Origin of the sequence: Planktophila warneckei (SeqCode), assembly GCF_965234675.1 — a bacterium.
In the GTDB taxonomy this organism is placed as follows: domain Bacteria; phylum Actinomycetota; class Actinomycetes; order Nanopelagicales; family Nanopelagicaceae; genus Planktophila; species Planktophila warneckei.
Window position 1 is genome coordinate 1,200,638 of sequence record NZ_OZ248350.1, and the last position, 57,671, is coordinate 1,258,308.

Below are 57,671 nucleotides of genomic sequence, written 5' to 3' on the forward strand. Positions count from 1 at the left end.
CTCAACGCTGAAATGGCACTGTCTTTATTGGGGCAATCCTACCCTGCCTTATGCAGGGCCAATCTGTTGGGCGATGCGCATGGCTTCCTTGCGAAGGGCAGCTTCTGCATCAATTCCATTGGAATTGGCCCAGGCGATTACAGCCAAAAGCGCTTGTCCCACTGCACCTTCATCTGCGGTGCCTTCAATTGAAACTGAATCTGGTGTTTCAACTTCAACATTGTATTTTTCTGCGCGGTACAAAAGTTTTTCAACTAATGGAAGAGCGGGCTGAGCCATCGCAACTCCATCTAGAGGTGAGGTACGACCCTTTTCCTTCTTTTTAATCTCTTCCCAATTTTCCAAGACCTCTTGTGAATCACGAACTTCGACACCCTCAAAAACATGTGGGTGTCTGCGAATTAATTTGTCCGCAATTCCTTGTGCCACATCTTCAATTGAAAAGGGATCTGTCGGATGTTCTTCTGCCATGCGCGCATGGAAGTACACCTGCAATAAAACATCACCAAGCTCTTCGCGCATATCAACACGATTGCCTGATTGAACCGCGTCAACAAATTCATAGGACTCTTCCAGTAAATACTTCAGCAGAGATTCATGGGTCTGCTCTGCATCCCATGGGCATCCGCCCGGAGAACGCAACGTATTCATGACTTCAACTAAACGTTGAAGTTGTGAACCCTGCATTTGGCAGATTACTTAGTAGCAGGAGTTACAGCAGGTGATGCTGAATCAGTTGCAACTACATCAGCAACAGTTGCATCCCACTTGCCGTAACGAGGGTTGACTGTAACGCCAAGCTCTTTTGCCTTTGCCACTACAAGCTTCTGCAACTCTGTTCCAACCTGATCTTCAGTTACACCAGCAGCAACAAGCTTCTGGCCGATCTTGTCTGAGTATGAGATAGCTTCGATGTAAATATCTAAATCCGCTGGTGCGATTCCTGCATTAACAAGAGCGGTTGGAAGTGATGCTGCACCACCAACCTGATCAAGAATGCTTGCACGACGTGTATCAATTTCAGCCTTAGAAACTGTCAGCTTTAGCTCTGCGCCAACTTCGCGTAGTAATGTGCTGAGCAAGTGGAAACGAAGTTGTCCACGGTTAAGTGATTCACCTGTTTCAAGCTGCATCTGAGTTGTATCAACCTTTGCGCGCTCTGCAAGGATTGAATCGATGCTTCCCTGAACAGTTGCTTGAGTGATCTTTGTATCGCCAACTGTTGCTGCCGCACCAACTTGAGAACATCCAGTTAATACAAATGTTGCTACTACTGCGACAAGGGCAAGAATCTTCTTCACTATGAGCTCGCTTTCGGTACTTCGCTAAGTTGATGTACGGCCTCAACGACCCAGGCCAGAAGAGAAGTATCCACTATCTCAGGGGCATTCTGGGACGGATTCCAACTAGCCGCCTTCGGAAGTGCGACCAGAACTGTGCTTGTTGCCCCCTTATAGAGCGAGCCCGGATACACACGTGAGAGACGCAACTGGCGCGATTCAGGAAGTACTAATGGTGCAAGGCGAAGGAACTTTCCTTGTACAACAACTTCAGTCAGCTTTACCGCCTTTGCTTGTGCACGCAAAGCTGCAACTCCAAGCAATGCACGAGCTTCCTCAGGTAATTCTCCAAAACGATCTAGTAACTCAGCTTCGATCGCTGAAACATCATCAGGTGACTTCACATCTGCAAGACGACGGTAAAGATCAAGGCGCAATCTTTCGCCAGGAACATATTCGGCGGATAGGTGAGCATTAATTGGCAGTTCAACTTTGCAATCTGAAATCTTTTCTTCCGTTTCGATAATTCCAGATTTGTACTCCTGTACGGCTTCTCCAACCATGCGCATATACAAATCAAAACCAACATCTGCAATATGACCAGATTGTTCGCCACCCAATAAATTACCGGCGCCACGAATTTCAAGATCCTTGAGTGCAACCCGCATACCTGAACCAAGTTCTGTATTAGATGCGATGGTTGTTAAACGCTCGTGGGCTAACTCTGAAAGTGGCTCATCATTTGGATATAAGAAGTATGCGTAAGCACGTTCGCGACCACGGCCAACACGTCCACGTAATTGGTGCAGTTGTGAAAGCCCAAAACGATCTGCACGTTCCACAATCAATGTGTTTGCGTTTTGAATATCTAAACCACTTTCAACAATTGTTGTACACACTAAAACATCAAAATCTTTATTCCAGAAAGCCAGAATTACATCCTCTAACTCGCCTTCAGACATTTGACCGTGGGCGACGCGGATCCGCGCTTCTGGAACAAGTTCCTTCAGACGCACGGCGGTCCGATCAATACTTTCTACTCGATTATGTAAGTAGAAGATTTGGCCGTCACGCAGTAATTCGCGGTGAATAGCAGCGGTTATTTGAGCCTCTTCAGCCGGGCCGACATAGGTAAGAATCGGATGTCGTTCTTCAGGTGGAGTTGTAATCGTGGACATCTCGCGGATGCCAGTCACCGCCATTTCAAGTGTTCGTGGAATCGGTGTAGCAGACATTGCTAATACATCAACCGTGGTGCGCAGCTTTTTCAGTGACTCCTTTTGTTCAACTCCAAAGCGTTGTTCCTCATCGACAATCACTAGGCCCAGGTCCTTGAACTGAACATCATTCGAAAGGATTCGATGCGTACCAACAACTACATCAACGGTGCCAGCCGCAAGATTTGCAAGAATCTCTTTGCTCTCTTTCGCAGTGTTAAATCTAGAAAGACCAGCAACCTTTAATGGAAAACCTGCGTAGCGTTCTTCAAAGGTCTTTGAATGCTGCTGAACAAGCAATGTGGTTGGAACTAAAACGGCAACTTGTTTTCCATCTTGTACCGCTTTAAATGCTGCACGAATTGCGATCTCTGTCTTTCCATAACCAACATCGCCGCAAATAATGCGATCCATCGGGTAGGGACGTTCCATGTCTTGTTTAACATCATTAATCGTCGACAATTGATCAGGTGTTTCGATGTAAGAAAATGAATCTTCTAGCTCGCGCTGCCATGGTGTATCTGGCGAGAATGGAAAACCAGGTGAACTAGTGCGCGCTGCATATAAACGAATGAGCTCGCCTGCAATCTGACGAACAGCCTTGCGTGCCCGGCCCTTTGCCTTTTGCCATTCACCGCTTCCGATTCGGTGCACAGTAGGTGTTTCGCCGCCTACATACTTTGAAACCTGCTCTAGAGCATCGGTGGGAACAAAGATTCGGTCCCCGGGTTGGCCACGCTTTGCTGGTGCATACTCAATAATTAAATATTCGCGGGTAACGCCAGCAACTGTGCGCTGTAAAAGTTCAACATAGCGGCCAATTCCATGTTGTTCATGAACTACATAATCACCGCTTTTTAGCTCAAGTGGATCGATTGCTTGCTTTCGCTTTGAGGGTAGACGTTCGCCATCTTTAACGCTGCCCTTGCTACCTGTTAAATCTCGTTCAGTCATGAAGAAGATTTGATCGTCCGGACTTTCAAAGCCGTGCGCAATTACAGAAGTAGTTAAATGAATGCTTCCCTTAGTTGGAGTCGCAAGTAATTTCTCGACAATCTGAACTGGAAGATCTGCGCCTCTAAAGATTCCTGCATACCGTTCCAACATTCCATGACCATGTGTTGCAAACACAACTGTGCGATGTTCTTCTAGAGCTTGTCTAAGTGTGTTTACGGTTCGATCTATGTCGCCGCGCATCGGATCGATTGCTGCATAATCTAAAAATGTAGTTTCGGGATCTAAATCTGTACCAAAGGGGCTTAATTCACGATGCGAAATAGAGGTTCGCGTCAGCTCTGCATCAAACTCATCCCATGACATGTAGGTGCCTGCACCATCGTGCAACGGTGCAACTCCCCCGTGCGCTGCGTTAGACCACGAGGCATTGAGAAACTCTTCATTAGTAGCAAGCAGGTCTGCTGCACGCGACTTAATGCGTTGCTCATCTATGTACACAAGTTGGGTATTAGTTGGCATGCGGGTTAAAAGACTTTCAGTCTTATCAATCAGAATTGGAATCAGCGACTCCATGCCTTCAAAGGTCATTCCTTCGCTGATTTTTTCAAGCATCTCGGCGGCTGCGGGGTAGTCTTCTTTAATCTCAATCGCCCGATGCTTAATCTCTGTAGTCAGCAATAGCTCTCGGCAAGGGTAAATATCAACGCTGCCAACAACTGGTTTAAAGGTTCGTTGATCCGCAACTTCGAAATAACTCAAATCTTCAATCTCGTCCCCAAAGAAATCAATACGAATTGGATGATTGCTCAGCGGTAAGAACAAATCAACAATTCCACCTCGCACCGCGAACTCACCACGACGTTCAACTAAATCTGTACGTGTATATGCAAGGGCAGAAAGGTGACGAACTAATTCATCAAGTGATTGTTCTTTCCCGATCTCTAACTTCATTAATGGAATCGAACCGAGCTCGCTAATAATTCGGTGAATTGCACCGCGAACTGGTGTAACAACAATTGGATTTATGTGTTGCTTTACTTGCAGCGCATGCAAAGTTTGAATTCGCTTTGCAATGGTGTCGCTTCGTGGACTTAAGCGTTCATGAGGCAATGTTTCCCATGCTGGAAACTCCAAAACATTGTCATAGAGCTCGCGAAGTTCATTTACAAGATCTTCACTGCTTCGACTAGAGCTGGTGACAACAATGAGCGGATGTGATTGTGCTCGTGCCGCTAGTAAGAAGGGATACATGGCGGTTGGTGCCACGATATGAGATGCATCGGAATTAAGTGGCAAGGCTGGAATTAACCCGCGCATAATTACTCTCCAATGCCGTAAGGCCCCAACTCCTAAGGGAGGGGGGCTTGATACCGCCAAGTGTAATTTGTTTTGCGCATCACCTGATACCTGAGAGGATTGCCCAATGAGCCAGAGCCCAATCGCAGCTGATGATGCAGGACTTCGCAGCGATGTGCGCCGCCTTGGTGATCTATTGGGTCAGACACTTGTTCGCCAAGAAGGTCCAGAGCTTCTAGCCTTGGTTGAAGAGGTACGCAAAGCTGTTCGTGAAGGATCAGGGGCGGAAATTCTCGCCAACCTTTCCATTGAAGATTCAGTGCAACTTGTACGCGCATTTAGTACCTATTTCCACTTAGCAAATGTTGCAGAACAGGTTCACCGCGCACGTGTTTTGGCAGAAGCTCGCGCAACTGGCGGATCATGGTTGGCACGCGCAGTTGATCGAATTGAAGAAGCGCTCAAGGCACAGACTCCAGGTCATGAATTAACAAAAGAAGAGATTGAACAATGGGTCAGCACAATGTCTGTGCGTCCAGTTTTCACCGCGCACCCAACAGAGGCAGCGCGACGTTCTGTTTTAAATAAATTAGGAAGCATTGCGGATTTACTTGATGATCCACGCAATCCATCGCAGCAGGATCGATTAGCTGAAACTATTGATTTGTTATGGCAAACAGATGAACTGCGTCTTGGTCGACCAGAGCCACTTGATGAAGCGCTTAACGCTTTGTATTACTTGGATGACCTATTTACTCAGACAGTTCCAGAAGTATTAAATGATTTTGCAAAAGAGATGAAGCGTATCGATGTCGAAGTTCCGATCACCGCCCGCCCACTGTCATTTGGAAACTGGATCGGCGGAGACCGCGATGGAAACCCAAACATCACCGCAGAGGTCACAACTGATGCCATGGTTTTACAGGTTGGCCACGCAATACGTGTAACTATCGCCGCAATGAACGCTTTGCGTCAGATGTTGTCTGTTTCCACCAAGATTGTTGGAGCAACTCCTGAACTTTCAGCATCAGTTGAAAAGGATTTAGCCAATATCCCTGAGTTTGAACCACGTTTCTTGCGTCTAAACGCTGAAGAGCCTTACCGTTTAAAGGCAACAGCGATCGTGCACCGTTTGGCATTTACTCGCGATCGCCATGCACAGGGTGCTGCGCATGTGCCAAACCGCGATTATGCAAACACAGCTGAACTGCTTGCAGACCTAGTTTTGATGCGTGATTCGCTACTTGCACATCGTGGAGAATTGATTGCTACAGGCTTACTTGAGCGCACTATTCGTACCGTGGCCGCATTTGGCATCAACCACGCAACGATGGATGTTCGTGAACATTCAGATGCTCATCACAATGTACTTAATCAAATTACTGGTGTTGATGGCTATCTTTCAAAATCCCATGATGAGAAGTTTGAAATTCTGACCAAGGTTTTGGCTGACTCAACTACCTTTAATACCTCGGGTTTAGATGCTTTAGGCAAGAAAACTTTAGATACCTTTGTAGCAATTAATGATTTGATTGATCGCTTTGGACCAGAAGCAATTGAGACCTACATCGTTTCGATGACTAAGGGCGCTGATGATTTAGTTGCAGCCGTTGTGATCGCCCAACATGCAGGTCTTGTTTCGCTAAAGGAGAAGAAGGCGCGTATTGGTTTCGCGCCACTTCTAGAGACAGTTGCAGAACTTCGTGCTGCTGGTGAAATTTTAGAAAAGCTTTTAAGTAATCCTGCATACCGTGAAGTTGTTTCACTTCGCGGAAATACGCAAGAGATCATGCTTGGTTATTCAGACTCTAATAAGGATGCAGGAATCGCAACCAGTCAGTGGGAGATCCACCGTGCACAGCGATCATTGCGCGATGTTGCAATGAAGTATGGCGTAAAGCTTTGTTTGTTCCATGGTCGTGGTGGTTCAGTTGGTCGCGGTGGCGGACCGACATATGAAGCATTAATCGCATTGCCGTGGGGTTCTGTTGATGGTCAGATCAAGATGACAGAACAAGGCGAAGTAATCAGCGATAAGTACGCACTTGCCTCACTTGCTCGCGAAAATGTTGAATTAACCCTTGCTGCATCATTGGAAGCAACTGTGCTTAACCGTGGACCACGCCAAACACCTGCAGAGCTTGCTGCGTGGGGCGATTGCATGCAGTTGCTCAGTGATGCTTCCTTCAAGCAGTATCGATCATTGATCGAGCAACCAGATCTTCCTGCCTACTTCTATGCCTCAACACCTGTTGAGCAACTTGGAAACCTCTTCTTGGGATCACGTCCATCACGTCGCCCAGATGCATCCAGTGGCCTTGATTCACTGCGTGCGATTCCTTGGGTATTTGGTTGGACGCAATCACGTCAGATCGTGCCTGGTTGGTTTGGTGTGGGTTCAGGCCTTAAGGCTGCACGCGAGGCTGGCCATTCAGATTTGCTACAGCAGATGCTCAAAGATTGGCACTTCTTCACAACATTTATCAGCAACGTTGAAATGACATTAGCAAAGACAGATCTTGCAATGGCAAAGCGTTACGTTGACACACTTGTTCCTGCAGAACTTCATCACTTCTTAGATGAGATTCAAGCAGAGTTTGATTTAACAGTTGCAGAGATTTTGAAGTTAACTAACAAGCAGAGCTTGCTGGGAGATCAAGAGATTTTGGCTCGTACCTTGCAGGTTCGCGATGCTTATCTATCACCGATTCAGTTATTGCAGATTAACCTTTTGAAGCGTGTACGTGAAGCTGGCGATTCAGCTGATCCTGTTTTGCAACGTGCTTTGCTATTAACAATCAATGGTGTTGCAGCAGGTCTTCGTAATACTGGCTGATTTAGCTATTCTGGTTTGTTTAGCTGTTATGGGCCGATTGTGTTGCTTCTAAACCCTTTGTAATCAGTGATTCAACAACATCTGCACCGCGATCAATAAAATCACCGAGTGATTTTTGCTCTTCTTTTGAAAACGCTTTTAATACAAAATCTGCAGGATCCTGTTGTCCCATAGGACGACCAATTCCTAAGCGAACACGGTAATAATCAGGGCCACCAAAAGCAGAAGTCATTGATTTCAAACCATTATGGCCATTGTCTCCGCCAGCGATCTTTGTGCGAATCGCTGCAAATGGAATATCTAACTCATCATGTAAGGCAATGATCTTTGCCGGTTCGACTGAATAAAAATTAGCTAAAGCTTTAATCGGGCCGCCAGTTTCATTCATGTAGCTCTTTGATTTAGCAATAATTACTGAATGTTCACCCGCCTGTAATTTAAAGGCGGCGATATCTGTACGGGATTTATGTGTTGAAAGTTTTACTGAATGGCGACGAGCTAACTCATCGATCACCATCTGGCCGATGTTATGACGGGTGGCAGCGTATTTATCTCCTGGATTACCCAGGCCCACTACCAACCACGTCATAACAACAAAGCCTACGGGTTAAGCGTCCTTCTTCTCTGCATCTGCAGCAGGTGCTGCTTCTGCTGCTGGAGCAGCTGCTTCTTCTGCTGCTGCAGTTGCCTTCTCAGACAAGTGAACAACGATTGTCTTTGGATCTGATTCAAGTTCAACACCTGCTGGCAACTTCACATCTGATGCGTATCGTGAAGTACCTGATGCAAGACCTTGGATGTCTACCTCTAGGAAGCTTGGGATAGCAGATGCGTCAACGCGTACATCGATTGTGTTGTGTACGTGCTCAAGAATTCCATCACGATCATGCTCGCCAACTGTGTGAACCGGAACTGAAACAACAACCTTCTCGCCACGACGAACCAAAACTAGGTCAACGTGCTCAAGGATCTGCTTTAGGAAGTCGCGAACAATCACCTTTGGAAGTGTTAGCTCATTCTTGCCATCAATTGTGATGTCCAAAAGAACGTTTGACTGCTTTAGCGCAACGCCAAGTTCCTTTGCAGGAAGAGTGATGTGAAGAGGCTTCTCTCCGTGACCATAGATAACTGCAGGAACTAAACCATCGCGACGTGCACGACGTGATGCGCCCTTACCAAATTCAGTACGAGTGGTTCCGACGATCTTTACTTCTGCCATGAAAAAACTCCTGTCATCTCAGTAATACATGAGTCTGACAGGAGTTGGATACCTTGCCGTCGATAACGGTTCCGATTGAAACCCTCGCCAGAATGGTTGAAGTGTATGAGATTAGGGAGAAAGCGCCAAATCCCCGCTTAGGAGTGACCATCAAACAGGCTGGTAACCGATCCATCTTCAAATACTTCGCGGATTGCGCGACCAAGAAGTGGAGCGATTGAAAGAACTGTCAGATTGTCGAACTTCTGATCTTCAGAAATTGGAAGCGTATTTGTAATAACAACTTCTGATGCACGGCTGGCTTTTAGTCGATCAACCGCTGGACCACTAAATACAGCATGTGTTGCAGCAATGATTACATCAGCAGCACCTGCATCAAAGAGTGCGTCCACTGCCTTTGTAATTGTTCCGGCTGTATCGATCATGTCATCGATAACTACACATGTCTGACCAACAACATCTCCGACTACACGACCTGTTGTTGATTCATTAGGAATGCGTGGGTCACGGGTCTTGTGAATAAATGCGATTGGGCATCCACCGAGAAGATCTGACCAACGCTCCGCAACGCGAACACGACCTGAGTCAGGAGAAACAATTGTTAAGCGTGTGCGATCAACCTTGCTGCCAACATAGTTTGCAAGCATTGGAAGAGCGAATAAGTGATCTACTGGACCATCAAAGAAACCTTGGATTTGCGAGGTGTGAAGATCTACTGACATTAAACGATCTGCGCCAGCTGTCTTGAAAAGATCTGCCATCAAGCGAGCTGTAATTGGTTCACGACCACGGCTCTTCTTATCTTGACGTGCGTAACCATAAAAAGGTGTAACCACTGTGATGCGCTTTGCAGATGCGCGCTTCAGAGCATCAACCATGATGAGTTGTTCCATGATCTGCTTGTTAACAGGGTTTGTGTGGCTTTGAATTACAAATGCATCGCAACCGCGAACTGATTCTTCGAAGCGCACAAAGATCTCACCATTTGCAAAGTCATATGCTGACATTGGTGTTAGCGGGATGCCGAGTTCGGTAGCGACCTCTTCAGCTAGTTCGGGAAATCCGCGGCCTGCAAATAGGCGCAATCTCTTTTCAGAAGATAAACGGATCTCGCTCATGTATCTAGCCCTTCTTATTGCTTGCTTCGGCGGCTTGTGCGGACTTCGTATGTGCGCGCTTGCGCAGAACCCAATCTAATACATTTCTCTGCTTTGCTCGGCCAACGCCAATCGCGCCTGCCGGAACATCTTCAGTAATGACAGAACCAGCGGCTGTATATGCGCCATCTCCAATATTTACTGGGGCTACAAGCATTGAATCACTGCCGATTCGGACATGATCTCCGACAGTTGTGTGGTGCTTTTCAACGCCATCGTAATTAACAAAGATTGTTGCAGCGCCGATATTGCTGCCTTCTCCGATAGTTGCATCTCCGACATATGAAAGATGTGGAACCTTTGAACCTGTTCCGACAACTGCGTTCTTCATTTCAACAAATGCGCCAGCCTTTGTTGAATCGCCGAGCTGTGTGCCAGCACGTAAATATGTGAATGGACCAACTGATGCGCCTTCACCGATGATGGTTTCGGTCGCAATTGATTCCAGAACTGAGGCGCCTTCTTTAACGAGGCAATCAGTCAAGGTTGAGCGAGGTCCAATAACAGCGCTTGTGGCTACCTTTGTTGAACCAAGTAATGCAGTTCCTGGATGGAGTGTTACATCATTTGAAAGTTCGACCGTTGAATCAATCCAGGTAGTTGTCGGATCGATGATAGTTACGCCGGCACGCATCCACTGATCGTTAATGCGATCGCGAAGCATTGCGGCGCTTTCAGCTAACTGGACGCGATCGTTAACGCCTAGGGTTTCAGTGAAATCATCGATCATGATCGCTGCAATTGATTCGCCAGCAGATTTTAGAATTCCAATAACATCAGTTAGATAAAGCTCGCCTTGGGCATTTGCATTGGTTAACTGTCCAATTGAAGCCGCTAGCTTTTCGCCATCAAATGCGTACACACCACTGTTAATTTCAAAGATGAACTTTTCATCATCTGTTGCATCTTTTTCTTCAACGATGCGAAGTAGTTCGTCGCTGTCATCTCGGATGATGCGACCGTAACCAGTTGGATCTGGATGCTCAGCTGTTAATACGGAGGCTGCAAACTTTCCTGCTGCATGTGCTGCAACAAACTGCGCCAATGAATCACCAGATAACAGTGGAGTATCTCCGGCAAGAACTAGAACGGTGCCTTTAGGTGCGTTGCCTGCGAGCGCTAACTGCGCAGCATGTCCTGTACCACCGCGGTGTTCCTGAAAAACAGTTGTTGCCTTAGGAGCGATCTGTGCGATGTGCGCTTCAACCGCTTCGCGACCTGAGCCGACAACGATGCGCACTTCATTAGGTGAAAGATGGTGAACTGCGTGCAGTACATGTCCAAGTAGCGAACGACCTGCAACGCTGTGAAGTACCTTGGGAGTTGCCGACTTCATACGTGTGCCTTCACCTGCGGCGAGGACGATCACGGTTTGTACGGTCACGAGTGAAGTCTATCGGTGGCTCCGCCACCAGGTATCGATCCTGGACCCTGGGCTTCAAAGGCCCATGTGCTAGCCACTACACAATGGCGGAACGCATATTCTCCCTCATAAATGGTGGTGCTGACGACCATCGCCCCTGAATTAACGAGGGATTACGAGATTACTTTCGCCCCTGCCACAGGGCCATACGCCCGTACAACGCTGCCTACTACCCCACTAGAGGTCAGAGCGACCGTTAAATCAAGGCCTGCTTCTTCATCTGCAACTAAAAATGCAACTGTTGGACCTGAGCCAGAAACGATTGCACCAAGGGCTCCGTACTCCTGACCTACATCCAGAACTAAACGAAGTGCTGGACGCAATGAACATGCAGCGGGTTGAAGATCATTTACAAGTGCTGCACCAACGGCAGCAGAATCGGCGGCAAGAAGTGCCTGCATTAATCCTTCATGAGTTTGTGGTTCAACAATTTCAAGTTCTGCACGCAAGCGATCGCATTCGGCGTACACAGCAGGTGTTGATAATCCGTGAGTGCTTAATGCAAGTACCCAGTGATAGGTGCCTCTAGAAAGTGCGGCCGTTAATTGATCTCCGTGACCACGACCGATTGCTGTTCCACCACTGAGCATGAATGGAACATCGCTTCCAATTTGTGAAGCGATTTCGGTCATCTCATCACGGGTCATTCCCAGTGAATACAAGTAATCGATGCCAACGATTGTTGCTGCCGCATCTGCGCTACCGCCTGCCATTCCCCCAGCAACCGGAATAGATTTCTTAATTTCAATATGCGCATCAACAACTAGGTCATACTCTTTTGAAATGAGCGCAACCGCTTTTGCCGCCAAATTATTCGCATCTGCCGGCACGCCATGTGTTTGATCACCAGAGATCGCAATAGTTAAACCCGCACCAGGTTCAGCTAATTTGATTGTTAAATCATCAAAGATTGAAATAGCTTGAAAAACTGAAACTAGGTTGTGGTACCCATCTGCTTCTTTAGGACCGACAGATAATTGAAGGTTGACCTTTGCAGGTACGCGCACGGTCACACTCTTTACTGGCATGTCGCGACCCTATAACTGCAATTAGAAAATGTCAGGTGCAACGGCTGCAATCTTGCAAAAAGATTCAACTTGCAGAGCTTCGCCGCGAAGTGTTGGGTCAATACCTGCTTTTACCAATATCTCTTCAGCTGCAGATGATGAGCCATACAGGCTAGAAAGTGCTGATCGCAGCATCTTTCGGCGCTGGGCAAAGGCTGCATCGATGATTGTGAAAACCTTCTCGCGCATATCTTCGCTGCCCGCAGTTTCGCGTCGGGTAAATCCAACTAACTTTGAATCAACATTAGGAGCGGGCCAAAAAATTGAACGTGAAACAGTTCCCACATTCTTAACATCTGCCCACCAAGCAGCTTTAACGCTCGGAATTCCGTACTCCTTGCCGCCCGGTTTTGCCGCTAAGCGATCTGCAACTTCTGCTTGAACCATGACAACACCGGTACGGATTGAAGGAAACCTTTCAAGCAGGTGAAGAAGTACTGGAACTGAAACGTTGTACGGCAAATTTGCAACAAGTACCGTTGGCTGCATTGGCAGATCATTAACCGCTAATGCATCTTTGTTGATTACCGTTAAGTTTTCTGGATGATCAAAGTGATCGGCAACTGTCAGTGGAAGTTGTTGTGCCAAGCGTGGATCAATTTCTACCGCCACAACTGATTTAGCAATTTCCAACATCGCAAGGGTTAGCGATCCAAGCCCTGGTCCAATTTCAAGTGCGATGTCATCTGCTGTAACACCTGCGGTGCGTACGATCTTGGTACATACATTTGAATCAATCACAAAGTTTTGGCCTAAGGACTTTGAGGGCTTTAAATCTAACTTCGCTGCAAGTTCGCGGATCTGTGCCGCACCTAGCAATGTCATGGTGCAAATGACCCAAATACTCGTTCAGCGTTATTGCTAAGCGCTGTTGCAAGTTCTGCTAAATCTTGATTGCGCTCCGTTGCCATGGCTCGCACGATATTTGCGATCTGCGCTGGTGTATTGCCAGCGCCGCGATGAGGAGCAGGTGCCAAGAATGGTGAATCTGTTTCAACCAACAGTTGATCGATTGGAACAAGTTTTACCGCATCACGTAAAGCTGGAGCATTCTTAAAGGTCAAAGTGCCGGCAAAGGACAGGATGTAGCCACGTTCAATACAAATCTTCGCCATATCAACATCGCCGGAAAAGCAGTGAAAGACGGTCTTTTCGGGGGCACCAACTTCAAGTAGCACTGATAAAACATCATCATGTGAATCACGATCATGGATCACAAGTGCTTTATTGGTCTTCTTCGCTAATTCAATGTGCCACTTAAAGGAATCCTGCTGGCGCTTGCGCAGTTCTGGCAGGGTGCGGAAGTAATCCAAACCGGTTTCACCAATTGCACGAACACGTGGATGTTGTGCCAGCTCCTCAATAATTCTTAAATCTGCATCAAGATCAGGCACAACTGGTGCTTCATTAGGGTGCAATGCAACTGCAGCTAGTACTGATGTGTTCCATTTTTCTGCCGCCGCAACACACCACTTGGATTGTTCTGCTGAATAACCAACTTGGACGATGCGATCTACATTTACAGATTTGGCTTCGGCAATTACATCAGCAACCTCTTGTGAATCAAAGGCTGCATCGGTAACGATCTCCATATGAGCATGTGCATCAACTGTTGGAACCGGAAGTGGCTCTGGCAGTGGTGCGCGAGGTCGATCGATATCGCGGTTGTGGCGATCAGCCATGTGTTACGAAGCAGGAGTTTCTAGACGAGGAAACAAAACTGGAGTCTTGGTAACAGTTGCACCTTGAGGTAACTGTCCCCAGGTTGCAACATCTGAAATCTTTTGCGCCGATAAATCACCAAGTGCTGCTTGTGCACCAAGGCTCTGCCACAAGATTTCACAGGTGTGTGGCATGACTGGATGCAGCAAAACAGCAAGTGCGCGAAGTGATTCAGCGGTGTTGTACAAAACCTCTTCAAGTACAGCTTGGTTTGCAGGATCTTTTGCAAGAATCCAAGGCTCTTTTATAGTTACATAACCATTTACCTGCTTGCAGAAATCCATAATCGCCATAATGCCGCCTTGGAAATCAAGTGCGCACATTGCAGCATCTGCCTTTGCAACAGTTTCTTTCAGTGCATCTTCTAGGCCAGCATCATGGCTAACCGCTGGAAGTGAGCCTGCGCAGTACTTTTCAACCATTGCAGCACTTCGTGAAGCTAGGTTTCCAAAGTCATTTGCTAACTCTGATGTATATCGAGCGCTCATGTCTTCCCATGAAAAAGAACCGTCTGTTCCAAATGGAATCGCACGTAGGAAGTAGTAACGGAATGCATCGATTCCAAAGTGATCGGTGATGTCCTTAGGAGCAATACCTGTCAACTTGCTCTTACTCATCTTTTCGCCGCCGACTAACAACCAACCATGTGCAAAAACCTTCTTCGGAACTTCTAGGCCTGCAGCCATTAACATCGCTGGCCAAATAACAGCGTGGAAACGCAAAATATCTTTTCCTACTAAGTGGACATCTGCTGGCCATGTTTGCGCAAACTTCTTGCCACCTTCTGAATCAGGTGCATCAGTTAATCCAACAGCGGTTGCATAGTTGAGAAGTGCATCAAACCAAACATATACAACCTGATCTGTATCCCACGGAACTGGAATACCCCAATCAAATGTTGAACGAGAAATCGAAAGATCTGAAACTCCACCTTCAAGAAATGACACAACCTCATTGCGCGCACTTTCAGGCTGACATGCATCTGGATTATTTTTGTAATGTGCAAGTAATGGTTCCACAAAAGCAGAAAGCTTGAAGAACCAGTTGTTCTCATTTACTAACTCAATTGGCTTGCTGTGAATCGGACAGCACTTAGCTCCATCGATATCAATCAAATCTCCAGGAAGCTTGAACTCTTCACAACCAACGCAGTAAGGACCTTCGTACTTACCTGCATAAATATGGCCAGAATCTTTAAGTGATTGTAAAAACTTTTGAACCCGCTCTGTGTGACGCTTTTCTGTGGTGCGGATGAAATCATCATTAGCGATATTGAGATGTTCCCAATTTGGCTTCCACGCTTCTTGAACTAACTTGTCGACCCACGCTTGAGGTGCAACATTGTTTTGCTCCGCGGTACGCATAACTTTCTGACCGTGCTCATCTGTTCCCGTTAAGAACCAGACTGATTCACCTTTTTGACGGTGCCAACGGGTGAGAACATCGCCGGCAACGGTTGTGTAGGCATGCCCAATATGAGGGGCATCGTTGACGTAATAGATCGGCGTCGTTAGGTAGAAAGACTTAGTCACTGACTCATCTTATTCGCATCAACGACTGCGGCATAAACGAGGCGCTTTGAGATGCCAAATTCATCGGCAACAGTTGCAATCGCTGACTTTCGATCCATTCCAGCGGCCTCAAATTCACGAACTCTGCCCACCATATCTGCAGCGGTCAGCGAGGCTGAATCCGTAACAGCACCTGCAATGACAAGAGTGATCTCACCAAGAATTTCATTGGAATCAGCCCACGCAGAAAGTTCGCTTAATGATCCACGAATTGTTTCTTCATATCGCTTTGTCATTTCGCGGCAGATGGCACCACGACGATCTGTACCGAAAACATTCACCGCATCTTTAAGCGAATCACTTAGACGATGTGGAGCTTCAAAGAAAACCATCGTGCGCTCTTCAAAGCGAAGCTTTTCAAATGTTGCAAGACGCGCTCCTGCAGTGCGAGGAGGAAAACCTTCAAAGGAAAAACGATCTGTCGGTAACCCAGATAGCGCAACTGACATAGTGACCGCACTTGGTCCTGGAATCACTGAGACTTCGATTCCTTCAGCGATTGCATCGCGCATCAAACGAAAACCGGGATCACTAATTGTTGGCATTCCGGCATCTGACACAACCAGAACAGTTGCACCGCTCTTTAGTTCAGCAATTAATTCGCGGGTTCGGTCCTCTTCATTGCCTTCGAAGAAGGAAAGTACTTTGGCTGTGAAAGTCACTTCGATATCTGCGCACAAACGATGAAAACGGCGTGAATCTTCAGCCGCGATAATTGATGCTGATTCAATTGCGCTCTTTAATCGAGTGCTGGCATCACCGGGATTTCCCAATGGAGTAGCTGCCAAGATGAGCGTCATGGGCTAATCCTCTCAGTAATTTGTGTCATTCGCGCATACTCTTGTCCCATGGCAGCCATCGCACCCTTAGTGATCGCAGTGATCTCCTTTGTGTTGCGCATATTTAATCTGGGCACACCAAAGGGATTTGTATTTGATGAGGTCTATTACGTTGATGGGGCCCGAGATCTTCTGAAATATGGTGTTGAAGTTGATGGTGCTAAACCAGAATTCATCGTGCATCCCCCGGTCGGCAAATGGCTTATAGCAAGCGGAATTAGGCTCTTTGGAGACAATGAGTTTGGCTGGCGTTTTGCTTCAGCGGTCATTGGAACATTGTTGATATTGGTCTTTGCCCGTTTGATCCATGTTTTGTTTTATTCACCATTTTTAACTGCGCTGGGTGCCGCGTTGATCTCTGTCGATGGTTTGCTCTTAGTTCATTCCCGCACAGCACTATTAGATCTATTTTTAACCTTCTTCACACTTGTCGGCGTATTGCTGTGGCATCGCAATCGGCATTGGTGGGCTGGCCTTGCATTTGGTTTAGCTCTTGGTTGCAAGTGGAGCGCTGTTTACTTTGTTGCAATCATTGCAATAATTTCCTTGTATCGAATCTTGGTAAATCATGATGTTAGAGATACTTTTACATTAGTTGCAAAAAAGTTTGCGCAATATGGTTTATTGCCAATCGCTGTTTACATCTTGACCTGGACCGGTTGGTTTATCTCTGATCGTGGCTGGGATCGTCAATGGTCAGCAAATCCATTTGTTTCGTGGTTGCACTACCACCAAGAGATGCTTAACTTTCATACAGGTTTAACTGAAAAGCATCCTTACCAAGCAAATCCTTGGAGCTGGTTAGTGATGGGTAGACCAACCTCGTTTTTCTATGCAACACCTAAAGATTGTGGTGCAAAGGATTGCGCACAAGAAGTTCTGGCTTTGGGAACCCCACTGTTGTGGTGGATTGGATGTATTGCGTTAGCAGTTGTAATTGGCTATTGGATTAAATCTTTGGCAGCTCGCACAAGTGATTCAGCTGCAAATATCGTTGTTCTCGGAATCGCTGCAGGGTATTTACCGTGGTTTGCGATGCAGCAACGCACCGTTTTTTCTTTCTACGCAATCATTATTGAACCATTTATGATTCTTGCAATTGTTTATTGTGCAAAGTTGATGCTGGATAGTCACTTAAAGGCCGGTGTATCTCAGGCGATTGTTGCTGGCGTATTTACCCTTGTACTGCTTTGCTTCCTGTTCTTTTTACCTTTATTTACAGGGCAGGCAATGACATATGAAGATTGGCACCTTCGTATGTGGTTTGAATCCTGGATTTAATTATTCGTTAGCGGCGCGAGCTTGGTTAAGACGCTCAACCGCTTCATCAGCTAGCTGCTGATCAAAGATTTCATCACGTGATGGTGATGCAGCGGCCAGCGCTTCGCGCTCAAGACGCTCTTGCTCTTCGCTCCACTGTCCCGGAATCGTTAAATCAATAACACGCTTAGGAACTACAGCTTTAGGTGCATTTACATATGTTGGAACAGGAACTTCAGTTGGTTGCCATTCATTGCGCATAGCTGCAGAACCCTTAGGCAAAATAACTACACCTTTGAGTTCGCGCTCTGACAATGGAATCCAATGTTCAGTTGATGGCTTGGGCTGAATAACTTCAGCCAAATTAGTTGCAGAAACACCTGAGCTACGTCGGTGCAGTTGAGTTACACGACGCTTTTGAAGTTGTTCAGTAATTACATGTCGACGTACATTTGCGATGTAGATCAACATTCCTGATGCTGGAACTAATGCATACATAAATGGCATTGATTTCATAACTCCACCTACAACTGTTGTGACAAGTGAGAATGCAATTAATAGAAATGTAAGTCGGCGACGTAACAAGCTTTGGCGAATCTTTGCTTCGCGATCTAAATCAATATGAATTGCTCCGCCAGAAGTTGAATCCTGCGGTGATTGATTTGCTACAACACGAAGTGCGCTCTTGAAACGTTCAACTGATTTTCCAGAAAATTCATTTCGGTCATGGATCCAACGGGGTGCGAAATAAGCGACCCACATACCGATGATCGCAATATAAATAAGTCCCGAAGCCATGATGGGTAAATCTTAAGGAAGGGGTGATGTTTTCTTGGGATTTAAGCGCTACTTGATCGCGGAATTTTCCTTCACAAAACAGATGTGATCACGCCATTGGCCATCGATATGCAGGTACCGAGGACGTTCGCCTTCAAAAACATAACCCGCTTTTTCAGCAACCCGTCGAGAGGATGCATTCTCAGGTCTCAGATTTATCTCGACTCTGTGCAGCTTTAGCTCATCAAAGGCATACTGAGTAAGCATTTCAACAGCTTTTGTCGTGTACCCGCGGTTGGCAAAGTTTCGATCGATCCAATATCCAATGTGGCCACCACGCATCGCTCCGTAAATGATTCCACCCAGGGAAATCTGCCCGATCAGATTTTTGCCCTGCCAGATGGCAAATGACATGGACCGGCCGTTGCGGGCTTCATGATTGAGAATCTTTACCATCTCAAAGAAGGAAGGGAGCTCTTTGTAGCTTTCTGCGCTAATGGGCGGGATCGTTGCTTCCCACGGCGATAACCACTCGCGGTTTTCTGTGCGCACACGATTCCATTGCACTCGATCTCGAAAACGAAGAGGTCTTAGATAAATCTCATTGTCCTGTAAAACAACGGGCCAACGATTGTTCATGAAACTAGATGTAACGACGCTCTAGAACGACAACAGTTACCTGATCTCCGGTCTTCAGCGAAGTTTCACCTTCGGAGATTGCAATAAAGGCGTTTGCATCAGACAAGGTTGATTGCTCATCTTGATTAGCAAGTGGAGTCACAGATTTTCCATCCTCAGCCAAAATTGCTCGGATATAGGAACGCATTCCGGTCGCAGATTCAATCGGCTTTTCTAGCGCCGCTTTAACCGATGGGCGATGAATGGTTGATGCACCAAGCATTGTGCGGATCATTGGGCGAACAAAGAGTTCAAAGGAAATATATGAAGCGATTGGATCTCCCGGAAGCGTCACGACCGGAACCTTGTCAGGGCCAATTGTGCCGAAGTTGTGACGGCCACTTGCCTCAATCGCCATATCAACGGTGGTGATCTCGCCAAGTCCTGAAAGTGTTCGGGTGATCAAATCAAATGAATCATCGTGACGTTCGCCGCTGATAATTATTAAATCTGCGCGCACTAATTGATCTTCAATTACCTTTTGAAGCTGAGCTTCATCATCTGGAATTGAGTGAACACGATATGCAACTGCTCCGACTTCACGAACTGCAGTTGTTAGCAACCAAGAGTTAGTTTCATACTCATCGCTTGCATTCTTAAGCGGCTGCCCTGGTTCAACTAAATCAGGTCCAGCAGAAAGCACAACTACGCGCGGATGCGGACGGGTTGGAAGATGATCGCGGCCAATTGATGCTGCTAATCCAATTTGGGTAGAACGAATGCGTGCTCCTGCTTTGAGAACTAAACGATCACCCGCATAAATATCTTCGGCAAGGGTTGCGCCATGAGCATCCAAAAGCGGCATCTCAAATGGTTCAAGGGGTTTGCAGATGGCGAGTAAGGAGGTTAGAAACTCATCTACCCGTGTGTGTTCTGACATAATCGAACCCTACTTGTTGAACAGTTTGATCTTTGGGATTTAGCGGGAGATTTAAATGACAGATCAAAAAAGCGCGTTACGTGATCGAGCCCGCCGCGAACGCCAGCAAAAGTTCATTTCCTGTAACTTCAACGTGATTCTTAAAGCTCCAGAAATTGCAGCTGCATCGACGATCGCTTCCTATGTTTCATATGAGTTTGAGCCAAGCACCACAGAGATCAATGAAGCCTTTTTGCGAGATGGAAAGCTTCTTGTTTTGCCTCGAATAAATGGCCAACATCTTGAATGGGTTAAGTGGGATGGAGATCCAGAAAAGTTAGTGACTAAGAAAAAGATTTCGGAACCAATCGGTCCGGCACTTGAAGATCTATCCAGTATCGGAGCGATTGTTGTTCCAGCGTTACGAATTGATCAATCTGGTTATCGTTTAGGACAAGGCGGTGGCTATTACGACCGTGCGTTGCCACATTTAAACGCCTGGAAAATTGGCTTGGTGTACGCCGGTGAACTCAATAGCGAAGCGTTGCCACATGAAGCACATGACATCCCATTGGATGCTGCAGCTTCACCTTCGATTGTTGTGCGCTTTAACCGTTAAGTAAGTTACGCGCCATAACAATGCGCTGAATCTGATTAGTACCCTCGTAAATTTGAGTTAACTTCACATCGCGCATCATGCGTTCAACCGGATAATCAGTCACATAGCCATAGCCACCAAGCACCTGAATAGCATCTTCAGTTACCTTCATGGCGATATCGCTTGCAAAACACTTGCTAGCAGCTGAGAAGAAGCGCAGGTCTCGTTCACCATTTTCGCTTTTAACCGCCGCTGAATATGTAAGCAATCGAGCAGCTTCAATATTCATTGCCATATCTGCCAACATAAATTGAACAGCTTGGAAATCAAAGATTGGCTTTCCAAATTGATGGCGTTCGTGCGCATACTTTGTTGCAACATCAAATGCACCTTGAGCAATTCCGAGTGCCTGTGCAGCAATAGTTATACGGGTGTGATCAAGGGTGTTCATAGCAAGTGCAAAACCTTGACCAACTTCGCTGATGCGACGATCATCACCGAGTTCAACATTGTCGAAATAAACTTCACGAGTTGGCGAACCGCGCATACCCATCTTCTTTTCAGGTGCGCCAAATGAAACTCCAGGATCTGATTTTTCAACTACAAAAGCTGTGATGCCCTTTGAGCCTAGGGATGCATCCCCTTGTGCAATTACTGAATAAAACTCTGATTCACCAGCATTTGTAATCCACTTTTTACTTCCGTTAAGAACCCAACCATCGCCTTTGCGCTCAACCTTTGTGCGCAATGCAGATGCATCTGAACCGGCTTCGGACTCTGATAGACAGTATGAGAAGCCTTCACCCTTCACTAAACGGGGTAACCAGCGCTTCTTTTGCTCATCATTTCCACCAAGGATCAATGGAACTGAACCTAATTTGTTAACAGCTGGAATGAGAGATGAAGAACCACATGCGCGTGCGACCTCTTCGATAATCAAAACAGTTGCTAATGCATCTGCACCGTCACCACCGAACTCGGCTGGTACATGTGCTGCATACAAACCATTCTTTACAAGTGCGTTCTTAGCCTCTTGCGGAAAACGATGTTCTTCATCAACTGCTTGAGCATGAGGCGCAATCTCTTTTTCTGCTAAAGCGCGCACGCTTGCCCGAAGCTCTTTGTATTCAGACGGTAGGTCAAATAAATTTTCCATTAGGACTCATTCTTATCGCGTTGTGCCAGCTCTTGTAAATACTGATTGTAGTTAGCTAGATCATCTGGTTGCCCCATGGCCGCTTGGCGCGCTGTATTTCGATCAATTCGCTTAGCTTCACGGGTGTCATCACGAAGCCAATTGATGAATGTCGCAACCAGTGCGATCAAAATAGGGATTTCTCCCATTGACCAACCGATTGCACCACCGAGTTTTTGATCACCTAATAAATCTGTGAGCCAAGGAGTTCGAAGTGAAGCAAAGTAACCTTGATCGATCAATGTCGTCGTAGACATTAGTGCAACTGAGAAAAATGCGTGGATGCTCATTGCGGCGAATAAAACAACCATCTGAACTAAGTGTGGAATCTTGCGTGGATTTGGATCTACGCCAATAATCACAAAGAAGAATAGGAATCCAGCTGCAAGGAAATGTAAGTTCATAATCAAATGACCGATGTGGCTTTGCATCAAATCTGCAAACAAATTAGTGAAGTACAGACCAAACAGCGAGCCATCAAAAATCAAAAGGGCAACAATTGGATTTGTGTAGAAAATTCCAATCTTTGAATGAAGCGCAGCCAAAAGTGAGCCTCGCACGCCGCGTTCAGCGCTAGTGCGACCCTGCGGAAGCGTTCGCAGAGCAAGGGTCATCGGTGCACTTAACACTAGGAAAATTGGCGCAATCATTCCCAAAAGCATGTGCGCCATCATGTGATACGAAAATGAAAAGTGTGCATACAAACCTAAACCACCACTTGTTGCAAAATCTGTGACAGCTATTCCAATTGCAAATGAAACGGTGCGACCTACTGGCCACTTGTCTCCACGTTTAGTTAAAACCATGACGCCCTTTACATACAGCGCAACCATCGTGATCAAGATTCCGATCATCAGAGCATCTGGTTCATAGCTCCACAAGATTCTTGAAAGGTCAGGCTTTGGTGGTGTTGCAATTCCAACTACCGCCAGAGCAGGATCAAACTTTTGCAACCCTGGTCGATCAGGAGAACCAGTTGATGAAAGCCATGAACCCATCGCAACTGTTACGACCATAATGATCGCTTCTGTTGATAGTAGCTTTGCAAAACCAATCCAATTGATTGCAGCTTTCTTTTCAAGGTTTTTGCGATGAAGGTAACCCAAACCAACCAGAGCAATCGTTGCAATAACCTTTGCAATAACTATGTAGGCATATGTTGAGCTCCATGCAGCAGCGAAATTTAGACGTGCCCAGGCATTAACAGCACCACTAATAACTACTGCAATCGCTGACCACAGAGCTAATTGACTAAATCTAGGCACAGCGATGGGACGATCGGTCTGTGACAACATCGCAATTGCCAGAATTCCACCGACCCACATTGATAATCCAACAACGTGAATAACTAATGAGCCAATGACTAGTGAGTGCGATCCGCTTGATGCTGCGTGGCTTTGAAAAACTGGAGCCACTAATCCAACGATTGAAATAATAAGCAAGGTAATCAGGGAAAGAATTTTGTTCGCTCTAAATGCACTGATAAGAACACTGGCGGCAATGACTACTTGAAATGCCATGTACTGGCCCAATGTTATTTGGGTAATAAATGAGCGAATCACCGTTGCATCCAGTGCCACTGACAACGATGAATTCAAAATCTGTGCAAGGGTGAAAATAATCGAACCGATAGAGCCGATAAACCATGTTGCTGAGGCGCACTTTAGAAAGGTGCGGAGTTTTTCACCTGAGGTTGATAGCTTTCCTTCTTCGTCGAGAAGCAAAAAAGCCATGGCAAGCAATGAACCGATAGTTGCAAAGGCGCCTAGGAGCGAAAGAAATTTAAAACTTACTGCAAGAAAATTCATCGCTCAGAGAATAATTTGCGTGCGTATAGTGACAATCCAACGGTTACGAAGACAGCCAGAACTAGTAGCAAGATTACAAAAACATTTGTTCCCCAACTGCTACTTGCAGGTGTCTGTTGCTCAGATGGCTGAGGTGTTGGTTCAGTCGGAGAAATGCTGCTTGGTGCCATGTACTTAAAAGTAAAACTTCCTTCAAGCGGAGCATCACCTTCGGAAGCAAGATAGTAAGCAACTGTATAAATTCCAGTTTCAGTTAATGGTTTAACACCAACAGTTGCACTCATATCGGTAATAGTGATAGTTCCATCATCAACGCGAACACCGTTGGGATCTGTAACTGTGATTGAAGTGGCATCAGGTGCATCTGCTAACAAAGTAACTTGACCAGTAACTGTCACATTCGTAGGTGAAACCGACAAAGTGGAGCCGCTAATTGGATTAGTGCTCACCAAAGTATTTGCAGAGGCTGAACTAACCCCCAAAACAGCTAGAAGGAGAACACCTGCGACACGGAAACGGATCACAACTACCTTTCACAAGCGCTTGGGAAGCGCCTCAATTCGCTCCTATCGTCTCACTTCTTTACACTTACTGCCTAGCCTTAATTCGATTGGAGCCTGTGATGCCTACATATCAATATGCATGTAACGCATGCGGCCACGAGTTTGAGGCGATTCAATCCTTTTCTGATGCCTCGCTCACCGAATGCCCTGAGTGCAAAGGTGAGATCCGAAAGGTTTACACCGCTGTGGGAGTTGTTTTTAAGGGTTCCGGGTTTTATAAAACTGATTCAGCAAAGACCGCACCGGCAGCGACGCCGAAAGCTGATTAATTCTCGTGGTGAGGCGGCTTGTCTGACTTCATCTCTTCTTCGCGCCTAGCTTGCTCGGCGGCGGCTTCAGGATCGATCTCATCTGAAGTTACGTTAGGAAAGAGATCGCTCATGCAGGTAATTCTACATCGTTAAAGGAAAGAGCAGATCATGTTTGAGAAGTTGGGCCACATACTAGTTAAGCGTCGCAAGAGCGCCGTGATTCTCTTTATCGTTGGAATCTTGGTTGCAGGTGGTGTTGGTTCAATGGTTTTCAATCGCCTCGATTCAGGTGGCTACTCAAATCCAAATAGTGATTCATACAAGGTTTATGAGTACTTGAAGGATGAACTAAAGCTTTCAGATCCTGCGGTTGTCATCGTGGTTGATGCCGGACAGACAGATGTCACAGATCCCGTTGTAACGCAAAAGGCGCTTGCTCTTGAAGCAAAGATTGCGAAAGAAAAAGATGTAACAAAAACACTTTCTTTCTGGAGTTCTGGGCAACAACCAACATTTAAATCAAGTGATGGAAAAGCTGCGTACATTTTGGTTTATGGAACAGGTGAAGCATTTACTCCAAAGAGCCAAGAGCTCGGTGCTTTTTTCCAAAAGAATTACGATGGCGAATATGATGGTTTAACTCTTTACGCCGGTGGAGTTGGTGTTATCGGGCATGCAATCACTGAAAAGATTTCAAAGGATCTAACTATCTCTGAAGCGATTTCAATTCCGCTGACCTTTATTTTGCTGGCCTTTGTTTTCGGCGCAATGGTTGCATCAGCGATGCCTTTAATCGTAGGAGTCGCAGCCATCTTGGGCGCTTTCTTTATTCTTTTCTTATTTACCTTATTTACAGATGTCAGTATTTACGCCCTGAATCTAACGACAGGTATGGGCCTTGGTCTTGGAATCGATTACGCACTTCTTATTGTTAACCGCTTCCGTGAAGAGCTACATCATGGAAAGAGTGTTGAGGATTCAGTTGTAAACACCATGGCAACTGCCGGAAAGACTGTTTTCTATTCAGGATTAACCGTTCTAGTTACCTTGTTCTCACTGACTTTCTTCCCGCTTCCATTCCTTAAGTCTTTTGGTTATGCAGGAGTATCCGTTGTTGCACTTGCGGTAGTTGGCGCACTGTTTGGTTTGCCACCAATTCTTGCTTTAGTTGGAAATAAAATTGATAAAGGCGTGATTCGTAAATCAGCAATTACACCTAAGGAAGATGGCCGTTGGGCACAGACCGCACGCATGGTCATGAAGCGTCCAACAGCCGTTGTAGTTCTTTCACTTGTGATTCTTGGAATTCTTGCTGCACCAATTACAAACATTAAGTTTTCACAAGGTGATTCACGTATGTTGCCTGCTAGCAATAAGGCAGCGATTGCAACAGCTCTTCAGGCAGAACGCTTTCCGGGTCAAACAGGAAATCCAATTGAAATCATCATTCGCAATGGTTCTGACAAGTTAGACCAAATCAATGCATACGCCGAGAAGGTTGGACTGCAAGATGGAATCGTGGCGGTTGTTCCACCTGTGACTATTGGTAAAGATGTCCGCGTAGTTGCATATCAAGAAATGTTGCCTCGAACTCCAGAAGCGCAGAAGTTAATTCACACGATTCGAGATATTCCTGCACCTGATGGAACTTTGATTGGCGGAGTTGCAGCTGATTACACAGATTCACAAGATGGAATTTCAGCGACATTGCCATGGGCACTTGGCTGGATCATTTTGAGTGTTCTTGTATTGATCTTTATCTTTACCGGTTCAATCATCTTGCCGATTAAGGCAGTAATCCTTAACTTCTTGTCGTTGGGCGCAACTATGGGAGCGCTTACTTGGGTATTCATTGATGGTCACCTGCAATGGCTAGTCGGTTCATTTACGTTGACAGGAACTTTAGATACATCAATCGTTATCTTGATTGCCGTTGTTGTGTTTGGTTTATCTATGGACTACGAGTTGTTCTTGTTGTCTCGTATTCGAGAAGAACACCTTGCTGGTAAATCAAATGTTGAATCAGTGGCGGTAGGGCTACAACGATCTGCTCGAATCATTACCGCAGCGGCAGTTCTACTTGCTGTTGTGTTCGCCGCATTTATTACAAGCGGTGTTACATCAATCAAGTCGATGGGCTTTGGTGTGGCACTTGCTGTAATCCTGGATGCATCGATCGTCCGCGGTCTACTGGTGCCGGCACTTATGCGTTTATTTGGTGAGCGCAACTGGTGGGCACCTAAGTGGATGCAGCGATTTACTCTGCACCACTAAGTTCGCGTACCCTAAGCACATGGATCTAATCGCTTCCCTGCAATGTGCAGATCAGCCTGGCATCGTTCATGCGATGACTTCAGCTGTCCTTGCCTGCGGTGGAAACATTATTGAGAACCAACAGTTCACAGATCCAACGACAAATACCTTTGTGATGCGTACCCGATTTGAGAGTTCTCAGGGTATTGAAGGTGCAAACAAGAGCCTGAATGAGGGTTTATCAAAGTTCAATCCTTCTCTACATATTCGACCAACAGCGCAAAAGCCTCGCGCACTTGTCATGGTGACAAAAGAAAGTCATTGCCTGCGTGATCTCTTGTACCTTGAAGAACTTGGCGAGCTCAACATTGAAATCCCGCTAGTTATTTCAAACCGCGAAGATCTACGTGGACTTGTCGAATCCCATGGAATTAAGTTTCTCTGTCTTCCAATTACGACAGATACAAAGGCCAGCCAAGAATCTGAAATCTTAAAAAAGATTGATGAACTAAAAATCAACTTTGTCGTCCTTGCTCGCTATATGCAAATCATGTCTGAAGATTTCTGCAACAAACTGCCTGGAAAAATAATCAACATTCATCACTCCTTCTTGCCGGGCTTCAAAGGTGCAAAGCCATATCACCAGGCACATGACCGTGGCGTAAAGATCATCGGAGCTTCAGCGCACTTTGTCACTACAGATTTAGATGAAGGACCAATCATCGAGCAAGATGTTGCTCATGTGACCCACGTTGCATCTCCAGAGGAGTTAATTGCAATTGGTCGCGATATCGAGCGACGTGTTCTTGCAAAGGCTGTGAAGTTCTATGCAGATGACAAAGTTTTTATTGTTGGAAAGCGCACCGTAGTTTTTTCTTAACTTTAATTGTGTGTCCCCGGCGGGAGTTGAACCTGCGACCTACCGCTTAGGAGGCGGTTGCTCTATCCACTGAGCTACGGGGACTTTCACACCAAAGGTGCTTGGCAAAGGTTAGCGGTATAGATAACCTTCCCTTGAATCCACGTTGGATTTGAAAACGAACCGAAAGGCCAACCATGAGAGCGCTCGTTATCGGCGCAGGCGGAGTTGGCAGTGCAATCGCAAATATCGCATCACACAAGTCATTTATCACTGAATTAGTTATCGCTGATTACGATGCTTCAAAGGCGCACGCTGTCACCCAGAAAATCCAAGACCCTCGATTTACATCAGTGGAGGTGGATGCCGGCGATCTGGTGGCTCTCGAAGGATTGATCAAGAAGGTCAATCCCGACGTGGTAATCAACGCAGTAGATCCACGTTTTGTAATGCAGATCTTTACCGCTGCACAAAATACAGGCGTTAACTACATAGATATGGCGATGTCTCTTTCTAAGGCACACCCAACTGATCCATTCCATAAAACCGGTGTCATGCTGGGTGATGAACAATTTGCTCAAGCTGCTGCTTGGGAGAAAAACGACAAGTACGCACTTATCGGAATCGGTATCGAGCCAGGTATGAGCGATATTTTTGCTCGGTATGCCCAAGATTATTTATTCAGCGAAATTGATGCTGTAACTATTTTGGATGGTTCCAACTTAACTGTTGATGGATACGACTTCGCGCCATCATTTTCAATCTGGACCACAATTGAAGAATGCTTGAACGCTCCTTTGTTGTGGGACAACGGCAAGTGGCACACATCGGAACCATTTTCAGGTGGGGTTGTTTTTGATTTCCCAGAAGGAATTGGCCCAGTTGAGTGTGTAGATGTTGAACACGAAGAAGTTGTTCTGATTCCTAAAAAGGTTAAAGCGAACCATGTTTCATTTAAGTATGGACTCGGGGCTGATTTCATCAACACCTTGAAAACTATTCACGCACTTGGTTTATCCAAAAAGGAAAAGGTTAATTACCGTGGAATGGAGATTGCTCCACGTGATTTCTTAGCCTCACTGCTTCCAGATCCTGCAAAGATTGGTCCGCTTATGCACGGTAAGACTTGTGCAGGCGCACATATCAAGGGTCTTGATAAAGAAGGAAAGCCCTACGCCTGTTACATCTATAACGTTGTAGATAATCAATGGTCCATGGATAACTACGGTGATCAAGCTGTTGTATGGCAGACGGCGATTAACCCCGTTATTGCTATGGAATTGATTGCAAATGGCACATGGAAGCCTCGTGGTGTTGTTGGTCCTGAATGGATGGAACCGAAGCCATTCTTGGATTTAATCGAGCAATACGGAAGTAGCTGGCAAATTCGCGATGAAGATCCAGCGGGTTTGGCGTTGTAAATGGCTAAACGCACATTCGATGTCGTAGTGATCGGATCCGGTTTTGGTGGTTCGGTCTCTGCGCTTCGATTGCGCGAAAAAGGTTATTCCGTTGCAGTACTTGAAGCCGGGCGCAGATTTAAAGATAAGGATTTTCCTAAAACTTCATGGAGACTTAATAAGTTTCTCTTTGCCCCAGCTTTAGGTTTGTACGGAATCCAACGTATCCATGTTCTTCCAGATGTTTTGATTTTGTGTGGTGCAGGTGTTGGTGGCGGATCATTGGTTTACGCCAACACTTTGTACCAACCTGGTGATGCCTACTTCAATGACAAGCAGTGGGCAGCAATTACTGATTGGAAGAAAGAGTTAGAGCCTTGGTTTGATCAAGCACGCCGCATGTTAGGTGTTACCGAAAATCCATACTTTTCTAACAGCGATAAGGCGATGAAGGATGTTGCCGATGAGATGGGCGTTGGGCACACATTTCAAATGGCACCCCTTGGTGTCTTCTTCGGTGAAGGAAAAGGTGTAGTTGCAAAGGATCCATTCTTTGGTGGTGTCGGCCCAGATCGACATGGTTGCCAGCAATGTGGTGCATGTATGACTGGATGTAAGTTCAACGCTAAAAACACTTTGCCTAAGAATTACTTGGGACTTGCAGAATCAGCTGGCGCACAAGTATTTCCAATGACAACTGCAACAAAGCTTGAACAACTAGACAATGGCGACTGGAAGATTACAACGAAGAAAACCTCTGATCCCTTTGGTTCAAAAGGTGATGTCTTTTATGCGAAAGAACTCATAATTTCCGCCGGTGCATACAACACCCAAAAACTTCTGCACAAAATGAAGGATTCAATGGTTTTGCCAAAGCTTTCTGATCGCCTGGGTGATTTGTCTAGAACGAATAGTGAGGCGCTAACCGGAGCAATCATGGCTGATGCATCCATTAATTTCAGCGAGGGAAGTGCGATCACATCATCATTTTTCCCAGATGAGCACACGCATATCGAACCTGTTCGTTATGGCAAGGGCAGCAATTTAATGGGGCTACTGCAAACTCTGATGACCGATGGTTACACATCGAAGGAGCGACGTAAGCAGTGGTGGAAGATATTTATTGCTAAGCCATCGTCACTTAAGAAGATTATGGATGTTCGCAAGTGGAGTGAAAGAACAGTTATCGCTTTAACTATGCAAAATGTTGATTCATTCATCACCGTTCGACCAAAGAGATCCTGGTTTGGATGGCATCTGACATCTACAAATGATCCAGAGCATCCCAACGCAACCTATATTCCGGCAGCAAATGAGGTTGTAAAGAGAGTCGCAGAAAAACATGGCGGCGTCGGTGCAGGCCATGTCGGAGATTTAATTGATGCACCATTTACCGCTCACTTTGTTGGCGGCTGTGTTATCGGTGAAGATCAAAACAAAGGCGTAATCGATCCGTATCACCGAGTATGGAACTATCCAACGCTACATATTGTTGATGGATCTACGATCACCGCAAATCTTGGAGTAAATCCTTCATTAACAATCACCGCTCAAGCAGAACGTGCCTTATCGTTGTGGCCAAATAAGGGTGAGGCAGATCCGCGTCCTCTTCAAGGTCAGGCATATAAAGCCCTCTCCCCTGTTGCACCGCACGCACCATTTGTTCCGCAAGGAGCACACGGTGAACTTCGAATTGGTTAGGAGATAGCAATGACTTCATGGGCGTTGGTAACAGGTGCAACTGCAGGTATTGGCGAAAGCTTTACCCGCTTGCTTGCCGAGAATAATTACAACATTGTGTTGGTGGCTCGCGATCTTCCACGTCTTGAAGAGAGAGCTCGCGCACTTGAGGCGCAGTACAAAATTTCAACTCATGTCATCCAAGCTGATCTTGCAACAGATGCCGGTTGCGCAGTTGTTGAGAAGTACATCACCAGCAATCAGATCGATGTGCTGATCAATAACGCTGGTTTTGGACTTAACAAAGCCTTCACCATGTCATCACTTGAGGCGGAGCAACAAATGCTCGATGTTTTGGTGCGCACCCCAATGCGCTTAATGCACAGCGCTTTGCCGGGTATGAAGGAGCGCAATAAAGGTGTTGTGATCAACGTTTCATCAGTAGCTGGCTACATTGCGGGTGGTTCTTACAGCGCATCCAAGTCATACATCACTGTGATCTCTGAATCATTAAATACCGAACTTTCTGGAACAAATGTAAAGGTGAGCGCGCTGTGCCCCGGATTTACTCGTACTGAGTTCCATCAACGGGCACGCATGTCGATGAAGGGGCTGCCAAACTTTATGTGGCTGAACTCCGACAAGCTGGTTGCACGATCATGGAGAGATGCGCTGAAGGGTGTGGCGGTTTCCGTACCGGGTTGGCAATACCAACTCTTGGTATTTGTAATTCAGACTCTTCCTCGAACTCTTGTAAGAAAAGTTGGGATGAATTTAAGGGCCAAGCAACGAAAGTAATGGTCATACCTACCGACTCTCGGCGGGTTTTCAGCCTTCTCTAAGCACCCAATCGCTAGTATTACCGCATTACAACGAAAGGTTCTTTCATGCTTCGCAAAATCGCGTCAATCTCAGTAGCACTCGTAGTCGCCGGTGGCGTCATGGTTGCTGTTCCTGCAGATGCTGCTGCCAAGATCTCCAATGGTGTTGCATGTACTAAGTCTGGTGCAACAACTAAGACAAGTGGTGGCACATACAAGTGTGCGAAGAATCCTTTGGTTTCAAACACGAAGCTAACCTGGCTTTCACTTGATTGCGTAACTGCAGCAAATGATGCAGTGAAGGCTCAGAAGTCAGCGGTTACAACAGCTGCTAATTTCAAAGCCCAGCTTCCAGTTATCGATTTAGGTATTGCAACTGAAACTGCTAATAAGGCAGAGATTCAGCTCAAGCTTGATGAAGCAAATAAGCGACTGACTGCGGCGCAAGCTAAGTTGACCGCTGCAACAACTGATGCAGATAAGAAGATTCTTACAACCGCTGTTGGTTCATGGACTTCTGCAACACGTGCTTATGCAAGCAAGATTCGCAACATTGATATCACGATCAAGAAGCTTGAAGCAGCAAAGCTTGCAGCTACAAATAAGCCAGCAGAACTTGCAGCTAACGTTGCCGATGCTCGCGAAAGCGCAAAGTTAATCTGCACTAATGGCTTCTAAAGGTTCTTACAAAAAATCCCGCTGCCGGTTGGTAGCGGGATTTTTTATGCCTATGGGTTCCCCTATTACATTGGCGTAACTCTCTTCCTACGCTCGTTACATGCAGCCACTGCGATGGATGGGTTTCGGATGCTTAGGCAGCTACCTCACTTTGCATCAAACTCTTGCCAATCCCTGGGTTGAATTAATCGGGTACAACTGTGTAGCCGTTGCTGCGATTGTTACGGTATTAATAGCCCCTCATATAAGTGATCCAGTAGCTAAATCATTTACAGCCACCGCAATTGCTGTGTGGACAACCGGATCCCTTCTGGCCTCCTCTTCAAGCTTGATAACTCTCAATTCAAGCGCAGAATTAACGGCGAACTTGTTATACCTGCTCTTCTATCCAGTAGCCGTGATCTCTTTACCAAGGTTGTTAGTTGCCTCTAGAAAATTGAAGATGCTTGAAATCATTGATGCTTCGATAGTCGGTTTGGGGTTAGGAACACTTGGATCAGCAATATTTTTGAAACCCTTAATGCCCCACTTTGGTGGAAGTTTGAGCGAAACATTTTTCGCGGTGATGTTTCCGATTTCAGATTTGATTTTGCTGGCAGTTGTTCTTGCCGTGATAGCAACCCAAGGTATTTCAAAACGCGGAGTTACTTTGCTGATTGGTGTTGCGATCTATGCAGTAACAGACTTTCTCTTTCTGTGGCAACAGACAAATAGCCAATATTCACTTGGTTCGATTGTTGATGTTGGTTGGCTGTTGGGGCTTGTATTGATTGCGGAAAGCTTCTGGCAAACAGGCATCGATGAAGTTCAAAGTAATGGATTAAGTCCCATCCTTGTTTCACTATCAGTCTCTTTGAGCGCTACCTTGTTGGCGCTCATTGCATTGCAGCCACAATACTTTCCACATTTTGTATTGATTCCAGCAATTGCGACTCTGGTTCTTGCATTTACTCGCATGGCCATTGCTTTGACTCAAGCTAGAAATATCGGAGAAGAGAGAATTCTTGCTCGCACAGATGAATTAACCGGACTTCCTAACCGCAGACGATTGGTAAGCGAAATCGATACCTTCATTGATAAAAAGGGATCGCTTCTGCTGCTTGATTTGGATGGCTTTAAACCAATAAATGATCTGCATGGACATGAAACCGGAGACAAGGTTTTGCAGCAGGTGGCGCTGCGATTTGAGCGGGCGTTACCTGCAGGTGCATTGCTTGCACGACTTGGCGGGGATGAGTTTGGAGTTCTGTATGAAGGTGGGCATGAAAGCGCTATAGAGGTCGCTTTAGCGCTCAAGGCGACGCTTTCATATCCATTTCACATCAATAATCAAGAAATTCGCTTAGGCGTCAGTGTTGGTGTTGCAGAAAATAAAGGCGAGAGAGATTTACTAGTGCGAGCAGATAACGCGATGTACAAGGCTAAGCGTGAGGGCCTAGGGGTTTATCAGCTTTGATCTCTTGCAGACGTGCAAGTGATTCCACACGTTCAACTGCATGATCGACAATTCTTTCTGAGTATCCCTTGCTGTAGCCATCGAGGTACAACCATGGCTCATGAATTTCAGAGGCTGAAAGATGTGCAAGCTCTGGCACATATCTGCGAATGTAATCCCCGTTTTCATCAAAACGACGACCTTGTTCAATCGGATTAAAGACACGGTAATACGGGGATGCATCGGTGCCAGTACCTGCGGTCCACTGCCACCCATGTGCATTAGAAGCAACATCGTAATCAACTAAGTGATCAGAAAAGAATCTTTCGCCTAACTGCCATTCCAGGTGCAGATCCTTAACAAGAAATGAGGCCACAACCATGCGAGTTCGATTATGCATCCAACCTTCAAGAACCAACTGTCGCATCGCTGCATCTACAAATGGGTAGCCGGTTTTCCCTTCACACCAGGCTTCAAATTGAGCACCTGGCTTGTCGTATCGCATCTGTGCAAATTTTTCAGAGTAATACTGCACATCTGTCATTGGGTTGTTAAACAAGACATCTGCATAAAACTCACGCCAGGCAATCTCTTTACGGAATGTGTCATGTGCTTTGCTCTCGCCCAAACCTTGCAGAAGTGTGCGTGGGTGGATCTCGCCAAACTTTAAATAGGTACTCATCTTTGAAGTTCCATCGATGGCAGAAAAGTTTCTATTTTCATCATAGGAATCTAAACCGTTTTTAGTGAAGGCCTTGAAACGCTTTAGCGCTGCTTCTTCGCCCGCCTCAATTACCGAAACCCCGTCAGGCATTACAAAATCCGGAAAGGCGCGATATTCCGAGGTTGGTTCTACACAATTAAATTTCTTCGGAGTCACCGCCGGTGCTCGCCAACCATGTATGCACCACGCTTTGTAAAAGGGCGTGTACACCTTGTATGGAGTTCCATCACTAGGTTTAACAACTCGTCCAGGTGTAACCGCATATGGGCTACCAGTTCGAACTAAGGTAATTCCAGCGGCTTCAACGCGTGCATCACGGGCCGCGCCATATCGCTCATACTCATCAGAGACATGAACTTGTTCCACGCCATACTTTTTGATCAAAGTTGATAAGACTTCAACTTGATCGCCTTCGATGATGTGAAGTTTGTTGCCTAATGATTCATCGAGTTTGCGCAGAGATTGGCTCATGTACGCCAACAATTTAGAGCCTGCTTCCTCAATCTGTTTCTTATCCAGAATAAAAAGTGGAATTATCTGATCTGAAGATTCAATCGCAGCTAACAACGCTGGATGATCATTGATTCGAAGGTCACGGCGAAACCAGATGATTGAAGTTTTCGGCTGTGACATGGGATGATTAAATCATCATGCAGGAGATAAAGCGCATCCAAGTCCGTGGGGTTCCCGGCGAGGTTGTGCGTGCTCAATTTGGGGAGCGAATCGTTGATTATTGGTTACCCAAACAAGGTACTGATCGTCTTTTAATCGCTCACGATGGCCAAAATGTCTTTGATGGCAAGACATCAACCCACCGTGGACAGACCTGGAAGATGGCTCAATCCGCTATTCATGTAAGCGATGAGTTAGGGATCAATCCCCCAGCGATTATCGCTGTATGGCACAGCTCCAATAAGCAGAATCCTTGGGGACGAGCAAAGGATCTAGCTCCGCAACAATTCTTTTCCAATGGCGAATACGTTGATCCTCGTTGGAGGATTTCTGATCCCTCTGTAAAGCTTCACTCCGACGAGTATCTGCAGAGCATTTTTAATGAGATCGTGCCTGCAATTGCACCCTTTGCAACTCCAGCAAAAACCGCTGTTATTGGCTCAAGTATGGGTGGGCTAGCCACTTTATATGCAGCGATAAAGCATCCCGAAAAGTTTTCGATCGCTTTAGCGCTTTCACCGCATTGGGTTATTAGTGATGAGAAATTTGCAAAGGCGATGGTTGATGCACTCCCAACACATCACAAAATCTGGATGAGCCGTGGCGATAAAGGTTTAGATAAAGAGTATGTACACCTACAGTGTTTTGTGGATGATTTGATGCAGCAAAGAGGATTTACCAGTAATTACCAGAGCTATGTGTACAAACGAAGCGGCCATAATGAAAGATCGTGGGCAAAGTACTTACATGAACCCTTAAGGTTTTGGCTTAATACTTAACGGTGTAGTTGATAACTTTAGAACTAACCTTTTCCCCTGCGGTGTTCTTGGCGATAGCCACGATTTCAAACTTTGTACCTGATTTGTATAAGCGATTATGTAAGAAGACTCTATGTAATCCACCAGCGACATTGTCATCCTTGAATGTGCGGTGATCGGAAGTTCCAAGAACCTGCCAGCTCTTTCCGGCTTGGCGAATTGCAAATGTAACTTCAACAAAATCATCACCCGGAACCTTTGCAGATAGCGCGCTCCAACCCGGGGTTGAGAAATCTGGCTTTGGGTTCAGTAAAGAGATTGACAGTGGGGTTTGGGGTGCAAATGCAGAATCAGCTTTCACAATTACCCATCCACGCGATGGCAGAGAAACTGTCATTGATTGATCTTTGACCGCAACTTCGGCCTTGCCTAACAAAGTGCTCCACTGTGATCCCTTTGTAGAGACAGTAAATGTTGCCTTCTGAGGTTCATCATTGGAGTTATAGGCAACAACAATCTCTTGGTTTTCAGCAAAGCGACTGATTGCAAAGACTGAACCATCACCATATCGAAGTTGCTGAGAACCAAGGCGTATGGCTGGGTTTTTCGCGTATAAACCTTGCAAAGCCGAGATATTGTCTTCGAGAGGATTTTTTACAGAAAAAGCAGAAGCGTTTCCAATCGGTGAGTTACCTATTCGAAGTTCGCTCTTCCAGGCTTCAACCTGAGTCGCAAACATATCTTGACGAGCTAATTGATCTCCGCCGTCCCCTGTCATTCCCTTTTCATCACCGTAGTAAAGAACTGGGCCACCACGTAATGTAAATAAGAGTGCGTTTGCTAATTCAGAGCGCTCAACCAAAACCTTCTGGCCATCGCTTTCAGAAATAATTGCAATGAATCGGCCAATGCGTCCCATGTCGTGATTACCCAAGAAAGTCGCCAAAGAGTATGCACTGGTATTGGTGGTCGTGTATAAATCATCTGCATTAAACAAAGTAACGAGGTCAGCAGCTCCACCGCCAGCTTTTGCAAAACGCGAAACCTTTGCTTGGAAAGGAAAGTCCAAAACGCCTGGGAATTTTTGCTCAGTCACAAAACTTGCTAAAAATGGAATATCGGAATCTGCGACCTCTCCAAAGATGGGAAAGTTTGTTTTACCGGCTGCTTTTGCCGTTGCTAAGACCTTAGGCAAAAATGCCTTCCAAAACTCTGGGTTCACATGCTTAGCTGTATCAATTCGGTACCCATCAATATCAAATCGTGTAATCCAACTGGACCAAAGATCTGTCATGCCCTTAACAACCGCGGGCTTTTCGGTGAAAATATCATCTAGCCCTGAAAAATCTCCTTGAGTTACAGAACTACCAGACCAAATTGAATCTCCGCGGTTGTGGTAATTAGTTAAGTCATTGAGAAATGCCGGCTTTTTAATGCTCTTGTCATATGAAGATGTGCGAGGAACATATGCAAAAGAGTTCTTGGCACAGAGCTGTGGGAAAGAGGCCAAACCAGCCACTTTTGCAGGGTCAAAGACCTTTCCAGTACAGGTTTTATAAGGGAAATCCGCTGGTTCGCGATAAGAGGTTGATCCAATTGTGTACTTGATGACATCGGCTGTGTGGTTAACAACGATATCTACGATGACCTTCATGCCTAACTTATGAGATTCAGATACAAAGTTTTTGAAATCCGCTTCAGTTCCGTAGTGCGGATCAATGGTTGTGAAATCAGTTCCCCAATAGCCGTGATAACTAGCTGATCCTTGCTGCACAAATTGATTGACAACAGGTGGAGTGATCCAAATAGAGGTAAAGCCAAGGCCTGCAATGTATTTTAGATGTTCAGTTAATCCTTTGAAATCTCCACCATGATAAAAAGCGATATCGGTTGGATCATCTCCTCCACCTAGTCGTCCACCAGTTAAACCACCACCATCATTTGATGTATCACCATTTGCAAAACGATCTGTCATTACAAAGTAAACAGATTCACCTGCAAGTGGACCGCGTGCAATCGGGCGAGAAAGAGAAGTGAGATCCTCAGCTGCTTGCGTTGGAGTAATCATTGCAGTTGCAATTATTATTGGTGCAAAGGCTGAAAAAATCTTTTTCATTTAACTTCCCATACTCCTTGAATCGCAGAATCTGATTTAATCGAGAAGATTGCACCCTTTACTTCATGACCATAAAGCGTTTTCATAACTTCATAACCAAAAGTGCTTAAATCAATGGTTGCATTTATTGGTCCTCGTGAAACTAAAACAAGCAGCGATTGTTTCTTGGATTCACGAAGGTAGGCGATGTAATCATTTTCGACAGCAATCCAGCGCAATCCGCCATTAATAAGTGCATCCTGAGTTTTGCGAAGCTTTACAAGCTTTTTTACCTCTGCGAAGAATTCAGTATCCCAACCGCTTCGATCTTCCCAATTAATAGTGCGGCGAGCATCCTCGCCCCATGATCCCTCTAACCCAATCTCATCACCGGCAAAGATTGAAGGCACACCTGGATAGGACAACATCATTGTCATAGCTGTTTTATGAGCCTGAATATCCCCTAAAACAACTGTTCTGAAACGTGCGGTGTCATGGGAATCTAGCAACATCATGCTGGCGGTTAATGAGCGCCATGGAATTGATGCATTGAACTCGCTAATTGATTCGACCAACTGCTTTCCGTTGATCTTTGGCATCGCAAAAGGCAATCCTTGAAATCCACCAGTAATCTCAGGGTTTCGATTAATCCAATTCCAGAATGGACGCATGAATCCTTGGTAATTCATCGCTCCCTGCCATCCTAAACCATTTAGATCGCTGGCAATGAAATCGCCATTTTCAGCAACAAGCCATGTGTCGGGATTTACTTCCTGCATGGCTTGTCGAATTCCTTGCATGACTTCTACATGATGATTCTCTGCACCTTGCACTCCAGTCATATTGCCGACATCAATGCGCCAACCAGCCATGCCAAACTTTGGAGAGATCCATTTCTTCACTATGGAGTTATTGCCTTCGTAAACAGCTTTACGTAACGCCTTTGATGCGTAATTCAACTTTGGAAGTGACTCAAGTCCATACCAACCGACATAGCCCCACTTGATTGATTTGTCCCAGAAAAAGTAGGTGCGCTCTTTGGACTTCTTATCTTTCTTAGCCTTTGCAAGCCAGTTGTGTCCAGCACCGCAGTGATTAGAGGTTAAATCACCAAGAATTCGAATTCCATTTTTCTTTGCAACTTTAATTAACGATTGAAAAGCTTTATCTCCACCAAGAATTGGATCAACATGATCAAAACTGGTTGCGTCATAACGATGATTTGATTGCGAAGGAAAAATCGGTGTGAAGTAAATTCCATTAGCACCAAGCTCGGTAACGTGATCTAAATGCTCTTGAACACCGTACAAATCGCCACCATAGAGCTCTTGACCGGTGAACTTTCCGCGACCACGAGGCAACAAATTCCATTCACGTGGATACGCCCAATCGGGAGTGATATTTACCTTGCCAGATCGTGCAAAGCGATCAGGGAAAATCTGGTAAAAAACAGAGGATTTAATCCACTCTGGGTTACCTGGAATAGCCACAATTTGGAAATCACTATTGCTGTGAACATCATGATCAAATAAACCGCGACCATTGAGCCATTCATACTTGCCATGACCGATAAAGGCGAAACGATATGAGTTCTGAAGGTTGAGGATCTCAACCTTCACTTGGTACCAGCTTTCAACCTCGTTTTTTGAACTCAACTTCATCTCAAAGATGCGAGGCTCACCATCGTGATAGATGCGAAGCATCGCCTTTTCAAAAAGATAATCGTTAGGAACGCGTACTTTGAGTGTTACTGAATCGCCGATTGCGGGAGCGCTATTACTTACGTATAGATCGCTACCGTCGTGGTGAGGTTGATTTTTCATTAGCCCTTATTTGCACCAGCGGTTAAGCCGGACACAACATGCTTTTGTAGGTATAGGAAGAGAATCATGACAGGTACTGATGCAATAAGTGCGCCAGCAGCAAATGGTCCCCAGTGAGCGTTGTATTGACCGTCGATGTACTGCTGCATACCAACCGCCAAAGTGATTGAGTTTTGATTTCCACCCAAAATAACTGAGGTGATCAAGAATTCATTCATGGTTCCAATAAAGGAAAGTAAAGTAATAACAGCAAGCACTGGGCGTGCCAAAGGCAAAATAATGCGGAAGTAAATTTGGGCATGGGATGCACCATCAACTTTGGCAGATTCATCAATTTCAGCAGGGATGGTGTCGTAAAAACCTTTCAGCATCCATGCGTTAATTCCGAGTGCGCCACCAGCAAAAACAATAATCAATGCTGATGTTTGACCCAATGCTAAGAATGGAATGCTCTTTCCAAGATCGGCAAGCATCAAGAAGATTGCAGTTGCAGCGAGCAGCTGAGGAAACATCTGAACAACCAAAATAGTCATTAGCGTTAACTTGCGACCCTTGAAGCGGAAACGGCTTAGCGCGTAAGCTGCTGTCGCACCAATAAACATCTGCAAAACAGCGTTAGAGGCTGAGATTACGATCGAATTTCGAAGCCACTTTAAGTAAGGCTGATCTGGATTACTAAGCAAGGTGCGGAAGTTTTCTAGACCAGGATTGTCTGGAATCAGTTTTTGTGCACTTAATGAGCCCAGTGTGTCAAAAGAAGCAGAGATCATCCAGACAAGTGGGAAAAGTGCAAATGCAACAGCAACAATTCCTACCGCATGTCGCCAAGCAATCTTCTTACCCCACTGTGCTGGAGTCAGAGGACGCTGCTTTAAAATCTGTTCAGTGCTCATGTCATGTTCTCGATTGTCTTAGATTTCTTGAAACTATAAATCGACATAGATGAAACAAGTAAGAAGTTAAAGAATGAAACCGCACTGGCCAGTCCGTAATCATTTCCCTTACCCGCAGCGAACGCAATTTTGTAAGTATAGGAAATCAAAATATCTGTATGACCTGCGATTCCTCCTGAAGAAATAATTGTTGGACCACCGCCTGTTAAAAGGTAAATCGCACCAAAGTTAGAGAAGTTATAGGCATAACTTGCAATTAAAAGTGGTGCCAGAGTCATTAAAACTAATGGCAACTTGATCTTTGAGAAAACCTGGAAAGGTGATGCTCCATCAACTTGCGCAGCTTCGATGGTTTCAGTTGATAAGGATTGGATTGCACCAGTTGCAATAAGGAACATGTAAGGAGTTCCTGCCCACAACTGAACTAGAAGTACTGCAAACTTTGCCAGCCATGGATCTGAAAGCCAAGGAATTGGGCTTCCTAATATCTTATTAATGACACCGTTATCAACATTGAACATACCCGCCCACACCAAAGTAGATAACACCGATGGCATCGCATAAGGAACAATCAATAAAGTGCGGTAGATCTTGCGAGATTTCATGCGGGGGTGGTTTAAAACCAAAGCAAGTAGCAAACCTAAGAAGAAGGTACTGAGTACTACTAATCCTGCATAAATAAAGGTCCATGCCAACACCTGAAGCATTGGTTGGCGGTAGCGATCATCATTGATGACCTTTGAGAAGTTACGCCAGCCAACAGTTGTAGTCCAACCAGGTTCGATTTCTTCACCAGCTTGGCTAACCATAGATCCGCTGTCATTTGGAGAATAAATAGTTCCAGTGAGGTTATCTGTGACCTGATCCTTCTTTGGGTCATAACTTAAATTCTGAGCGACTAGCTCAACTGCATTTACATCTGAAACAGAGTAAAACTTTCCTCCGCCGATCGGAACTTTGTAATCATTAAACTCATCAAGGATATTAAAAACTTCATCTTCGGTGAGTGTTGTAAATCCTTTGACAGATCCGACCTTTCCATCTGCTGTCAACGATAAATCAGATGACGGAAGAGCGGAGTAGCCGTCGCGAGTACCTACACCATAGCCATTTGAATCTTGAATAATCAGTGCAATCTTTTGTGTGGTGTTATCACGCACAACCTGCATGTAATTTGAGGTGTCTCCTACTGGTGCAAATGAGTTTGAGACCATGACTTCAATAGCGGTCTCTTTATCTAAGAAGTGACCATTGGAATAATTAGTGAAAGCTACATAACCAGTAAATAGTGCTGGGTAAACCTGGAACATCAATAGCAAGACGACACCAGGAACAATATATTTTGGTGCAATTCGTCTCTTACTTAAGAAAATGAAATCCAAAACTAATGTTGAAATTACAAAGTAAATCGCGAAGAACCAGGTTTTATGTGAAATCAAAATTGGAACGCACCACACAGTAAATGCGTTGAGCGCTCCAAGCAGCATGATCTTCAGCAGTAGTGCTGGAGTCTTATTGCTGAACTTCACTTATCTATTCTCCTGAAATTTAACTGTAATGAAAAGAGGCGCCGGGATTCCGACGCCCCTTTTCAGCTACGAGGTAATTAGCTAATTGCCTTCTTGATGTTTGCTGCTGCTTGAGCAAATGCTGCTGCTGCAGTCTGCTTTCCATCAGCAACGTTCTTCCAAGCATTTCCCCATGAATCCCATACTGAGTTCATCTGAGGAATGTTTGGCATTGGAGTTCCAGTTGAACCGAATGCACCAAATGCTGCTACATCCTTGTTATCTGCAACCTTAGCTGCCGCTGTCTTTAGAGCTGGTAGACGATCACCGAGCTTGTAAAGAGCTAGCTGGAAGTCATCAGAACCTGCAACCTGAGTTAGGAACTGACGTGCAACGATCTTGTTCGCTGCAAACTTGCTCATCATGAAGCCGTTAACGCCAACGAATGGACGTGAAAGAGTTCCGTTAACTGCAGGTACTGATGCAATTGCGTAAGGAATTCCTGACTTCTTAATGTTTGCAAGGTTCCAAGGACCAGTGATCATGTATGGAGCCTTACCTGCGTACCACTGTACGAAGTCATAATTTGATGACTTGCTTAGTAGTCCGCTTGAGAAGTAACCATCAATCTTTGATGCGTTAGCAGCAAGAGCCTTTGAGTTAATTCCTAGATCCTTTGCGTTGATTCCACCGGATCCAACACCGAATACATATCCACCAAGACCTGAGAACAATGGCATGTGGTGGTATGGATCTCCGTAAGGAACTTCGATACCGACCTTAGCTGTTCCAGCTGCCTTCAATGTTGCCCATGTCTTTTCTAGATCAGCAAAAGTTGCAGGGATTGTTGGAGATAGCTTTGTGTTAACGATCAACGCAATGTTTTCTACGTTGTATGGAAGGCCGTATAGAAGACCCTTGTATGAGAAACCTTGAATTGAAGAAGCTGCATATGCGCCCTTGTCGATGTTAACCATACGATCAAGAACACCTGAAGATGCAAGCTGACCAACCCAGTCATGTGGACCAACTAGTAGATCTGGACCAAGACCCTTTGGTGCTGCAGTAATGAGTTCATCTTTAACCTTACCGAAGTCTTTAATTACTACTGTAAGAGTTACGCCATTCTTTGACGCCCATGAAGCTGCTGCTTCACGAAGTGTCTTTGCACGACTTTCATCAGACCAGATGACGAGAGACTTTCCTGCTGCATGTGATGCTGGAACCACAAATGCAGAGGCTGCAAGAACAGCGGTAGCTATGGCACTTACGATGCCGAGACGCTTTTTGTTCATTTATATCCTCCATGGATGGAATTCGCGCACACGAGGGCGTGCGCTGTTGGGGTAATTCCACCCTTTTGTGCGTGGGTAAGCAAACCAAATGGCGCTTGTTTCCTTCTTTTGAGTGGTCATTTACTAAATTGTTATAAAGGCTACGAGGGACTGAAAACGCTTGCAGACCAGAGTGCACGATCGTCTGAAGTGGGGTTCGATAGAGCCATGGCCGACGAGATTGTTACCCGCGAAGAGATCAGAGCGATGCGTCGTTCTTACAGTGATGCTGGCTTAGAAACCTTGCCAGACCATCCCTTTGAAGCTTTTGCACTGTGGTTAAAACAAGCACATGAAAATTCAGTAATTGTTGAAGCTAATGCAATGGTGCTTTCAACCTTAGCAAGTGATGGACAAATAACTACACGAACAGTTTTGTTAAAAGATATTTCAGAAGGTGGATTTACCTTTTTTACAAATTACGAATCTCGCAAAGCACATGGAATTGAATTGAATCAAAATGTTTCATTGCTATTTCCTTGGTATGCAATGGAGCGACAAGTTTCAATTAGTGGTGTTGCAGAAAAAGTTTCCGGACAAGAGTCAGATGATTACTTTGCAACGCGACCATGGGGTTCACAAATCGGTGCCTGGGCAAGTCATCAATCTTCACCACTTGCATCTCGTGACGAGTTAGAGCAACGGTATGAAGGTGCTGCGCAGAAGTGGCCCGAAGGAAGTGTTGTTCCACGTCCTCCCCATTGGGGCGGATATCGCGTTACTCCGCTAAATATTGAGTTCTGGCAAGGTCGATACTCACGTTTGCACGACCGTTTGAGGTATGAGCGGAGTAACACCGCTGCCGATTGGGAACTCTCTCGCTACTACCCGTAGTCTTAGCCCATGAGCGCAGACATTGTTATTCCTTCCAATTTAAAGCCGGTTGATGGTCGTTTTGGTTGCGGTCCATCAAAGATTCGTCCAGAAGCACTCGCTGCATTGTCGGCAAGTGGAAACACAATTCTTGGAACATCGCACCGACAAAAGCCTGTTAAGAATGTTGTGAAGCGTGTTCGCGAAGGACTTACCTCTCTATTTAATCTGCCAGAAGGATATGAAGTTGTTCTTGGTAACGGCGGATCAACAGCGTTCTGGGATATTGCAACATTTGGATTGATTGAAGAGCGTTCACAGCACCTTGTTTTTGGTGAGTTTTCATCAAAGTTTGCAGCTGCTTCAAAGGAAGCTCCGTTCCTAGGTGAGCCAACAGTTATTAAGGCAGAGCCTGGTTCACATCCTGTTTCAGTCGCTGAAGCTGGCATCGATGTTTACGCAATGACTCACAATGAGACATCAACTGGCGTTGCGATGCCAATCATTCGCCCAGCAGGAACAGATGGCGCACTCGTACTCGTTGATGCAACATCAGCTGCAGGTGGCTTGATGGTTGATGCAAAAGAGTTTGATACCTATTACTTCGCACCTCAGAAGTCTTTTGCATCAGATGGTGGACTGTGGATTGCAATCATGTCTCCAGCGGCAATCGCACGCGCAGAAAAGATCAAGGCAAGCGGTCGTTGGGTTCCAGCGTTCTTTGATCTTGGAATCGCTATCGAGAACTCACGCTTAGATCAGACATACAACACTCCTGCGCTTGTAACTTTGATGTTGCTTGCAGAACAGATCGAGTGGATGAACTCAAATGGCGGTTTGTCATTTGCAGCAGGTCGAAGCACGCAGTCTTCAGACTTCTTGTACTCATGGGCTGAAAAGACAAGTTACACAACTCCATTTGTGACAGATGCAGCGATGCGATCAAAGGTAGTTGGAACAATTAACTTTGATGATGCAATCGATGCAACAAAGATTGCTGCAGCACTTCGTGCCAATGGAATTGTTGATACAGAGCCATACCGCAAGCTAGGCAAGAACCAGCTTCGTATCGGTATGTTCCCTGCTGTAGATCCAAGTGATGTTGAAGCACTTACTAAGTGCATTGACCACGTTGTAGCAGCGCTTTAATGCCAAAGGGCTTTCACCGCGATCGCTTTTTCTGGGTCGTAGCGGTTCAAACCGCTGTCGTTAACTTTTACTTAGGTGGATTTGGCCCTGCACAATCATTATTGCGCGCAGATCAAGGAACTTCGTTAACTATCGCTGGTTTACACGGCACAGCAATGGGCGTTGCTTCAATCTTTGCAGGATGGGCTAATCCACGAATTGCACACCGTTATGGTCGTTCAAAGGCAAGTTGGATTGGTTTATCAATCTTTATTACAGGTTTAACTCTCTTTGTTATCTCTCCCCCTGTGTACATCACCTTGCCTGCAACTTTTATTACCGGATTTGGAACATCAGTTGTCATCAACACGATGCTTACAAAGATGTCACATCACTACGGAAAGGCTGCTGAAGTTGCAATCCCTCAAGCAAATGGAATTGCATCAGTTGGCTTTGTTACCGGAACCGCATTAATTGGAACGATCGCTATCGCGTTTCCAGATGTGTGGCGCCTTGGTTTACTTCTTGCTTTGCCAGTCGCTTTGGTCTTGTTCTTAGTTGGACGTGAAAAAAATGAAGATGAGCATGTTCCTGATGAAGATGGCCCACAAGGTGGAAAACTTTCACGTAGCTTTTGGATTGCATGGATCGGCTTCGTTGCATGTATCTCAAGTGAGTTTGCAACATCCTTCTGGGCTGCAGCGCTGTTAAAGGATCGCGTTGGATCTACCGCTGCGATTTCAACCGTTGCAATCGTTGCGCTCGGAACTGGAATGGGAATTGGTCGCTGGTACGGTGGTTTAGTTCTTAAGAACCTGAAGTTAGATACTCAACTACTTTCAATCATTGCGTTGCAGTTTGTCGGCTTTGTTGGTTTTTGGTTATCGCACAACATGTTTGTCTCACTCTTCTGTCTATTGGCAGTTGGCATGGGTATTTCGATGCAGTTCGCCTTGTCATCTATTCGTCTTATCGGCTTGAGCGAAGGACGCCCAGATTTAGCTATTGGCCGCGCTTCATTAGCCGCGGGAACAGCTATCGCAGGAGCCCCATTCTTGCTGGGAATCTTGGGCGATAGCTTTGGTATTTCACGTGCGTACATCATGGTTTTTGTGCTGATTGCCGTAGCTTTTGTAATCGTTAAGGCAATTCCATCAAAGGTACATGAGGCTGCGTAATGAGTTACAAAGTTCGTCGTTTAGTTACATTACTAACGCTGGTTGGAATTTTAATCGTTATTGCGATTAACAGTCTTTAATACTGAAGCTACTGAAATATCGGCAGGCAATGCCACACGGTTTTTATATTTAAGCCAAATAAACATCGAAGCAGCAAGTGAAATGCCACCGCACACAGCAATCGTTGGGCGAATACCGATGATGTCTGTTGTTGCGCCAATTAGTGGTGAACCAAATGGAGTGCCACCCATAAAGATCAACAAATAAAGTCCCATTACACGTCCACGTATAGCTGGGTCTGTACTTGTTTGAACGATGGAGTTTGCTGAAACCAATGTCGTTAATGCTGTGACGCCACAGATTGGCAACCAAATTACATAGCTAATGTAGTTAGGCAAGATCGACAGCACCATGATGGATGCCGAAAAGGCAATGCCGCCACGGATTACAAACTTTGTGTTTCTAAATCGCTCTAACCGTGCAGAACCGATCGCACCTGACAGCGAACCAATAGCGATAAAGGTTCCCATCAAACCAAAGTTTGCAGGTCCTAATCCAAACTCTTGTGTTGCCATGAGCGCGTTAAAGATCTGAAAGTTAAGTCCGAAGGTTGCTAAGAAGAAAACCATCAGCATGACAACATAAATATCTGGACGGGCCTTTGCGTAAGCAATTCCTTCGCGGATACTTCCATCTGATTTTGGTCGATCTAAATGGAAAAACGCCTTTTCATTAAGGTTTGCTAATGCCGCTATGACGAAGAGATATGAAAGCCCGTTAACGATAAATGATGGCCCAGTGCCAAAAGCTGCGATCAAACCACCTGAAATAGCAGGTCCTACCAACCGGCCAGCGTTGAAGTTAGCTGAATTCAGCGATACCGCATTTGGTAAATCTGTCTGTCCAACAACTTCTGTTGTGAATGCTTGACGCACAGGAGCATCAATTGCCGTTGAAATTCCTAAGATTCCCGCCAAAACAAATACATGCCACAGCGCAATCAGATCTGTCATTACTAATGCGCCAAGTGCAAGGGATGCGGTTCCACCAATGATGTTTGTCAGGATTAAAACCTTGCGCTTGTTAAAGCGATCAGCCAATTTTCCGCCATGTAATGAGAATGCAAGAACTGGTGCAAATTGAACTGCGGTTACCAATCCTAAGTACGTTCCGTTGTTATTTGTAAGTTCGAGAACTAACCAATCCTGAGCGATACGTTGAGCCCAACTGCCAATATTGGAAACAGTGTTGGCAGGGAAAAGAATTCGGTAATTACGATGGCGAAATGACCGCCAATTACCATCCTCTTTAACCTGATATCCCATTACTCTTCTTCCATGACTACTCGACTACGCAATGCAGTAACTCTAGTCGCTATTGGAAGTACCTGCTGGGTGATAGCTGGTGTGATTGCTATTGCAATGGGCGCTGATGCAAAGATTATTTGGACATGCGTAAGCGGAGCCGTGCTTGGCTTAATTGGTATTCGTTACACAATTCGTCGAGATCGACGAAGCGGTATTTAAGAAAAGGTTTATGCACCCAGCGCAGTAGCGATACCGCGCAGCACACGACCAAGACGATCAGCCTCTTGTGCATTGGGATGACGTCCATGGCGCAAACCATTTCCAACGCGATCAAGAATCTTGATTGTGTCTTCAATCATCGCTGCAAGATCATCACTGTTAACACGTGAGTTCTCTACTAGTGATGGAGGTGCATCAATGATGTGTACTGAAAGTGCTTGTGGGCCTTTACGGCTGTCAGCAATTGAAAACTCAAGCTTTGTTCCAGGCTTAACTGTTGCAACACCTTCTGGAAGTGAAGTTGCCGCTAGATAAACATCTTCGCCTTCATCATTTGCAATAAAGCCGAAACCTTTTTCTAATGAGAACCATTTAACGCGTCCTGTAGGCATGGGGAGGGCTCCTTGCTAGTTTTCTTTACTCGTATGTAAATAGGTATCGCGGGTGCGATAGCAGGTGCTTAGTTTAACACCGGCTCTGTGAAGGTCGCTTCGGAATGTGCTCCGCAGCCATGATCCACGCTCACTACGCGTGCATCATCAGGTGCCATTGCGTTGGCGCATACGCCAAATGTTGAACGCAATGAACCTGCAATTGGAATAAAGAATCCGCAGCTGTGGCATGGCTTTGGTGATGACTGGGCAATTGGCGCGTTAGGTCCGCGCTCACCTTCATACCAACGCTTTGCAGCTTGATCACGTCCTTCGATAGACATAACTCGCGCACGACCTAAACCAAGTTCAACAGCCATCGCTGTATCTAACTCTTCATCCTGTGGCAACGCTTGTTGTCCTGAAACTAAACGAGTGTCATCGAGTGAACTTGGAACAATGTCACCAACACCAACATCGCCAGGAAGAATGCGATCGCGATATGGAATCCATTCAGGTGCACGTAATGCATCTGGACCTGGAAGAACAACTACATCGCAAATTGTTGGTTGTGAATCTTCATCAACCTTTGCAATTGTGATGCACCAACGCCAACCTTTATAGCCTGCAAGGTTTGCTTCAAATAAATATGTTGCAACGCGGTTCTCATCATCAAACTCAACTGAAACAAATCCGCCAACTTGATCGCGCTTTTCCGCCTGATCAAGGGCAGCATTTCGGGCAAGATCCTGCGCATCAAATGCTGCAGTGGTGCTCTTCTTCTTGGCCATGGACTAAGGGTAAAGCAGAACGCCGCCTCTGTGTTAATCAGAGACGGCGTTAAGCGTGCTAATTACTCTTTTTTCTGCTTTTGAACTTAGAAGTCCATATCTCCGCCACCTTGTGGGGCAGCAGCTGCCTTCTCTGGCTTATCAGCGATAACAGCTTCTGTTGTAATAAATAGCGCAGCGATTGATGCAGCGTTTTGCAATGCAGAACGTGTCACCTTTGCTGGATCAATAATTCCTGACTTGATCATGTCTACATATTCACCAGTTGCTGCGTTAAGACCTTGTCCTGCAGGAAGGTGACGTACCTTCTCAACAACAACTCCGCCTTCAAGTCCTGCGTTAACTGCGATCTGCTTAATTGGAGCTTCGATTGCGTATTCAACAATCTTTGCACCAGTTGCTTCATCACCAGTTAAACCAGTTAGACGCTTGAACACTGCAGCGCCTGCTTGTAGAAGTGCAACGCCACCACCGGCAACGATTCCTTCTTCTACTGCAGCCTTTGCATTGCGAACTGCATCTTCAATGCGATGCTTGCGCTCCTTGAGTTCAACCTCAGTTGCAGCTCCCGCCTTGATAACAGCTACGCCACCAGCGAGCTTTGCAAGACGTTCCTGCAACTTCTCGCGGTCGTAATCTGAATCAGATGACTCGATCTCGTTACGGATCTGCTGTACGCGACCCTTGATCTGTGCGTCATCTCCAGCGCCTTCAACAATTGTTGTCTCTTCCTTGCTGATAACAACCTTGCGAGCCTTACCCAAAAGATCAAGCTCTGCTGCCTCTAGACGAAGTCCAACCTCTTCTGAGATAACTGTTGCACCAGTAAGGATTGCAATGTCTTGAAGCATCGCCTTACGACGATCTCCAAAGCCAGGTGCCTTAACAGCTGCTGATCGGAATGTTCCGCGAATCTTGTTAACTACCAAAGTTGCGAGCGCTTCACCCTCAACATCTTCAGCGATGATCAATAGTGGCTTACCTGATTGCATTACCTTTTCAAGTACTGGAACTAGATCCTTGATATTTGCAATCTTTGAGTTAGCGATCAATACGTAAGCATCCTCTAGAACAACTTCCATACGATCCTGATCAGTTACAAAGTATGGAGAGATGTAACCCTTGTCGAAGCGCATACCTTCTGTGAGCTCTAGCTCTAGACCGAAAGTATTTGACTCTTCAACTGTGATTACGCCTTCTTTTCCAACCTTGTCCATCGCTTCAGCGATCATCTCGCCAATAGTTGCATCTGCTGCAGAGATAGATGCGGTTGCAGCGATCTGTTCTTTTGAGTCAACAGCCTTTGCCATTGATAGAAGCTCTGCAACGATTTCAGCAACAGCCTTTTCAATTCCACGCTTTAGCGCCATTGGGTTTGATCCCGCAGCAACGTTACGTAGACCTTCGCGAACTAGTGCTTGAGCTAAAACAGTTGCAGTTGTTGTTCCGTCACCGGCAACATCATCAGTCTTCTTTGCAACTTCCTTAACTAGCTCTGCGCCAATCTTTTCCCAAGGGTCATCAAGTTCAATTTCCTTTGCAATGGAAACGCCATCATTAGTAATTGTTGGGGCGCCCCACTTCTTCTCGAGAACGACGTTACGTCCACGAGGTCCAAGGGTTACCTTGACCGCGTCAGCCAAGATATTCATGCCGCGCTCTAAACCGCGACGTGCTTCTTCATTAAAGGCAATCTGCTTTGCCATGAGTTGTGCTCCTTGTGTTAGTCCTTCTTGGTCGGGGGCTTTATCACTCGCACCCCGAGAGTGCTAACGCCAAATCTAGAGCCTTTATTTCCGAGGCGCAAAACGAGGAAAGCCTTCTTGAAGAGGGTCGGCGTAGAAAGGTTGAGGCGGCTTTCGTAGCCGAGCCCTCGAGAGATGGCTTTTTAGCGAGCTGTACGAGTCGCCATACGCGCCTCGCGTAGGCGGCGAAGACGCTTAACTAGCATTGGTGAGGCAGCTAGGGCATCGTCGCGGTCAATCAAATCATTGAGAAGTTGGTAGTAGCGAGGTGCGGTCAGATCGAAAAGATCCTTAATTGCAGCCTCTTTGGCGCCTGCGTAGCGCCACCAGTTGCCTTCGAAATCCAGGATGCGGACTTCGAGGTCGCTTAGACCAGTGTTGATCGCTGACTCTTCTTGTGCAGACATGGCTGAAATCTTATGTCAATTGGTTCAAAAACTGTGGGATTTAGAGCCTGTCCAAAATCATTTGAATATCGCTGATTTTGGTCCAAGGATTCACAATCGCAAATCGCAGGATTGGTTGGCCATGATGTGACGATGGTGGAATAAATCCAACTTGGTCGGCAAGTAATTGATCGCTCCACTTTTGATAATCAGCGGCCGCCCAACCCTTACGAGTAAATGCAACGATCGAAAGTTCTGGTTCGCGTAGTAATTCGAGATTTGGATGTTTGCGAACAAGTTCGGCTGCATCACGAGCAATCGTTAACGTTTGTTCCATCGCCTCTGAATACGCATCGGTGCCATGTGCTGCAAGTGAAAACCAAAATGGCAAACCGCGGGTGCGACGCGTTAAGTTAATTGCATAATCACTTGGAGACCATTGATCATCTTTTAAGGTGTCTAAGTACGAGGCATGTTGTGAATGTGTTTCCTTTGCCAGCGCCGGATTTCGATACACAAGTGCGCAGGCATCAAATGGAGCGAATAACCATTTGTGTGGATCAACAATAAATGAATCAGCTTCCTCTACTCCATCAAAATCTTTGCGAACAGATGGTGCACACAAGGCTGCTAATCCATAAGCACCGTCAACATGGAACCAAATTCCGCGATCGTGCGCTGCTTTGCCAACGCCCTTCAGGTCATCAATGATTCCTAAGTTTGTTGTTCCAGAAGTTGCTACGACTGCAAATACTCGATTGTTTGTGGTCGCATGTAATTGATCAATTGCTGCAGCAACTGTTGCGCCTTGAAGTTTGCCGGTTTCATCAACAGCAACCTTTAAAACATCAACATCCATCACATTTGCCGCTGATTGGATTGAAGAGTGAGCCTCTTCACTGCAGGCAATCACCCAACGCCCAGCGGGAGTGTGCTTTTTACGTGCTTCTGCACGGGCTACAACTAGCGCTGAAAGATTTCCGATTGTTCCGCCTTGAACAAATACACCACCGGCTGTTGTTGGTAACCCTGCTAAATCAATTAGCCATTGAATCGCTTGGTTTTCAGCAAAGACAGCTCCTGCACCCTCTTGCCACGATCCGCCATACAAAGCACTAGCGCCAACTACTAAATCAAAAAGGTTTGCGTACTCACTTGGCGCAGATGGAATGAATGCAAGGTTGCGCGGGTGATCGGTAGAGATACATGCTTTTGCTAAAACATTTGTAAAGACTTGAAGAGCTTCATGTCCGCCTAAACCTTTGGCGGTGATTGTGTTTCCAACTTCAGCAAATAAATCTTCAGCGGTGCGTGGACCGTCTAGTGGTGGATCATCCTTTAAACGTTCAAGGCTGTACTTCAAAACCTCTGCAGCTAACGCTTCTACTTCAGGAGTGAACTCATGCATCTTTCTTTGCTTTCTTTACGATATTTCGAAGCATCGTTGGAAATACAAATAGGTGGAAAGGAGAAACCGCGTACCAATACAGCTGGCCACCCAATCCACGTGGATTAAATGTTGCCTCTTGAACAATCTTTGTCTTTCCGTTTTCTTCTGTAACTGTGAATTCAAGCCAGGCTTTACCGGGCAAAACCATTTCTGCATATAGCTTTAAGCGGTGGCCAGGCTCTAACTCTTCTACTCGCCAAAAATCTAAACTTTCTCCCACGCGTAAGAAATCAGGATCGCGACGTCCACGGCGCAGACCAACTCCGCCAACTAAGAAGCGATCTAAAACTCCACGTGCCCACCACAATAAATCTGAACCAAACCAACCGTTATCGCCACCGATGCGTTCGACTTGGCGCCACACACTTTCAACTGATGCATCAGTAAATCTTTCGCGGCGATCGCGCAGCACCATTTCTCCAGCCCAGTCAGGGTCTCCCTGCGCTTTTTGCCACGGCGCCGTTGGCATCGTTGCATCAGACCAACGAGTTTCAACGTTGTGAGTAGTGATCTTTGAAAGAGCTAACTTGATGGCATTTTCGACATCAATTAAACCTTCAGCAGGTTTAGGAATCAGCGCATCAATACTCTTGGCAGGATCTGCAACAACTTCGCTGATGAGAGAACCAACAAGTGGACGTGCAAGCGCGGTTGGAACTGGCGTTACTAAACCAATCCACAAACTCGATAACCCAGGTGTCAAAACTGGAACCCGGATGATCCAGCGCTTTTTCAATCCAGAAAGCTTGGCAAACTTCTGCATCATGTCGGCATATGAAAGAACTTCAGGGCCGCCAATATCAAAAACTTGATTAACAGGTTTTTCAAGGTGAGCGGCATTTTTTAAGTAATACAACACATCGCGAATAGCTATTGGGTGGGTTTTGTTCATTACCCACTTTGGTGTTGTCATGATCGGAAGTCGATGTGTTAAGTGGCGAAGCATTTCAAAGCTTGCAGATCCTGAGCCAATAATGATTCCGGCGCGAAGTTCTAAAACCGCAACAGAAGTCGTAGCTAGTGATTTTCCTGTCATCGCTCGTGAAGCTAAGTGCTTGCTTATATTTTTATCATTAGCAATTCCACCCAAGTAAATGATTTGTGAAACTCCAGCACGTTCTGCAGCTTGAGCAAAGTTTTGTGCCATCTCACTTTCGATCTCATCAAAGTGAGGACCTAAATTAATTGAGTGCAAAAGATAAAAGGCGGTATGGACTCCAGCTAATGCGCGATCCAGGTCGGCAATATTTTCAGCACTGCCTTCGCAAATATCTACCTGAGATGCCCAAGGTTGGCCCAAAATCTTGTTTTTATCGCGAACCAAGATTCGAACATCACTTTTTTCATCGATTAATGCACGTACTAAACGCCCACCAACGTAGCCAGATGCACCTGTAACCAGGTACTTGCGATTTTGATTGGGCGCGGACATGTTGTGAAGCCTAGACTTACTCCATGCAAAAGACATCTCAAAAGCCACGAGTAGTAATACTCGGCGCCGGCTTTGGCGGGCTTACAGCGGCTCGCGCCATGGCTGCCACCGCTGATGTCACCGTTGTGGATCGCCACAACTTTCAAACTTTCTTGCCTTTGCTCTATCAGGTTTCAACAGCTGGATTAGCAGCAGATCACGTTGCACACCCTATTCGCGGCGCGCTACGTAAAACAGGTGTTCAGTTTCGAATGGGTTCACCTATTTCAGTTGATCACAAGAACAAGACAATTAAATTGGATAGCAGCGAAGTCCTGCATTTTGATCAATTAATCGTTGCGTTGGGTTCAGCAACTGCAGATTTTGGTATTCCGGGTGTTGCAGAGCATGCACTTGGCATGAAGAGCGTTAATGAAGCGATCGCTATTCGCGCAGAGGTCATGCGCCGCTTTGAAGATCTGTGCCGTTTTGAAGATGACACTATTTTTTCAATTTCAGTTGTTGGTGGTGGACCGACCGGTGTTGAAATGGCTGGCGCATTTGCCGAGCTTGTTCGTGGGCCATTAAAGAACGATCAGGCACATGCAGCAGCACACATCAAAATTAATTTAATTGAAGCAGGTCCTCGGATTCTGCCTATGTTCTCGGAAAAACTTTCAGCTCGCGCAAAGAAGGATTTAGAAAAACTTGGCGTAACAGTTCACTTAAATACCGCAGTTGCAGAGATTAAGCCTCGTTCAATTCTGATCAAGGGCGGAGATGCACTTCCATCTGAGGTAACAGTGTGGGCTGCCGGCGTAAAGGGCGAACCAGCTGGCGGAGAGTTAAATCTTCCGCTCGTTAATACACGCATTGATGTTGATCAAACATTGCAGGTAAAGCATTATCCGCACATCTTTGCGATCGGTGACATCGCTGGTTTTGTTGGAGAAAACGGTCGTTTTCTACCGATGGTCGCACCCGTTGCAATGCAGCAAGGACGTTTTGTTGCAAAACAAATTAAGCGACTTGCACAAGGACAAGCACTTGAAAACTTTAAGTATGTTGATAAAGGTTCTATGGCAACGATTGGCCGTCACAAAGCAATTGTTGAAGTAAAGAATCTTCGCATGGTGGGTATACCTGCTTGGTATGCATGGTTATGGCTCCACCTGTTTTATTTATTGGGTGGACGCAACAAGATCGGCACCATGGCTGATTGGACCTGGAACTACCTGACATTTGATCGCGGAAATCGTCACATCATGGATACCCTTTAAACATGAGCGAATACATCAAGGTCGATGGACATGATCTGTACTGCTACGAATGGGAAAATGAAGGCGAAGCTGTTGTATTGCTTCACGGCGGCTTAAGTCAGACAGCTCATTGGGCAGCAAACATTGTTCCGGCGCTAGAGGATTACCACGTCTTTGCATACGATCGATCCTCACATGGATTTACTTCATATCGCCAAGAGAGCATTAACTTTAAGTACCAAGTGCGTGAAGCGATCGCTTACCTAGAAACAGTTGTAAAAGAACCTGCACACATAATTGGTTGGAGCGATGGCGGAATCATTGGTTTGTTTATTGCAATCCAGCGTCCTGACTTAGTGAAATCTCTTGTCGCAATCGGTGCAAACTTCCATTACAAGGGCACAGTAGATTCATTTGAGATGGGCCCCATTAGCGATGAAGACCGCGCTGAATACGCTATTTATTCTCCTGATTCGCCAGAAACTATGGATCGAATCCATGAACATTTCCGCGAGATGTGGAAGAGCGAGCCCGATATCCCTGCATCAGATCTTCAGAAAATTGAGTGCCCTGTATTAGTTATGGCAGGTGATGATGATGTTATTCGTCATGCACACACAATTGAACTGTTTGAATCGCTTCCACTTGGTCAGCTGGCGATTGTTCCCGGAACTTCACATATCTTGCCAAAGGAAAAAGCTGGATTAGTGAACTTGATAATTACTGAATTTCTTGAAGATTTAAGTTATCCGGTAACGCGTATGCCAATTCGCAGAACAAATCCGGTTAGCAATCAACCGGAGTAATTTTTCCTGTCGCTACATCGTAAATTGCTCCGCCTACAACAACATCCTTTTTAAAGAATGGGTATGAACGAATTCTGTTCACATCTGTCTTTAACGCTGCGGTTTGATCTGACACGGTTCTGAATTCAAGACTACGAGTATTTACCCCGAACTCTTTTTCAATGTGTTCGTGAATATCTGCTTCTTCGGCCGAAGCCATTCGGCAGTTTGTATGTGGCATGACAAGAATCTTCTTTACGCCTAACAAATATGTTGCAAGAACTAATGTGCGAAGAACGTCCTCAGTGACTCGAGCTCCAGCGTTACGAAGAATCTTTGCATCTCCTGATTTCATGCCCATTACTGACAATGGGTTAATACGCGAATCCATACATGTAACGATCGCTAATCCCTTTTGAGCAACTCCTGTTAAACCGGAGTACTTGAAGGTTTTGATGTATTCATTATTTGCTGCGAGCTCTTCAGAAAATGCATCATGCGGAAAAGAGTTGTTTAGCATTTCTACTCCCCTCGCTGAAAGGTAGTACTGGAGCCCCCCGTCAGGATTGAACTGACGACCTGCGCATTACAAGTGCGCTGCTCTACCACTGAGCTAGAGAGGCCTGCTCTTCAACTTTCGTCGAATACAGCAGGGGCAATTATGGCAGTCATGTGCCAAAACTTAAAATCCAAGGCTATTTGCTCGCTCACCGCTAGGTTTGGCAGGTGAGATTAGGCGTCCTAGATGTGGGTTCAAACACCATCCATCTTCAAGTGATGGATGCTCATCCCGGCGCACGTCCAACCCCTGCAACCAATTACAAGGTTGAACTTCGCCTTACGGAATACCTTGATACCTCAGGTGCAATCTCTGCTGAAGGAATTTTGTTGTTACATAAAGCTATTGGTGAATCTGTTGCACACGCACGGGAAAATGAAACAGATGAAATCTTAGCCTTTGCAACCTCCGCAGTTCGCGATGCAAAAAATGGAACGGCAATAATTGCTGAAATAAATGAAAAGCATGGAATCGAATTAGAGATTCTTGAAGGCGATGAAGAAGCAACGATGACTTTCTTGGCGGTACGTCGTTGGCTCGGATGGTCTGCAGGAAAACTTCTTGTGCTCGATATTGGTGGAGGATCATTAGAAGTTGCAGCAGGCGTTGATGAAAATCCTGAAGCTACCCTCTCGCTGCCATTAGGTGCCGCGCGATTGACTCGCGAATTTCTCAGCGGCGACCCATATTCATCCAAATCATTAAAGTCCCTAGAAAAGCATGTTGAAGAATCACTCTCGAAATCACTTCCAAAAATATTGAA

The 57,671-nt window shown here is 45.8% G+C and carries 51 protein-coding genes and 3 tRNA genes (1 of these 54 cut by a window edge); 19 read left to right on the forward strand and 35 right to left on the reverse strand.

Annotation, left to right across the window (positions count from 1 at the left end; all coding sequences use genetic code 11):
- Window positions 1-48: 48 nt before the first annotated feature.
- Genes AC8GFU_RS06255 through mfd form a run of 3 tightly spaced genes read right to left on the reverse strand, consistent with a single transcriptional unit; the run spans window position 49 to window position 4,771 of the window.
- Complete coding sequence (locus tag AC8GFU_RS06255; protein ID WP_506626285.1) at window positions 49-687, reverse strand: nucleoside triphosphate pyrophosphohydrolase; 639 nt, start codon at window positions 685-687, stop codon at window positions 49-51.
- Window positions 688-695: 8 nt separating this feature from the next.
- Window positions 696-1,301, reverse strand: coding sequence for a SurA N-terminal domain-containing protein (locus tag AC8GFU_RS06260; RefSeq protein WP_506626286.1), 606 nt, complete (start codon window positions 1,299-1,301; stop codon window positions 696-698).
- Complete coding sequence (gene mfd / locus AC8GFU_RS06265; RefSeq protein ID WP_506626287.1) at window positions 1,301-4,771, reverse strand: transcription-repair coupling factor; 3,471 nt, start codon at window positions 4,769-4,771, stop codon at window positions 1,301-1,303. The genes AC8GFU_RS06260 and mfd overlap by 1 nt, the downstream gene beginning before the upstream one ends.
- Before the next feature lie 106 nt (window positions 4,772-4,877).
- Between mfd and ppc the strand changes: the two genes are divergently transcribed.
- Window positions 4,878-7,586 carry a phosphoenolpyruvate carboxylase gene (ppc, locus tag AC8GFU_RS06270; RefSeq protein ID WP_506626288.1) on the forward strand — a complete coding sequence of 903 codons (2,709 nt, stop codon included), beginning with the start codon at window positions 4,878-4,880 and terminating at the stop codon, window positions 7,584-7,586.
- A 19-nt stretch (window positions 7,587-7,605) separates the two neighbouring features.
- On the opposite strand, the gene pth is transcribed toward ppc, so the two are convergent.
- The 10 genes from pth to rsmI all read right to left on the reverse strand — a co-directional run bounded on the left by pth (window position 7,606) and on the right by rsmI (window position 16,545).
- The gene (gene pth, locus AC8GFU_RS06275; RefSeq protein ID WP_506626289.1) at window positions 7,606-8,175 is read right to left on the reverse strand and encodes an aminoacyl-tRNA hydrolase; all 570 of its coding nucleotides are present in this window, start codon (window positions 8,173-8,175) and stop codon (window positions 7,606-7,608) included.
- An 18-nt stretch (window positions 8,176-8,193) separates the two neighbouring features.
- On the reverse strand, window positions 8,194-8,805 hold the full coding sequence (locus tag AC8GFU_RS06280; protein WP_506626290.1) for a 50S ribosomal protein L25/general stress protein Ctc: 612 nt from the start codon (window positions 8,803-8,805) through the stop codon (window positions 8,194-8,196).
- A 137-nt stretch (window positions 8,806-8,942) separates the two neighbouring features.
- On the reverse strand, window positions 8,943-9,923 hold the full coding sequence (locus AC8GFU_RS06285; RefSeq protein ID WP_506626291.1) for a ribose-phosphate diphosphokinase: 981 nt from the start codon (window positions 9,921-9,923) through the stop codon (window positions 8,943-8,945).
- Window positions 9,924-9,927: 4 nt separating this feature from the next.
- The gene (gene glmU / locus AC8GFU_RS06290; protein WP_506627176.1) at window positions 9,928-11,298 is read right to left on the reverse strand and encodes a bifunctional UDP-N-acetylglucosamine diphosphorylase/glucosamine-1-phosphate N-acetyltransferase GlmU; all 1,371 of its coding nucleotides are present in this window, start codon (window positions 11,296-11,298) and stop codon (window positions 9,928-9,930) included.
- 64 nt (window positions 11,299-11,362) lie between these two features.
- Window positions 11,363-11,437: transfer RNA gene (locus tag AC8GFU_RS06295), tRNA-Gln, on the reverse strand.
- Between the two features lie 61 nt (window positions 11,438-11,498).
- Window positions 11,499-12,413 (reverse strand): 4-(cytidine 5'-diphospho)-2-C-methyl-D-erythritol kinase, encoded by a 915-nt coding sequence (locus AC8GFU_RS06300; protein WP_506626292.1) that lies wholly within the window; start codon window positions 12,411-12,413, stop codon window positions 11,499-11,501.
- A 21-nt stretch (window positions 12,414-12,434) separates the two neighbouring features.
- On the reverse strand, window positions 12,435-13,277 hold the full coding sequence (rsmA, locus tag AC8GFU_RS06305) for a 16S rRNA (adenine(1518)-N(6)/adenine(1519)-N(6))-dimethyltransferase RsmA (RefSeq protein ID WP_506626293.1): 843 nt from the start codon (window positions 13,275-13,277) through the stop codon (window positions 12,435-12,437).
- Window positions 13,274-14,134: a TatD family hydrolase gene (locus tag AC8GFU_RS06310; protein ID WP_506626294.1), complete on the reverse strand. Its 861-nt coding sequence runs from the start codon at window positions 14,132-14,134 to the stop codon at window positions 13,274-13,276. The genes rsmA and AC8GFU_RS06310 overlap by 4 nt, the downstream gene beginning before the upstream one ends.
- A gap of 3 nt (window positions 14,135-14,137) precedes the next feature.
- Entirely contained in the window at window positions 14,138-15,706 is a 1,569-nt protein-coding gene (gene metG / locus AC8GFU_RS06315) for a methionine--tRNA ligase (protein WP_506626295.1), read from the reverse strand.
- On the reverse strand, window positions 15,703-16,545 hold the full coding sequence (gene rsmI, locus AC8GFU_RS06320) for a 16S rRNA (cytidine(1402)-2'-O)-methyltransferase (protein WP_506626296.1): 843 nt from the start codon (window positions 16,543-16,545) through the stop codon (window positions 15,703-15,705). The genes metG and rsmI overlap by 4 nt, the downstream gene beginning before the upstream one ends.
- 48 nt (window positions 16,546-16,593) lie before the next feature.
- Between rsmI and AC8GFU_RS06325 the strand changes: the two genes are divergently transcribed.
- Window positions 16,594-17,865, forward strand: a complete 1,272-nt coding sequence (locus tag AC8GFU_RS06325; RefSeq protein ID WP_506626297.1) for a dolichyl-phosphate-mannose--protein mannosyltransferase — start codon at window positions 16,594-16,596, stop codon at window positions 17,863-17,865.
- Here the strand turns inward: AC8GFU_RS06325 and AC8GFU_RS06330 are convergent, their stop codons facing one another.
- Genes AC8GFU_RS06330 through AC8GFU_RS06340 form a run of 3 tightly spaced genes read right to left on the reverse strand, consistent with a single transcriptional unit; the run spans window position 17,866 to window position 20,179 of the window.
- Window positions 17,866-18,642 carry a SepX/GlpR family protein gene (locus AC8GFU_RS06330; RefSeq protein ID WP_506626298.1) on the reverse strand — a complete coding sequence of 259 codons (777 nt, stop codon included), beginning with the start codon at window positions 18,640-18,642 and terminating at the stop codon, window positions 17,866-17,868.
- Window positions 18,643-18,690: 48 nt separating this feature from the next.
- Complete coding sequence (locus AC8GFU_RS06335) at window positions 18,691-19,260, reverse strand: GNAT family N-acetyltransferase (protein WP_506626299.1); 570 nt, start codon at window positions 19,258-19,260, stop codon at window positions 18,691-18,693.
- A gap of 4 nt (window positions 19,261-19,264) precedes the next feature.
- Complete coding sequence (locus AC8GFU_RS06340; RefSeq protein WP_506626300.1) at window positions 19,265-20,179, reverse strand: molybdopterin-binding protein; 915 nt, start codon at window positions 20,177-20,179, stop codon at window positions 19,265-19,267.
- Between the two features lie 55 nt (window positions 20,180-20,234).
- Between AC8GFU_RS06340 and AC8GFU_RS06345 the strand changes: the two genes are divergently transcribed.
- Entirely contained in the window at window positions 20,235-20,777 is a 543-nt protein-coding gene (locus tag AC8GFU_RS06345; protein WP_506626301.1) for a 5-formyltetrahydrofolate cyclo-ligase, read from the forward strand.
- On the opposite strand, the gene AC8GFU_RS06350 is transcribed toward AC8GFU_RS06345, so the two are convergent.
- The 3 genes from AC8GFU_RS06350 to AC8GFU_RS06360 are packed head-to-tail and all read right to left on the reverse strand — an operon-like array spanning window position 20,767 to window position 24,283.
- Window positions 20,767-21,912, reverse strand: coding sequence for an acyl-CoA dehydrogenase family protein (locus AC8GFU_RS06350; RefSeq protein WP_506626302.1), 1,146 nt, complete (start codon window positions 21,910-21,912; stop codon window positions 20,767-20,769). The genes AC8GFU_RS06345 and AC8GFU_RS06350 overlap by 11 nt on opposite strands.
- Entirely contained in the window at window positions 21,912-23,759 is a 1,848-nt protein-coding gene (locus tag AC8GFU_RS06355) for a bifunctional copper resistance protein CopD/cytochrome c oxidase assembly protein (RefSeq protein WP_506626303.1), read from the reverse strand. Before AC8GFU_RS06355 ends, AC8GFU_RS06350 begins: the two co-directional genes overlap by 1 nt.
- Window positions 23,756-24,283, reverse strand: coding sequence for a copper resistance CopC family protein (locus tag AC8GFU_RS06360; protein ID WP_506626304.1), 528 nt, complete (start codon window positions 24,281-24,283; stop codon window positions 23,756-23,758). Before AC8GFU_RS06360 ends, AC8GFU_RS06355 begins: the two co-directional genes overlap by 4 nt.
- 98 nt (window positions 24,284-24,381) lie before the next feature.
- Between AC8GFU_RS06360 and AC8GFU_RS06365 the strand changes: the two genes are divergently transcribed.
- From AC8GFU_RS06365 to purU, 3 genes are all read left to right on the forward strand, one after another.
- On the forward strand, window positions 24,382-24,591 hold the full coding sequence (locus tag AC8GFU_RS06365; RefSeq protein ID WP_506626305.1) for an FmdB family zinc ribbon protein: 210 nt from the start codon (window positions 24,382-24,384) through the stop codon (window positions 24,589-24,591).
- 150 nt (window positions 24,592-24,741) lie between these two features.
- On the forward strand, window positions 24,742-26,847 hold the full coding sequence (locus tag AC8GFU_RS06370) for an MMPL family transporter (RefSeq protein ID WP_506626306.1): 2,106 nt from the start codon (window positions 24,742-24,744) through the stop codon (window positions 26,845-26,847).
- A gap of 19 nt (window positions 26,848-26,866) precedes the next feature.
- Window positions 26,867-27,706, forward strand: a complete 840-nt coding sequence (gene purU / locus AC8GFU_RS06375) for a formyltetrahydrofolate deformylase (protein WP_506626307.1) — start codon at window positions 26,867-26,869, stop codon at window positions 27,704-27,706.
- An 11-nt stretch (window positions 27,707-27,717) separates the two neighbouring features.
- Here purU and AC8GFU_RS06380 read toward each other — a convergent pair.
- Window positions 27,718-27,790: transfer RNA gene (locus tag AC8GFU_RS06380), tRNA-Arg, on the reverse strand.
- Between the two features lie 92 nt (window positions 27,791-27,882).
- Between AC8GFU_RS06380 and AC8GFU_RS06385 the strand changes: the two genes are divergently transcribed.
- From AC8GFU_RS06385 to AC8GFU_RS06405, 5 genes are all read left to right on the forward strand, one after another.
- The gene (locus AC8GFU_RS06385) at window positions 27,883-29,106 is read left to right on the forward strand and encodes a saccharopine dehydrogenase family protein (protein WP_506626308.1); all 1,224 of its coding nucleotides are present in this window, start codon (window positions 27,883-27,885) and stop codon (window positions 29,104-29,106) included.
- Entirely contained in the window at window positions 29,107-30,786 is a 1,680-nt protein-coding gene (locus AC8GFU_RS06390; RefSeq protein ID WP_506626309.1) for a GMC family oxidoreductase N-terminal domain-containing protein, read from the forward strand.
- Between the two features lie 9 nt (window positions 30,787-30,795).
- Window positions 30,796-31,563 carry an SDR family NAD(P)-dependent oxidoreductase gene (locus tag AC8GFU_RS06395; protein ID WP_506626310.1) on the forward strand — a complete coding sequence of 256 codons (768 nt, stop codon included), beginning with the start codon at window positions 30,796-30,798 and terminating at the stop codon, window positions 31,561-31,563.
- An 89-nt stretch (window positions 31,564-31,652) separates the two neighbouring features.
- The gene (locus tag AC8GFU_RS06400) at window positions 31,653-32,264 is read left to right on the forward strand and encodes a hypothetical protein (protein ID WP_506626311.1); all 612 of its coding nucleotides are present in this window, start codon (window positions 31,653-31,655) and stop codon (window positions 32,262-32,264) included.
- Window positions 32,265-32,364: 100 nt separating this feature from the next.
- Window positions 32,365-33,720, forward strand: a complete 1,356-nt coding sequence (locus AC8GFU_RS06405; RefSeq protein ID WP_506626312.1) for a GGDEF domain-containing protein — start codon at window positions 32,365-32,367, stop codon at window positions 33,718-33,720.
- Here the strand turns inward: AC8GFU_RS06405 and AC8GFU_RS06410 are convergent.
- Window positions 33,686-35,056, reverse strand: a complete 1,371-nt coding sequence (locus AC8GFU_RS06410; RefSeq protein WP_506626313.1) for a cryptochrome/photolyase family protein — start codon at window positions 35,054-35,056, stop codon at window positions 33,686-33,688. The genes AC8GFU_RS06405 and AC8GFU_RS06410 overlap by 35 nt on opposite strands.
- 17 nt (window positions 35,057-35,073) lie before the next feature.
- On the opposite strand from AC8GFU_RS06410, the gene AC8GFU_RS06415 reads away from it, so the two are divergent.
- A complete protein-coding gene (locus tag AC8GFU_RS06415) occupies window positions 35,074-35,874 on the forward strand; it encodes an alpha/beta hydrolase (RefSeq protein ID WP_506626314.1) in 801 nt (266 codons plus the stop codon).
- On the opposite strand, the gene AC8GFU_RS06420 is transcribed toward AC8GFU_RS06415, so the two are convergent.
- From AC8GFU_RS06420 to AC8GFU_RS06440, 5 genes are all read right to left on the reverse strand, one after another.
- Window positions 35,864-37,969 (reverse strand): alpha-amylase family glycosyl hydrolase, encoded by a 2,106-nt coding sequence (locus AC8GFU_RS06420; RefSeq protein WP_506626315.1) that lies wholly within the window; start codon window positions 37,967-37,969, stop codon window positions 35,864-35,866. The genes AC8GFU_RS06415 and AC8GFU_RS06420 overlap by 11 nt on opposite strands.
- Window positions 37,966-39,771, reverse strand: a complete 1,806-nt coding sequence (locus AC8GFU_RS06425; protein ID WP_506626316.1) for a glycoside hydrolase family 13 protein — start codon at window positions 39,769-39,771, stop codon at window positions 37,966-37,968. The genes AC8GFU_RS06420 and AC8GFU_RS06425 overlap by 4 nt, the downstream gene beginning before the upstream one ends.
- The gene (locus AC8GFU_RS06430) at window positions 39,771-40,664 is read right to left on the reverse strand and encodes a sugar ABC transporter permease (RefSeq protein ID WP_506626317.1); all 894 of its coding nucleotides are present in this window, start codon (window positions 40,662-40,664) and stop codon (window positions 39,771-39,773) included. Before AC8GFU_RS06430 ends, AC8GFU_RS06425 begins: the two co-directional genes overlap by 1 nt.
- Window positions 40,661-42,193 (reverse strand): ABC transporter permease subunit, encoded by a 1,533-nt coding sequence (locus AC8GFU_RS06435; RefSeq protein ID WP_506626318.1) that lies wholly within the window; start codon window positions 42,191-42,193, stop codon window positions 40,661-40,663. Before AC8GFU_RS06435 ends, AC8GFU_RS06430 begins: the two co-directional genes overlap by 4 nt.
- Window positions 42,194-42,270: 77 nt before the next feature.
- The gene (locus tag AC8GFU_RS06440; RefSeq protein WP_506626319.1) at window positions 42,271-43,467 is read right to left on the reverse strand and encodes a sugar ABC transporter substrate-binding protein; all 1,197 of its coding nucleotides are present in this window, start codon (window positions 43,465-43,467) and stop codon (window positions 42,271-42,273) included.
- A 207-nt stretch (window positions 43,468-43,674) separates the two neighbouring features.
- Between AC8GFU_RS06440 and pdxH the strand changes: the two genes are divergently transcribed.
- The 3 genes from pdxH to AC8GFU_RS06455 are packed head-to-tail and all read left to right on the forward strand — an operon-like array spanning window position 43,675 to window position 46,625.
- Entirely contained in the window at window positions 43,675-44,340 is a 666-nt protein-coding gene (gene pdxH, locus AC8GFU_RS06445) for a pyridoxamine 5'-phosphate oxidase (protein ID WP_506626320.1), read from the forward strand.
- A gap of 9 nt (window positions 44,341-44,349) precedes the next feature.
- Entirely contained in the window at window positions 44,350-45,468 is a 1,119-nt protein-coding gene (serC, locus tag AC8GFU_RS06450) for a phosphoserine transaminase (RefSeq protein WP_506626321.1), read from the forward strand.
- Complete coding sequence (locus AC8GFU_RS06455; protein ID WP_506626322.1) at window positions 45,468-46,625, forward strand: MFS transporter; 1,158 nt, start codon at window positions 45,468-45,470, stop codon at window positions 46,623-46,625. The genes serC and AC8GFU_RS06455 overlap by 1 nt, the downstream gene beginning before the upstream one ends.
- A 50-nt stretch (window positions 46,626-46,675) precedes the next feature.
- Here the strand turns inward: AC8GFU_RS06455 and AC8GFU_RS06460 are convergent, their stop codons facing one another.
- On the reverse strand, window positions 46,676-47,950 hold the full coding sequence (locus tag AC8GFU_RS06460) for an MFS transporter (RefSeq protein ID WP_506626323.1): 1,275 nt from the start codon (window positions 47,948-47,950) through the stop codon (window positions 46,676-46,678).
- A 12-nt stretch (window positions 47,951-47,962) separates the two neighbouring features.
- On the opposite strand from AC8GFU_RS06460, the gene AC8GFU_RS06465 reads away from it, so the two are divergent.
- The gene (locus AC8GFU_RS06465; RefSeq protein ID WP_506626324.1) at window positions 47,963-48,151 is read left to right on the forward strand and encodes a DUF2530 domain-containing protein; all 189 of its coding nucleotides are present in this window, start codon (window positions 47,963-47,965) and stop codon (window positions 48,149-48,151) included.
- Window positions 48,152-48,159: 8 nt separating this feature from the next.
- Here the strand turns inward: AC8GFU_RS06465 and AC8GFU_RS06470 are convergent, their stop codons facing one another.
- The 6 genes from AC8GFU_RS06470 to AC8GFU_RS06495 all read right to left on the reverse strand — a co-directional run bounded on the left by AC8GFU_RS06470 (window position 48,160) and on the right by AC8GFU_RS06495 (window position 54,326).
- Entirely contained in the window at window positions 48,160-48,543 is a 384-nt protein-coding gene (locus AC8GFU_RS06470) for a cold-shock protein (protein WP_506626325.1), read from the reverse strand.
- Between the two features lie 68 nt (window positions 48,544-48,611).
- Window positions 48,612-49,313 (reverse strand): DUF3027 domain-containing protein, encoded by a 702-nt coding sequence (locus AC8GFU_RS06475; RefSeq protein WP_506626326.1) that lies wholly within the window; start codon window positions 49,311-49,313, stop codon window positions 48,612-48,614.
- Window positions 49,314-49,399: 86 nt separating this feature from the next.
- Window positions 49,400-51,019, reverse strand: a complete 1,620-nt coding sequence (gene groL, locus AC8GFU_RS06480) for a chaperonin GroEL (RefSeq protein ID WP_506626327.1) — start codon at window positions 51,017-51,019, stop codon at window positions 49,400-49,402.
- Window positions 51,020-51,201: 182 nt separating this feature from the next.
- A complete protein-coding gene (locus AC8GFU_RS06485; RefSeq protein ID WP_506626328.1) occupies window positions 51,202-51,465 on the reverse strand; it encodes a DUF3263 domain-containing protein in 264 nt (87 codons plus the stop codon).
- A gap of 40 nt (window positions 51,466-51,505) precedes the next feature.
- Window positions 51,506-52,852, reverse strand: coding sequence for a pyridoxal phosphate-dependent decarboxylase family protein (locus AC8GFU_RS06490; RefSeq protein WP_506626329.1), 1,347 nt, complete (start codon window positions 52,850-52,852; stop codon window positions 51,506-51,508).
- Window positions 52,845-54,326: an SDR family oxidoreductase gene (locus AC8GFU_RS06495; protein WP_506626330.1), complete on the reverse strand. Its 1,482-nt coding sequence runs from the start codon at window positions 54,324-54,326 to the stop codon at window positions 52,845-52,847. The genes AC8GFU_RS06490 and AC8GFU_RS06495 overlap by 8 nt, the downstream gene beginning before the upstream one ends.
- A 23-nt stretch (window positions 54,327-54,349) precedes the next feature.
- Here AC8GFU_RS06495 and AC8GFU_RS06500 point away from each other — a divergent pair, with 23 nt between their 5' ends.
- Both AC8GFU_RS06500 and AC8GFU_RS06505 read left to right on the forward strand, forming a co-directional pair.
- Window positions 54,350-55,585, forward strand: coding sequence for an NAD(P)/FAD-dependent oxidoreductase (locus AC8GFU_RS06500; RefSeq protein WP_506626331.1), 1,236 nt, complete (start codon window positions 54,350-54,352; stop codon window positions 55,583-55,585).
- A gap of 2 nt (window positions 55,586-55,587) precedes the next feature.
- The gene (locus tag AC8GFU_RS06505) at window positions 55,588-56,370 is read left to right on the forward strand and encodes an alpha/beta fold hydrolase (RefSeq protein ID WP_506626332.1); all 783 of its coding nucleotides are present in this window, start codon (window positions 55,588-55,590) and stop codon (window positions 56,368-56,370) included.
- Here the strand turns inward: AC8GFU_RS06505 and AC8GFU_RS06510 are convergent.
- Together AC8GFU_RS06510 and AC8GFU_RS06515 are read right to left on the reverse strand one after the other, a co-directional pair.
- Window positions 56,351-56,869 carry a beta-class carbonic anhydrase gene (locus AC8GFU_RS06510; protein ID WP_506626333.1) on the reverse strand — a complete coding sequence of 173 codons (519 nt, stop codon included), beginning with the start codon at window positions 56,867-56,869 and terminating at the stop codon, window positions 56,351-56,353. The two genes, AC8GFU_RS06505 and AC8GFU_RS06510, sit on opposite strands and share 20 nt — an antisense overlap.
- Before the next feature lie 28 nt (window positions 56,870-56,897).
- Window positions 56,898-56,972 (reverse strand) — tRNA-Thr (locus AC8GFU_RS06515).
- 103 nt (window positions 56,973-57,075) lie between these two features.
- Here AC8GFU_RS06515 and AC8GFU_RS06520 point away from each other — a divergent pair.
- Window positions 57,076-57,671, forward strand: the 5' portion of a protein-coding gene (locus AC8GFU_RS06520; protein ID WP_506626334.1) for a Ppx/GppA family phosphatase. Its footprint extends 322 nt past the window's final position; the window shows 596 of its 918 coding nt (coding positions 1-596); its start codon is at window positions 57,076-57,078; the stop codon falls past the right edge of the window.

Bases quoted from the DNA above. Each gene is read 5' to 3' on its own strand.
- AC8GFU_RS06255 (WP_506626285.1), bottom strand. From the start codon at position 687: ATGCAGGGTTCACAACTTCAACGTTTAGTTGAAGTCATGAATACGTTG.
- mfd (WP_506626287.1), bottom strand. From the start codon at position 4,771: ATGCGCGGGTTAATTCCAGCCTTGCCACTTAATTCCGATGCATCTCAT.
- ppc (WP_506626288.1), top strand. From the start codon at position 4,878: ATGAGCCAGAGCCCAATCGCAGCTGATGATGCAGGACTTCGCAGCGAT.
- pth (WP_506626289.1), bottom strand. From the start codon at position 8,175: ATGACGTGGTTGGTAGTGGGCCTGGGTAATCCAGGAGATAAATACGCT.
- AC8GFU_RS06280 (WP_506626290.1), bottom strand. From the start codon at position 8,805: ATGGCAGAAGTAAAGATCGTCGGAACCACTCGTACTGAATTTGGTAAG.
- AC8GFU_RS06285 (WP_506626291.1), bottom strand. From the start codon at position 9,923: ATGAGCGAGATCCGTTTATCTTCTGAAAAGAGATTGCGCCTATTTGCA.
- glmU (WP_506627176.1), bottom strand. From the start codon at position 11,298: ATGAAGTCGGCAACTCCCAAGGTACTTCACAGCGTTGCAGGTCGTTCG.
- AC8GFU_RS06300 (WP_506626292.1), bottom strand. From the start codon at position 12,413: ATGCCAGTAAAGAGTGTGACCGTGCGCGTACCTGCAAAGGTCAACCTT.
- rsmA (WP_506626293.1), bottom strand. From the start codon at position 13,277: ATGACATTGCTAGGTGCGGCACAGATCCGCGAACTTGCAGCGAAGTTA.
- AC8GFU_RS06310 (WP_506626294.1), bottom strand. From the start codon at position 14,134: ATGGCTGATCGCCACAACCGCGATATCGATCGACCTCGCGCACCACTG.
- rsmI (WP_506626296.1), bottom strand. From the start codon at position 16,545: ATGACGCTCATCTTGGCAGCTACTCCATTGGGAAATCCCGGTGATGCC.
- AC8GFU_RS06325 (WP_506626297.1), top strand. From the start codon at position 16,594: ATGGCAGCCATCGCACCCTTAGTGATCGCAGTGATCTCCTTTGTGTTG.
- AC8GFU_RS06330 (WP_506626298.1), bottom strand. From the start codon at position 18,642: ATGGCTTCGGGACTTATTTATATTGCGATCATCGGTATGTGGGTCGCT.
- AC8GFU_RS06335 (WP_506626299.1), bottom strand. From the start codon at position 19,260: ATGAACAATCGTTGGCCCGTTGTTTTACAGGACAATGAGATTTATCTA.
- AC8GFU_RS06340 (WP_506626300.1), bottom strand. From the start codon at position 20,179: ATGTCAGAACACACACGGGTAGATGAGTTTCTAACCTCCTTACTCGCC.
- AC8GFU_RS06345 (WP_506626301.1), top strand. From the start codon at position 20,235: ATGACAGATCAAAAAAGCGCGTTACGTGATCGAGCCCGCCGCGAACGC.
- AC8GFU_RS06350 (WP_506626302.1), bottom strand. From the start codon at position 21,912: ATGGAAAATTTATTTGACCTACCGTCTGAATACAAAGAGCTTCGGGCA.
- AC8GFU_RS06355 (WP_506626303.1), bottom strand. From the start codon at position 23,759: ATGAATTTTCTTGCAGTAAGTTTTAAATTTCTTTCGCTCCTAGGCGCC.
- AC8GFU_RS06365 (WP_506626305.1), top strand. From the start codon at position 24,382: ATGCCTACATATCAATATGCATGTAACGCATGCGGCCACGAGTTTGAG.
- AC8GFU_RS06370 (WP_506626306.1), top strand. From the start codon at position 24,742: ATGTTTGAGAAGTTGGGCCACATACTAGTTAAGCGTCGCAAGAGCGCC.
- purU (WP_506626307.1), top strand. From the start codon at position 26,867: ATGGATCTAATCGCTTCCCTGCAATGTGCAGATCAGCCTGGCATCGTT.
- AC8GFU_RS06385 (WP_506626308.1), top strand. From the start codon at position 27,883: ATGAGAGCGCTCGTTATCGGCGCAGGCGGAGTTGGCAGTGCAATCGCA.
- AC8GFU_RS06390 (WP_506626309.1), top strand. From the start codon at position 29,107: ATGGCTAAACGCACATTCGATGTCGTAGTGATCGGATCCGGTTTTGGT.
- AC8GFU_RS06395 (WP_506626310.1), top strand. From the start codon at position 30,796: ATGACTTCATGGGCGTTGGTAACAGGTGCAACTGCAGGTATTGGCGAA.
- AC8GFU_RS06400 (WP_506626311.1), top strand. From the start codon at position 31,653: ATGCTTCGCAAAATCGCGTCAATCTCAGTAGCACTCGTAGTCGCCGGT.
- AC8GFU_RS06405 (WP_506626312.1), top strand. From the start codon at position 32,365: ATGCAGCCACTGCGATGGATGGGTTTCGGATGCTTAGGCAGCTACCTC.
- AC8GFU_RS06410 (WP_506626313.1), bottom strand. From the start codon at position 35,056: ATGTCACAGCCGAAAACTTCAATCATCTGGTTTCGCCGTGACCTTCGA.
- AC8GFU_RS06415 (WP_506626314.1), top strand. From the start codon at position 35,074: ATGCAGGAGATAAAGCGCATCCAAGTCCGTGGGGTTCCCGGCGAGGTT.
- AC8GFU_RS06420 (WP_506626315.1), bottom strand. From the start codon at position 37,969: ATGAAAAAGATTTTTTCAGCCTTTGCACCAATAATAATTGCAACTGCA.
- AC8GFU_RS06425 (WP_506626316.1), bottom strand. From the start codon at position 39,771: ATGAAAAATCAACCTCACCACGACGGTAGCGATCTATACGTAAGTAAT.
- AC8GFU_RS06430 (WP_506626317.1), bottom strand. From the start codon at position 40,664: ATGAGCACTGAACAGATTTTAAAGCAGCGTCCTCTGACTCCAGCACAG.
- AC8GFU_RS06440 (WP_506626319.1), bottom strand. From the start codon at position 43,467: ATGAACAAAAAGCGTCTCGGCATCGTAAGTGCCATAGCTACCGCTGTT.
- pdxH (WP_506626320.1), top strand. From the start codon at position 43,675: ATGGCCGACGAGATTGTTACCCGCGAAGAGATCAGAGCGATGCGTCGT.
- serC (WP_506626321.1), top strand. From the start codon at position 44,350: ATGAGCGCAGACATTGTTATTCCTTCCAATTTAAAGCCGGTTGATGGT.
- AC8GFU_RS06455 (WP_506626322.1), top strand. From the start codon at position 45,468: ATGCCAAAGGGCTTTCACCGCGATCGCTTTTTCTGGGTCGTAGCGGTT.
- AC8GFU_RS06460 (WP_506626323.1), bottom strand. From the start codon at position 47,950: ATGGGATATCAGGTTAAAGAGGATGGTAATTGGCGGTCATTTCGCCAT.
- AC8GFU_RS06465 (WP_506626324.1), top strand. From the start codon at position 47,963: ATGACTACTCGACTACGCAATGCAGTAACTCTAGTCGCTATTGGAAGT.
- AC8GFU_RS06470 (WP_506626325.1), bottom strand. From the start codon at position 48,543: ATGCCTACAGGACGCGTTAAATGGTTCTCATTAGAAAAAGGTTTCGGC.
- AC8GFU_RS06475 (WP_506626326.1), bottom strand. From the start codon at position 49,313: ATGGCCAAGAAGAAGAGCACCACTGCAGCATTTGATGCGCAGGATCTT.
- groL (WP_506626327.1), bottom strand. From the start codon at position 51,019: ATGGCAAAGCAGATTGCCTTTAATGAAGAAGCACGTCGCGGTTTAGAG.
- AC8GFU_RS06485 (WP_506626328.1), bottom strand. From the start codon at position 51,465: ATGTCTGCACAAGAAGAGTCAGCGATCAACACTGGTCTAAGCGACCTC.
- AC8GFU_RS06490 (WP_506626329.1), bottom strand. From the start codon at position 52,852: ATGCATGAGTTCACTCCTGAAGTAGAAGCGTTAGCTGCAGAGGTTTTG.
- AC8GFU_RS06495 (WP_506626330.1), bottom strand. From the start codon at position 54,326: ATGTCCGCGCCCAATCAAAATCGCAAGTACCTGGTTACAGGTGCATCT.
- AC8GFU_RS06500 (WP_506626331.1), top strand. From the start codon at position 54,350: ATGCAAAAGACATCTCAAAAGCCACGAGTAGTAATACTCGGCGCCGGC.
- AC8GFU_RS06505 (WP_506626332.1), top strand. From the start codon at position 55,588: ATGAGCGAATACATCAAGGTCGATGGACATGATCTGTACTGCTACGAA.
- AC8GFU_RS06510 (WP_506626333.1), bottom strand. From the start codon at position 56,869: ATGCTAAACAACTCTTTTCCGCATGATGCATTTTCTGAAGAGCTCGCA.